The sequence below is a fragment of the Citrobacter farmeri genome (assembly GCF_019048065.1).
GTDB classification, from domain to species: Bacteria; Pseudomonadota; Gammaproteobacteria; order Enterobacterales; family Enterobacteriaceae; genus Citrobacter_A; species Citrobacter_A farmeri.
Map to the genome: position 1 here is coordinate 3,450,377 of NZ_CP077291.1, position 55,987 is coordinate 3,506,363.

General features: G+C 53.8%; 57 protein-coding genes, 1 other RNA gene and 1 pseudogene (2 of these 59 cut by a window edge). 24 read left to right on the forward strand and 35 right to left on the reverse strand.

What is annotated here, in order from left to right; translation table 11 throughout:
* On the forward strand, positions 1 to 717 hold the 3' end of the coding sequence (locus tag I6L53_RS16220; protein ID WP_042324461.1) for an EAL domain-containing protein. Its footprint begins 834 nt before the window's first position; the window shows 717 of its 1,551 coding nt (coding positions 835-1,551); its start codon lies beyond the left edge, outside the window; it ends in the stop codon at positions 715 to 717.
* A gap of 39 nt (positions 718 to 756) precedes the next feature.
* Here the strand turns inward: I6L53_RS16220 and I6L53_RS16225 are convergent, their stop codons facing one another.
* Together I6L53_RS16225 and yczE are read right to left on the reverse strand one after the other, a co-directional pair.
* Entirely contained in the window at positions 757 to 1,110 is a 354-nt protein-coding gene (locus I6L53_RS16225; protein ID WP_042324464.1) for a DUF1428 domain-containing protein, read from the reverse strand.
* A gap of 82 nt (positions 1,111 to 1,192) precedes the next feature.
* Entirely contained in the window at positions 1,193 to 1,789 is a 597-nt protein-coding gene (gene yczE, locus I6L53_RS16230) for a membrane protein YczE (protein WP_042324466.1), read from the reverse strand.
* A gap of 84 nt (positions 1,790 to 1,873) precedes the next feature.
* Between yczE and yczR the strand changes: the two genes are divergently transcribed.
* Complete coding sequence (gene yczR / locus I6L53_RS16235) at positions 1,874 to 3,301, forward strand: MocR-like transcription factor YczR (RefSeq protein WP_042324468.1); 1,428 nt, start codon at positions 1,874 to 1,876, stop codon at positions 3,299 to 3,301.
* Here yczR and I6L53_RS16240 read toward each other — a convergent pair.
* The 3 genes from I6L53_RS16240 to ffs all read right to left on the reverse strand — a co-directional run bounded on the left by I6L53_RS16240 (position 3,298) and on the right by ffs (position 4,058).
* Positions 3,298 to 3,516, reverse strand: a complete 219-nt coding sequence (locus tag I6L53_RS16240) for a hypothetical protein (protein ID WP_042324470.1) — start codon at positions 3,514 to 3,516, stop codon at positions 3,298 to 3,300. The two genes, yczR and I6L53_RS16240, sit on opposite strands and share 4 nt — an antisense overlap.
* Positions 3,513 to 3,764: a hypothetical protein gene (locus tag I6L53_RS16245; RefSeq protein ID WP_042324472.1), complete on the reverse strand. Its 252-nt coding sequence runs from the start codon at positions 3,762 to 3,764 to the stop codon at positions 3,513 to 3,515. The genes I6L53_RS16240 and I6L53_RS16245 overlap by 4 nt, the downstream gene beginning before the upstream one ends.
* A gap of 197 nt (positions 3,765 to 3,961) precedes the next feature.
* Positions 3,962 to 4,058, reverse strand: an RNA gene (ffs, locus tag I6L53_RS16250) — signal recognition particle sRNA small type.
* Between the two features lie 162 nt (positions 4,059 to 4,220).
* On the opposite strand from ffs, the gene I6L53_RS16255 reads away from it, so the two are divergent.
* Complete coding sequence (locus I6L53_RS16255) at positions 4,221 to 4,532, forward strand: MGMT family protein (protein WP_198034312.1); 312 nt, start codon at positions 4,221 to 4,223, stop codon at positions 4,530 to 4,532.
* A 31-nt stretch (positions 4,533 to 4,563) separates the two neighbouring features.
* Here I6L53_RS16255 and I6L53_RS16260 read toward each other — a convergent pair whose 3' ends face one another.
* Positions 4,564 to 5,133 (reverse strand): YbaY family lipoprotein, encoded by a 570-nt coding sequence (locus I6L53_RS16260; protein ID WP_042324474.1) that lies wholly within the window; start codon positions 5,131 to 5,133, stop codon positions 4,564 to 4,566.
* Between the two features lie 212 nt (positions 5,134 to 5,345).
* Between I6L53_RS16260 and tesB the strand changes: the two genes are divergently transcribed.
* Positions 5,346 to 6,206, forward strand: a complete 861-nt coding sequence (gene tesB, locus I6L53_RS16265) for an acyl-CoA thioesterase II (RefSeq protein ID WP_042324475.1) — start codon at positions 5,346 to 5,348, stop codon at positions 6,204 to 6,206.
* Between the two features lie 78 nt (positions 6,207 to 6,284).
* On the opposite strand, the gene amtB is transcribed toward tesB, so the two are convergent.
* From amtB to decR, 5 genes are all read right to left on the reverse strand, one after another.
* Positions 6,285 to 7,571: an ammonium transporter AmtB gene (gene amtB / locus I6L53_RS16270; RefSeq protein WP_042324477.1), complete on the reverse strand. Its 1,287-nt coding sequence runs from the start codon at positions 7,569 to 7,571 to the stop codon at positions 6,285 to 6,287.
* Positions 7,572 to 7,602: 31 nt separating this feature from the next.
* A complete protein-coding gene (glnK, locus tag I6L53_RS16275) occupies positions 7,603 to 7,941 on the reverse strand; it encodes a P-II family nitrogen regulator (protein ID WP_002891893.1) in 339 nt (112 codons plus the stop codon).
* 223 nt (positions 7,942 to 8,164) lie between these two features.
* Complete coding sequence (locus tag I6L53_RS16280; RefSeq protein WP_042324479.1) at positions 8,165 to 9,943, reverse strand: SmdB family multidrug efflux ABC transporter permease/ATP-binding protein; 1,779 nt, start codon at positions 9,941 to 9,943, stop codon at positions 8,165 to 8,167.
* Positions 9,936 to 11,708 carry a SmdA family multidrug ABC transporter permease/ATP-binding protein gene (locus I6L53_RS16285; protein ID WP_042324482.1) on the reverse strand — a complete coding sequence of 591 codons (1,773 nt, stop codon included), beginning with the start codon at positions 11,706 to 11,708 and terminating at the stop codon, positions 9,936 to 9,938. The genes I6L53_RS16280 and I6L53_RS16285 overlap by 8 nt, the downstream gene beginning before the upstream one ends.
* Before the next feature lie 45 nt (positions 11,709 to 11,753).
* Positions 11,754 to 12,212, reverse strand: a complete 459-nt coding sequence (gene decR, locus I6L53_RS16290) for a DNA-binding transcriptional regulator DecR (RefSeq protein ID WP_042324484.1) — start codon at positions 12,210 to 12,212, stop codon at positions 11,754 to 11,756.
* Positions 12,213 to 12,324: 112 nt separating this feature from the next.
* On the opposite strand from decR, the gene I6L53_RS16295 reads away from it, so the two are divergent.
* Positions 12,325 to 13,380 carry a PLP-dependent cysteine synthase family protein gene (locus I6L53_RS16295; protein WP_084196652.1) on the forward strand — a complete coding sequence of 352 codons (1,056 nt, stop codon included), beginning with the start codon at positions 12,325 to 12,327 and terminating at the stop codon, positions 13,378 to 13,380.
* A gap of 42 nt (positions 13,381 to 13,422) precedes the next feature.
* On the opposite strand, the gene cof is transcribed toward I6L53_RS16295, so the two are convergent.
* Positions 13,423 to 14,241: an HMP-PP phosphatase gene (cof, locus tag I6L53_RS16300; RefSeq protein WP_042324489.1), complete on the reverse strand. Its 819-nt coding sequence runs from the start codon at positions 14,239 to 14,241 to the stop codon at positions 13,423 to 13,425.
* A 99-nt stretch (positions 14,242 to 14,340) separates the two neighbouring features.
* On the opposite strand from cof, the gene I6L53_RS16305 reads away from it, so the two are divergent.
* A complete protein-coding gene (locus I6L53_RS16305) occupies positions 14,341 to 16,041 on the forward strand; it encodes an SgrR family transcriptional regulator (protein ID WP_042324855.1) in 1,701 nt (566 codons plus the stop codon).
* Positions 16,042 to 16,106: 65 nt separating this feature from the next.
* Positions 16,107 to 16,802, forward strand: coding sequence for a 7-cyano-7-deazaguanine synthase QueC (gene queC, locus I6L53_RS16310; RefSeq protein WP_042324491.1), 696 nt, complete (start codon positions 16,107 to 16,109; stop codon positions 16,800 to 16,802).
* Here the strand turns inward: queC and I6L53_RS23835 are convergent.
* The 10 genes and pseudogenes from I6L53_RS23835 to bolA form a co-directional block, all read right to left on the reverse strand.
* Positions 16,742 to 16,903, reverse strand: a pseudogene (locus I6L53_RS23835) (hypothetical protein); the annotation flags it as partial. The gene queC and the pseudogene I6L53_RS23835 sit on opposite strands and share 61 nt — an antisense overlap.
* A gap of 4 nt (positions 16,904 to 16,907) precedes the next feature.
* Positions 16,908 to 17,306: a long-chain acyl-CoA thioesterase FadM gene (gene fadM / locus I6L53_RS16315; RefSeq protein ID WP_042324492.1), complete on the reverse strand. Its 399-nt coding sequence runs from the start codon at positions 17,304 to 17,306 to the stop codon at positions 16,908 to 16,910.
* A gap of 104 nt (positions 17,307 to 17,410) precedes the next feature.
* On the reverse strand, positions 17,411 to 17,791 hold the full coding sequence (locus I6L53_RS16320; protein WP_042324494.1) for a helix-hairpin-helix domain-containing protein: 381 nt from the start codon (positions 17,789 to 17,791) through the stop codon (positions 17,411 to 17,413).
* A gap of 150 nt (positions 17,792 to 17,941) precedes the next feature.
* Entirely contained in the window at positions 17,942 to 19,816 is a 1,875-nt protein-coding gene (ppiD, locus tag I6L53_RS16325) for a peptidylprolyl isomerase (protein ID WP_042324498.1), read from the reverse strand.
* 268 nt (positions 19,817 to 20,084) lie between these two features.
* On the reverse strand, positions 20,085 to 20,357 hold the full coding sequence (gene hupB / locus I6L53_RS16330) for a nucleoid-associated protein HU-beta (RefSeq protein WP_042324500.1): 273 nt from the start codon (positions 20,355 to 20,357) through the stop codon (positions 20,085 to 20,087).
* A gap of 208 nt (positions 20,358 to 20,565) precedes the next feature.
* On the reverse strand, positions 20,566 to 22,920 hold the full coding sequence (gene lon, locus I6L53_RS16335; RefSeq protein ID WP_042324503.1) for an endopeptidase La: 2,355 nt from the start codon (positions 22,918 to 22,920) through the stop codon (positions 20,566 to 20,568).
* Positions 22,921 to 23,104: 184 nt separating this feature from the next.
* Positions 23,105 to 24,379, reverse strand: a complete 1,275-nt coding sequence (gene clpX, locus I6L53_RS16340; protein ID WP_042324505.1) for an ATP-dependent protease ATP-binding subunit ClpX — start codon at positions 24,377 to 24,379, stop codon at positions 23,105 to 23,107.
* 127 nt (positions 24,380 to 24,506) lie between these two features.
* Positions 24,507 to 25,130: an ATP-dependent Clp endopeptidase proteolytic subunit ClpP gene (gene clpP, locus I6L53_RS16345; RefSeq protein ID WP_002891804.1), complete on the reverse strand. Its 624-nt coding sequence runs from the start codon at positions 25,128 to 25,130 to the stop codon at positions 24,507 to 24,509.
* Between the two features lie 245 nt (positions 25,131 to 25,375).
* Positions 25,376 to 26,674: a trigger factor gene (tig, locus tag I6L53_RS16350; protein ID WP_042324508.1), complete on the reverse strand. Its 1,299-nt coding sequence runs from the start codon at positions 26,672 to 26,674 to the stop codon at positions 25,376 to 25,378.
* A 341-nt stretch (positions 26,675 to 27,015) separates the two neighbouring features.
* Complete coding sequence (gene bolA, locus I6L53_RS16355) at positions 27,016 to 27,333, reverse strand: transcriptional regulator BolA (protein ID WP_042324511.1); 318 nt, start codon at positions 27,331 to 27,333, stop codon at positions 27,016 to 27,018.
* A gap of 307 nt (positions 27,334 to 27,640) precedes the next feature.
* On the opposite strand from bolA, the gene I6L53_RS16360 reads away from it, so the two are divergent.
* The 7 genes from I6L53_RS16360 to cyoE all read left to right on the forward strand — a co-directional run bounded on the left by I6L53_RS16360 (position 27,641) and on the right by cyoE (position 34,994).
* A complete protein-coding gene (locus tag I6L53_RS16360; RefSeq protein ID WP_042324513.1) occupies positions 27,641 to 28,219 on the forward strand; it encodes a lipoprotein in 579 nt (192 codons plus the stop codon).
* A 46-nt stretch (positions 28,220 to 28,265) separates the two neighbouring features.
* On the forward strand, positions 28,266 to 29,741 hold the full coding sequence (gene ampG / locus I6L53_RS16365; RefSeq protein ID WP_042324514.1) for a muropeptide MFS transporter AmpG: 1,476 nt from the start codon (positions 28,266 to 28,268) through the stop codon (positions 29,739 to 29,741).
* A 458-nt stretch (positions 29,742 to 30,199) separates the two neighbouring features.
* Positions 30,200 to 31,156: a cytochrome o ubiquinol oxidase subunit II gene (gene cyoA, locus I6L53_RS16370; RefSeq protein ID WP_042324516.1), complete on the forward strand. Its 957-nt coding sequence runs from the start codon at positions 30,200 to 30,202 to the stop codon at positions 31,154 to 31,156.
* Between the two features lie 11 nt (positions 31,157 to 31,167).
* Positions 31,168 to 33,159 carry a cytochrome o ubiquinol oxidase subunit I gene (gene cyoB / locus I6L53_RS16375; protein ID WP_042324518.1) on the forward strand — a complete coding sequence of 664 codons (1,992 nt, stop codon included), beginning with the start codon at positions 31,168 to 31,170 and terminating at the stop codon, positions 33,157 to 33,159.
* Positions 33,149 to 33,763: a cytochrome o ubiquinol oxidase subunit III gene (locus I6L53_RS16380; RefSeq protein WP_042324519.1), complete on the forward strand. Its 615-nt coding sequence runs from the start codon at positions 33,149 to 33,151 to the stop codon at positions 33,761 to 33,763. The genes cyoB and I6L53_RS16380 overlap by 11 nt, the downstream gene beginning before the upstream one ends.
* On the forward strand, positions 33,763 to 34,092 hold the full coding sequence (locus I6L53_RS16385; RefSeq protein WP_032176034.1) for a cytochrome o ubiquinol oxidase subunit IV: 330 nt from the start codon (positions 33,763 to 33,765) through the stop codon (positions 34,090 to 34,092). The genes I6L53_RS16380 and I6L53_RS16385 overlap by 1 nt, the downstream gene beginning before the upstream one ends.
* A gap of 11 nt (positions 34,093 to 34,103) precedes the next feature.
* Positions 34,104 to 34,994 carry a heme o synthase gene (gene cyoE, locus I6L53_RS16390; protein ID WP_084196653.1) on the forward strand — a complete coding sequence of 297 codons (891 nt, stop codon included), beginning with the start codon at positions 34,104 to 34,106 and terminating at the stop codon, positions 34,992 to 34,994.
* Between the two features lie 97 nt (positions 34,995 to 35,091).
* Here the strand turns inward: cyoE and I6L53_RS16395 are convergent, their stop codons facing one another.
* Complete coding sequence (locus I6L53_RS16395) at positions 35,092 to 35,451, reverse strand: DUF1493 family protein (protein ID WP_042324524.1); 360 nt, start codon at positions 35,449 to 35,451, stop codon at positions 35,092 to 35,094.
* Positions 35,451 to 35,900 (reverse strand): STM2901 family protein, encoded by a 450-nt coding sequence (locus I6L53_RS16400; RefSeq protein ID WP_042324526.1) that lies wholly within the window; start codon positions 35,898 to 35,900, stop codon positions 35,451 to 35,453. Before I6L53_RS16400 ends, I6L53_RS16395 begins: the two co-directional genes overlap by 1 nt.
* A gap of 196 nt (positions 35,901 to 36,096) precedes the next feature.
* On the opposite strand from I6L53_RS16400, the gene I6L53_RS16405 reads away from it, so the two are divergent.
* A complete protein-coding gene (locus I6L53_RS16405; protein ID WP_042324529.1) occupies positions 36,097 to 37,461 on the forward strand; it encodes an MFS transporter in 1,365 nt (454 codons plus the stop codon).
* A 36-nt stretch (positions 37,462 to 37,497) separates the two neighbouring features.
* On the opposite strand, the gene I6L53_RS16410 is transcribed toward I6L53_RS16405, so the two are convergent.
* Complete coding sequence (locus I6L53_RS16410) at positions 37,498 to 37,989, reverse strand: YajQ family cyclic di-GMP-binding protein (RefSeq protein ID WP_042324531.1); 492 nt, start codon at positions 37,987 to 37,989, stop codon at positions 37,498 to 37,500.
* Between the two features lie 113 nt (positions 37,990 to 38,102).
* Here I6L53_RS16410 and panE point away from each other — a divergent pair, with 113 nt between their 5' ends.
* Together panE and yajL are read left to right on the forward strand one after the other, a co-directional pair.
* Complete coding sequence (gene panE, locus I6L53_RS16415; protein WP_042324534.1) at positions 38,103 to 39,014, forward strand: 2-dehydropantoate 2-reductase; 912 nt, start codon at positions 38,103 to 38,105, stop codon at positions 39,012 to 39,014.
* Complete coding sequence (gene yajL / locus I6L53_RS16420; RefSeq protein ID WP_042324537.1) at positions 38,977 to 39,567, forward strand: protein deglycase YajL; 591 nt, start codon at positions 38,977 to 38,979, stop codon at positions 39,565 to 39,567. The genes panE and yajL overlap by 38 nt, the downstream gene beginning before the upstream one ends.
* A gap of 128 nt (positions 39,568 to 39,695) precedes the next feature.
* Here the strand turns inward: yajL and I6L53_RS16425 are convergent, their stop codons facing one another.
* The 3 genes from I6L53_RS16425 to I6L53_RS16435 are packed head-to-tail and all read right to left on the reverse strand — an operon-like array spanning position 39,696 to position 43,379.
* Positions 39,696 to 40,484, reverse strand: coding sequence for a dimethyl sulfoxide reductase anchor subunit family protein (locus I6L53_RS16425; protein ID WP_042324539.1), 789 nt, complete (start codon positions 40,482 to 40,484; stop codon positions 39,696 to 39,698).
* 10 nt (positions 40,485 to 40,494) lie between these two features.
* Complete coding sequence (locus I6L53_RS16430) at positions 40,495 to 41,040, reverse strand: 4Fe-4S dicluster domain-containing protein (protein ID WP_042324540.1); 546 nt, start codon at positions 41,038 to 41,040, stop codon at positions 40,495 to 40,497.
* A 5-nt stretch (positions 41,041 to 41,045) separates the two neighbouring features.
* A complete protein-coding gene (locus I6L53_RS16435) occupies positions 41,046 to 43,379 on the reverse strand; it encodes a molybdopterin-containing oxidoreductase family protein (RefSeq protein WP_042324542.1) in 2,334 nt (777 codons plus the stop codon).
* A 171-nt stretch (positions 43,380 to 43,550) separates the two neighbouring features.
* On the opposite strand from I6L53_RS16435, the gene I6L53_RS16440 reads away from it, so the two are divergent.
* A complete protein-coding gene (locus I6L53_RS16440) occupies positions 43,551 to 44,246 on the forward strand; it encodes an IclR family transcriptional regulator (protein ID WP_042324543.1) in 696 nt (231 codons plus the stop codon).
* Positions 44,247 to 44,282: 36 nt separating this feature from the next.
* Here I6L53_RS16440 and thiI read toward each other — a convergent pair whose 3' ends face one another.
* Positions 44,283 to 45,731 carry a tRNA uracil 4-sulfurtransferase ThiI gene (gene thiI / locus I6L53_RS16445; protein ID WP_042324545.1) on the reverse strand — a complete coding sequence of 483 codons (1,449 nt, stop codon included), beginning with the start codon at positions 45,729 to 45,731 and terminating at the stop codon, positions 44,283 to 44,285.
* A 254-nt stretch (positions 45,732 to 45,985) separates the two neighbouring features.
* On the opposite strand from thiI, the gene xseB reads away from it, so the two are divergent.
* From xseB to I6L53_RS16465, 4 genes are read left to right on the forward strand one after another with little or no spacing between them, the layout of a single operon-like run.
* Complete coding sequence (gene xseB / locus I6L53_RS16450; protein ID WP_042324547.1) at positions 45,986 to 46,228, forward strand: exodeoxyribonuclease VII small subunit; 243 nt, start codon at positions 45,986 to 45,988, stop codon at positions 46,226 to 46,228.
* Positions 46,229 to 47,128 (forward strand): (2E,6E)-farnesyl diphosphate synthase, encoded by a 900-nt coding sequence (gene ispA, locus I6L53_RS16455; protein WP_042324548.1) that lies wholly within the window; start codon positions 46,229 to 46,231, stop codon positions 47,126 to 47,128.
* A 31-nt stretch (positions 47,129 to 47,159) separates the two neighbouring features.
* Positions 47,160 to 49,022, forward strand: coding sequence for a 1-deoxy-D-xylulose-5-phosphate synthase (gene dxs, locus I6L53_RS16460; RefSeq protein WP_042324550.1), 1,863 nt, complete (start codon positions 47,160 to 47,162; stop codon positions 49,020 to 49,022).
* Positions 49,023 to 49,078: 56 nt separating this feature from the next.
* Positions 49,079 to 50,053: an aldo/keto reductase gene (locus I6L53_RS16465; protein WP_042324551.1), complete on the forward strand. Its 975-nt coding sequence runs from the start codon at positions 49,079 to 49,081 to the stop codon at positions 50,051 to 50,053.
* 101 nt (positions 50,054 to 50,154) lie between these two features.
* Here the strand turns inward: I6L53_RS16465 and pgpA are convergent, their stop codons facing one another.
* The 6 genes from pgpA to nrdR all read right to left on the reverse strand — a co-directional run bounded on the left by pgpA (position 50,155) and on the right by nrdR (position 54,257).
* A complete protein-coding gene (pgpA, locus tag I6L53_RS16470) occupies positions 50,155 to 50,670 on the reverse strand; it encodes a phosphatidylglycerophosphatase A (RefSeq protein WP_042324553.1) in 516 nt (171 codons plus the stop codon).
* The gene (thiL, locus tag I6L53_RS16475; protein ID WP_042324556.1) at positions 50,648 to 51,625 is read right to left on the reverse strand and encodes a thiamine-phosphate kinase; all 978 of its coding nucleotides are present in this window, start codon (positions 51,623 to 51,625) and stop codon (positions 50,648 to 50,650) included. Before thiL ends, pgpA begins: the two co-directional genes overlap by 23 nt.
* 77 nt (positions 51,626 to 51,702) lie before the next feature.
* Positions 51,703 to 52,122, reverse strand: a complete 420-nt coding sequence (gene nusB, locus I6L53_RS16480) for a transcription antitermination factor NusB (protein ID WP_042285962.1) — start codon at positions 52,120 to 52,122, stop codon at positions 51,703 to 51,705.
* Positions 52,123 to 52,141: 19 nt separating this feature from the next.
* Positions 52,142 to 52,612, reverse strand: coding sequence for a 6,7-dimethyl-8-ribityllumazine synthase (ribH, locus tag I6L53_RS16485; protein ID WP_001021161.1), 471 nt, complete (start codon positions 52,610 to 52,612; stop codon positions 52,142 to 52,144).
* 88 nt (positions 52,613 to 52,700) lie between these two features.
* Positions 52,701 to 53,804 (reverse strand): bifunctional diaminohydroxyphosphoribosylaminopyrimidine deaminase/5-amino-6-(5-phosphoribosylamino)uracil reductase RibD, encoded by a 1,104-nt coding sequence (gene ribD, locus I6L53_RS16490; protein ID WP_042324559.1) that lies wholly within the window; start codon positions 53,802 to 53,804, stop codon positions 52,701 to 52,703.
* 3 nt (positions 53,805 to 53,807) lie between these two features.
* Complete coding sequence (nrdR, locus tag I6L53_RS16495) at positions 53,808 to 54,257, reverse strand: transcriptional regulator NrdR (protein ID WP_042324561.1); 450 nt, start codon at positions 54,255 to 54,257, stop codon at positions 53,808 to 53,810.
* A 152-nt stretch (positions 54,258 to 54,409) separates the two neighbouring features.
* Here nrdR and I6L53_RS16500 point away from each other — a divergent pair, with 152 nt between their 5' ends.
* Together I6L53_RS16500 and I6L53_RS16505 are read left to right on the forward strand one after the other, a co-directional pair.
* The gene (locus tag I6L53_RS16500) at positions 54,410 to 54,949 is read left to right on the forward strand and encodes a SadB/YajI family lipoprotein (RefSeq protein ID WP_042324563.1); all 540 of its coding nucleotides are present in this window, start codon (positions 54,410 to 54,412) and stop codon (positions 54,947 to 54,949) included.
* A gap of 297 nt (positions 54,950 to 55,246) precedes the next feature.
* On the forward strand, positions 55,247 to 55,987 hold the 5' portion of the coding sequence (locus I6L53_RS16505; protein WP_042324564.1) for a nucleoside-specific channel-forming protein Tsx. The gene runs 144 nt beyond the window's last position; 741 of the gene's 885 nt are visible here — the first part of the coding sequence; its start codon is at positions 55,247 to 55,249; its stop codon lies beyond the right edge, outside the window.

Genomic DNA, 55,987 nt, shown 5'->3' on the forward strand with positions numbered 1-55,987 from the left:
ATCAACAACAGGGACATCAAGGTTCACTACCAGCCCATCATTTCGTTATCGACCGGAAAAATAGTCGGCGCCGAAGCGCTGGCGCGCTGGCCACAAGCCGATGGCAGTAACCTGTCACCCGATATTTTCATCACTCTGGCCGAACAGACCGGTCTAACCGAACAACTTACCCGCTTAATTATCGAGACGGTGTTTGAGGATATGGGGAAATGGTTGAAGCAACATCCCGATCAGCATATTTCCATTAATATTGAGGCTGCGGATCTCACTTCTGAAAAACTCCCGACGCTACTCAGTAAATTGCTTAACCGGTATCAGCTTGCCCCCTCACAGATTGCTCTCGAACTGACGGAACGGGGATTTGCCGATCCGAAGACCAGTTCGCCATTCGTTGCCCGCTACCGCAAGGCAGGACATGCCATCTACATTGATGATTTTGGCACCGGCTATTCCAGCCTTAGCTATTTGCAGAATCTGGACGTGGACATTCTGAAAATCGACAAATCGTTTGTCGATGCGCTGGAGTACAAGAACGTGACGCCGCATATCATCGAAATGGCCAAAACGCTGAAGCTGAAAATGGTCGCGGAAGGGATTGAAACAGCAAATCAGGAAGACTGGTTGCGCCAGCACGGCGTCCATTATGGGCAGGGCTGGCTGTACAGCAAGGCGCTGCCCAAAGAGGCGTTTATTCTGTGGGCGGAAAAACATTTATAACGCAGAGATGGCTGGCGGCACGCCGCACAGCCAGTCACGCTAGTCGTCGATAATAGGTGAGAATCCGCCGTAAATCATACGTTTACCATCAAACGGCATCGACTCACCAAACTCTTTCATGCGCGGATCGGACATCATCTTCTGATTCGCCGCATCCCGCACTTCTTTCGACGGGTACTCAATCCAACTGAATACCACCTCTTCGTGCTCCTCGGCTTTCACCGCCATACGGAAATCGGTGACTTTGCCATCTGGCACATCGTCGGCCCAGCATTCCACAATGCGGAGCGCACCAAATTCCTTGAACAGCGGGGCTGCTTTTGCCGCCATCGCCTTATAAGCCTCCTTGTTTTCGGCAGGTACGGCAAGGACAAATCCGTCCACATACTTCATGAGAAAAACCTCCGAAGTCCACTGCACGGCAAGGCCATTCCAGCCGCGTCAGTCGAGAGTAAGTGTAGTCGCCCTCTCCTTTCTATGCTGTCTGAATCCGTGCCCGGGGTTTATAGCGAAACCACGGCAGACAGATCTGGATCAACGGCCCAATCGCCAGCGCATACAGCACGGTTCCAACGCCAAGCGTGCCACCGAGCAGCCAGCCGCTTAATAAAACAGAGACTTCTATCGCGGTACGGATGGTACGCACCGACCATCCTGTGCGAGCATGAATACCGGTCATCAGACCGTCTCTTGGCCCGGCACCAAAGCCTGCGCCAATGTACATGCTCGTCGCCAACGCATTCACCACAACGGCGGCCACCAAAATGATGCTGCGCACGACGAGGGAAGAAAACGCCGGCATCACTGCCAGCGCCGCATCGGCGGCGAGCCCGATCACAATCACATTACTGAGGGTTCCCAACCCTGGGCGTTGACGCAGGGGGATCCACAGCAACAGTACCAGCGCACCGACGATAATCATGACTACGCCAATCTTCATCGACAACAGATTCGCCAGCCCCAGATGAAACACGTTCCACGGATCGGCGCCTAAATCCGCACGCACAAACATCGCGGTTGATATCCCATACAGAGCCAATCCAAAGTAAAGTTGAACCAGACGACGCCCCATTTTCACCCTCCCCGTTCAGATAACATTCATCTTCTCTATAATTGGCATTATGATTAATGACCAGTTTTGAAAAAGTGGACTGCCATGTCATCACGTCGTTACGGAAGTCAATCTCTTCAGCGCCTGCTCGGACACTGGCAGGACAGCGCATCAAGAACCCCGCTCTGGCGGCAACTGGCAGAAGCGCTGCGTCTACTGATCCTTGACGGACGCCTGGCACTCGACAGCCGTTTGCCCGGAGAACGCGAACTGGCTGCGGTACTCGACGTCAGTCGCACTACTGTGGCCAGCGCGCTGGCGCAACTGCGGGAAGAGGGATATCTGGAAAGTCGGCACGGAAGTGGATCGCGCGTGATTCTGCCGGGCCATATCCGCGAAGTACCAACACGCGCCGGAACCACGATGGCATTGGATCTCTCTACCGCTGCCCTCAGCGCCGGGCCTGAAATCCATCAGGCTTATCAGCAGGCGCTGTGTGCGATGCCTCCGCATTTGCTGACATCGGGCTATCAGCCGCAGGGATTACTCTGCTTGCGAGAATCGCTCGCCCGTCATTACTGTGCGCGAGGCCTGCCGACAACGGCGGATGAAATCATGGTAGTTAACGGTGCGGTCAGCGGTCTGGCGTTGATTCTGCGCTTGCTGACCGGACCCGGCGATCGCGTGGTGGTCGATCATCCGACATATCCACTGGCCATTGCCGCCATCCAGGGAGCCTCCTGTCGACCCGTGGGTGTGTCATTGCCCGCAGAAGGTTGGGATACGGATGGACTGGCCGCGACGATCGCCCAGACCTCGCCAAGAATGGCCTATCTGATGCCAGATTTTCACAATCCCACCGGACGGTGTATGAATGAGGAAACGCGGCAGGCCATCGCGGATATCGCCGTCCGTACACGGACGACGCTGGTCATCGACGAAACGATGGTGAATCTTTGGTACGACGCTCCGCCGCCCCCGCCGTTGGCGGCTTATCATCGCGATGCTCCGGTGATTATGCTGGGTTCGGCAGGCAAGAGTTTCTGGGGAGGGCTGCGTCTGGGCTGGGTGCGTGCGCCATCACGGACTATCGCCGCACTGGTACAGACGCGGGATACGGTCGATCTGGGCTCACCGGTCATCGAACAACTGGCCACCACGTGGCTGCTGGATAATGCCGATTCTTTTTTGCCGCAGCGTAGACAACGGTTAGCCGCACGGCGCGCACTCTGTGACACGCTGATGCGTAAGCACTTTCCCGAGTGGCGCTATCAGCAACCGCAGGGGGGATTATCTTTTTGGGTGGAATTACCGGATACGCTGGCGACGATTTTTGCCACGCGAGCGGAAAGCGTCGGGATTCAACTGGGTACAGGCACCCGCTTTGGGCTCGCAGGCGCGTTTGATCGTTTCTTACGTATGCCATTCGCCTTGCCGGAAGAACCCCTGCGCTCGGCATTTAGCACCCTGGAACCGCTCTGGGAAACACTGCGTCTACAGTCCGGCAGCGGTAAGGTGCGTAAGATTATTTAATGCTGGCGGGGAACCGGAAAACCTTTAAGGGAAATAATGAAGTTATCCCCCTCTTTCTTTATTTTGGCACCGGCATCACACCAGTCTGAGGCAATGCGAAAAAATTCATCGCTGCCGACGTTCCAGCTCAGGCAAACATGCTTAACATAACCCGAGCGGAGTAGTTCACAGGCTTCGCCATAGTTACTGGCGATGGAGAGCGTTTGCTGTTTCATTTTTTCTTCTTCAGTAGTCTGCGCAAGGCTTTGATTTCTTTAGGAGTCAGTGGCTCAACAATTGACTCTTCCGTGTGCTGGCTATCGATATCGCCAACCGAGACCCCCGCCTCTGCCGCAACATCGAAGGCAATCAGCAGCAGTTTTTCTGTCGTGATACTTAAATTCTCATTATTCACTTCAGCGTAATGACGAAGTTTTTCTTTTAACGTCTCATCAATTTTGACATTCAGTACTGCAGTAGCCATCGTAAGAATCCTTGTGGACAGGCAAAACACGTCTCTGGCGACGACAGATCGCCACGGCGTGATAAGAGGATCGGGCAGCAAGATTTAACATCCCAAAAACACTCTGCCAGCATTTGATGACAAAAAAATGACAAAACCATGACAACGACAAGAAGAGAAACGAAGATGTGATGCCGGACGGCACAAATGGGTGGGGGCCCTGCCAGCTACATCCCGGCACACGCGTCATCTGCCTTGGCTGCTTCCTTCCGGACCTGACCTGGTAAACAGAGTAGCGTTGCGGGAGAACCAACAGAGCCCCCATTGAGAGCGTTGTTAACCAACGCGCAGGCGCATTATCACTGCTGCCCCCTGTAATTGCAAGCCATCAGCGGTCAGATGCTGGTTTCTTGCGCAATGGAACTTCCCGTGTCCGCCATTCCAGATTATGCTGAAGGATTACCGCAGGAAGAAACCATGGACAGACAAGACACATTCCCCCAGCGCGTCTGGCAAATTGTTGCCTCCATTCCCGAAGGCAGCGTTACCACCTATGGCGATGTCGCGATGCTCGCAGGGTCTCCGCGCGCGGCCAGGCAGGTTGGTGGCGTGCTTAAACGCTTACCCGAAGGCAGCACCCTGCCCTGGCATCGGGTTGTGAATCGACACGGCGTCATTTCGCTAACCGGTCCCGATCTGCAACGACAGCGGCAGGCATTACTGGCGGAAGGCATTATGGTTTCCGGGAGCGGACAGATCGATTTGCAGCGGTATCGCTGGAATTATTGACCCTCTCCAGGTGGAGAGGGTCAGACAGGACTTAGTACTGCGTCGGGGCAGGAACCGCAGAAGACGGATTCACTTGTGTCGGCGAGGTTGAAGGCACAGTCGTCGCTGCCCCACCGCTTGCCTGCACAGGAACTTCCGTCTGCTGGACCGGTACCAGCGTCAGATCGGCTTTCGTGCCGCCCTGGTTGATGACCGGCTGAACGGTATCGGTAATAAACACCAGTTTGTCATTCACCGTAATTGCCGCACTCAGCAGAATGCGGGCATTCGGCTGCACATCAGCCGGGTTAAACGGCAGAACGAAGCTGAATGGTGCCTGTTTCCCTTCGGTACGAACCGCTTTCTGGGACAGAACTTTCGATGGCGCATCAGCCAGCGACGCATCCGACAAGGTTACGGTCAGTACGGCGTCTGGCGGCAATGCCACTTTCTGACGGATCCATACGGTACCCGAGACATTAGGTTGTGCAATCACAGGCTGTGCGGCCGTGGCTGAAGTGTTTGGGTTCGGCGCTGGCGTCTGGATATCAGCGCTTTTATCCGCGCAGGCGGCCAGAGCAACTGCTACCGCTAAACCACTTACCATGTGCATGAGCTTCATTAAATTCTCCTTATCATCTCTGCACCAGCGGGCTTTCCTCCCGCCGGAAGAGTGGTTAACAAAAACGTAACGTAGCTAAGTGTGGCACACATCCCTTATTTTTGCCTGGAATTGGTCAGTTTTTCAGACTATTGCACCCATCGGACCACTTCTAAAATTGCGTTATACTCTGCCTATCTCGCTTCGGCGTCGTTGTTACCTGGAGAGCATGTATGAGTCAGGCACTGAACAATTTGCTGACATTATTGAATCTGGAAAAAATTGAGGAAGGACTCTTTCGGGGCCAAAGTGAAGACTTAGGGTTGCGTCAGGTTTTTGGTGGACAGGTCGTCGGCCAGGCGCTGTATGCAGCGAAAGAAACGGTACCAGAAGAAAGACTGGTCCACTCGTTTCACAGTTATTTTTTACGCCCCGGCGACAGCCAGCAACCCATTGTTTACGATGTAGAAGTTTTGCGTGACGGCAACAGCTTCAGCGCCCGTCGCGTTGCCGCCATCCAGAATGGGAAGCCCATCTTTTACATGACCGCTTCGTTCCAGGCGCCAGAAGCCGGTTTCGAACATCAAAAAACCATGCCGCACGCCCCCGCGCCGGAAGGATTAGCATCGGAAACCGACATCGCCCGGACAGTGGCACACCTGCTGCCGCCGATTTTAAAGGATAAATTTCTCTGCGATCGCCCGCTGGAAGTGCGCCCCGTTGAGTTTCATAACCCGCTAAAAGGCCATGTGGCAGAACCTACGCGCCAGGTATGGATCCGCGCGAACGGTGCGTTGCCCAACGACATCCGCGTCCATCAGTATCTGTTAGGTTACGCCTCCGATCTCAATTTCCTGCCCGTTGCCCTGCAACCTCACGGCATTGGTTTCCTGGAAAAAGGGATTCAGATTGCCACGATCGACCATTCCATGTGGTTCCACCGCCCCTTTGATTTGAACGAATGGCTGCTGTACAGCGTGGAAAGCACATCGGCCTCCAGCGCGCGCGGATTTGTTCGCGGCGAGTTCTACACGCAGGACGGAAAACTGGTAGCGTCGACCGTACAGGAAGGGGTGATGCGCAATCACAACTAAGAAAAAGCCGGATGGCGTGGGCTTCACATCCGGCGGTAGCCGATGGTTGCCCGGTTAACCTCACCGGGCATTTTTCTGTTATGCGTTGTAGGCGTTCTCGCCGTGGCTGTTCACATCCAGCCCTTCGCGCTCTTGCTCTTCCGGTACGCGCAGACCGACCGTCAAATCTGCCAGCTTGTAACCGATAAAGGCCACAACGCCCGACCAGACGATGGTGATAGCGATGCTCTCAAGCTGCACCAGCAACTGGTGCCCCATCGTTACCCCTTCAGCGAAGCCCACACCGCCCAACGCGCTGGATGCAAAGACGCCGGTCAGAATACAACCGACAATCCCGCAGACGCCGTGAACGCCGAACACATCGCATGGGTCATCAACGCGCAGCAGACGTTTGAGCATTGTCACGCCCCACAATCCGGCTACGCCCGCGACCACACCGATGATTAACGCGCCGCCGACGCCAATATAGCCGCAGGCAGGCGTGACGCCAACCAGGCCGGCAATCGCCCCCGAGCATGCGCCCAGCAGAGACGGTTTACCGCGCAGTGCCCATTCGCCGAAGATCCAGCCGAGAATCGCGGCGGCCGTGGCCACAACCGTGTTCACAAAGGCCAGTGCGGCAATCTCATTCGCCGTGCCCGCAGAACCCGCATTAAAGCCGAACCAGCCGATATAGAGGATCGCCGTACCGGTAAAGACCATCGGCAGGTTGTGCGGTTTGAACGCCTCTTTACCGAAGCCCACACGTTTGCCGATCAGGTAGGCACCCACCAGTCCGGCAATCGCGGCATTGATATGCACCACAGTACCGCCTGCAAAGTCCAGCGCACCATGCGACCCCAACAGACCGCCGCCCCACACCATATGAGCAATAGGAATGTAGGAAAGCGTCAACCAGACCACCACGAAGATAAGAACGGCAGAGAAACGGATACGCTCAGCCAGCGAACCGACGATCAGACCGACGGTAATACAGGCAAACGATCCCTGGAAAGCAACGTGAATATACTGGTAGATACTGCCCATTACGGCGGTCAGCTCAATATTTTTCAGCATCACCCAATTGAAGTTACCGAAGAAACTGTTCCCTTCACCAAACGCCAGTGAATAGCCGAACACCACCCACATGATGCACACCAGTGCGAAGGTGACGGTGACCTGCGTCAGCATCGACAGGACGTTCTTGCCGCGGATCAAACCGCCGTAGAACAGAGCGATACCCGGTATGGTCATAAACAGCACCAGCGCGGTACAAATCATCATAAAGGCGTTATCGGCTTTATCCGCCACTGCCGGAGCAGCCATCGCGAGACCTGGCAGCAGCGCCAGCGAAGCAAGGCCCGTTTTCATCGTTGCTATCTTCATTTTGTCGTTTCCCGTTACTGTGTGCCAGGCTTTACAGCGCCGCTTCGTCAGCTTCGCCGGTGCGAATACGAATGACGCGTTGCAGCTCCGCGACGAAAATTTTGCCGTCGCCAATTTTTCCGGTATAGGCCGCCTTGCTGATGACATCGATCACTTCATCCAGTTGGTCGTCGGCAATGGCCACATCAATCTTCACTTTAGGCAGGAAGTTGACGCTGTACTCTGCACCCCGATATAACTCGGCATGACCTTTCTGACGTCCGAACCCTTTTACTTCGGTGACGGTCAGCCCTTGAATACCAATAGAAGAGAGCGCTTCGCGAACGTCTTCCAGTTTGAACGGTTTGATTACCACGGTAACCAGCTTCATAGATCCCCTCCAGTCAGAATTCGGCATTTGGTGCGACTACACGACTGAGGTATTGCAAGGGGTATGCCAGAATTGAAAAAGCGGAGCCAGTCTCTGTTCTACAGGCCGTCTGGCGGGCGATTCAGAAAGGAAAATGCAGCGGGAAAAGAAAAACGCACCATGACAGTGCATGATGCGTTACATTTTTGCACCACCGCCGAAGCAACCCGGCAGCGGCGGTGCATCAGGCGGGAAGCGACTCCTCGCGAACGCTGGCCGCCAGCTCTTCGCCGGCAAGCTGGAGCTGATACATCTGCCAGTAGCGCCCCTGTGCCGCAAGCAGTTGGTGATGGGTGCCGCGCTCTACGGCCTGTCCACGATGAAGCACCAGAATGGTGTCTGCCTCCACAATGGTCGACAGCCGGTGTGCAATCACCACCAGCGTGGTGTGCTCGCGCACGGCGGCCAGCGCGTGCTGAATGGCCTGCTCGGTACCTGAATCGATACTGGCGGTCGCTTCGTCGAGGATCAGAATCTGCGGCGTTGCCACCAGCACCCGCGCCAGCGCCAGCAATTGTTTCTGTCCGACTGAGAGCGTATTCCCCTGCTCACCCAGTTGGGTATGAATACCTTCACTCATCCCACGCGCCAGTTCCGCCAGTTGCACCGTTTCCAGCGCCTGCCACACCTGCTCCTCGGAGATATCTCGCCCCAGCGTCACGTTCGCCAGGAAGGAATCCGCCATCACCACCGGATCCTGCTGCACCATCGCCACCCCCTGACGCAGCGCGCTGTGACTCAGGGAACTTAATGGACGCCCATCAAGGCGAATTTCCCCCTGACTCAGCGGGTAATAGCCCATCAGCAGGCTGGCAAGCGTACTTTTACCGCTGCCGGTATGCCCCACCAGCGCGACAAAACTGCGGGACGGCACGGAAAGGCTGACATTTTGCAGCACCAGATTATCGTCGCGATAGGCAAACGACACATCCTCGACGTCAATCTGCCCGGATGTCAGCGGACGCGAATCCTGCCCATAGCGCTGGCGCGGCCCGTCCATCAGTTCAAACACACGCTCCCCTGCGACCACCGCCTGTTGCAGCATCGACTGCTGGGTGGTCAGTTCGATCAGGGGTTCATTCAGGCGCCCCAGATAACTGATAAAGGCGTAGAGCACGCCGACTTCAATCGTCCCTGCCGAGGTAAAGCTGAACAGCATCAACAGGCCGCAGAGAATGAGCGCAGAAAACAGGCTCAGCAGAGGCCGCAGTAAAAAACCGTCCAGACGCAGCGTTTGCATGCGCGCCAGATAATGCGAGCGGCTGGCTTCTCCCATGCGTTCACCAAATCGCGCCTGCTGGCGAAACTGCTGGATCACGCTCATACCATTGATGACTTCGTTGAAGCCGTCGTTGATATCGGCGAGATAAGCCCGCACGCGGCGGACAATCGGTGTGCTGTAACGCTGATAGATAATCATCACTACCAGCACCGCCGGGAAGATCAGAATAGCCACCAGCGCCATACGCCAGTCAAGGCTGAACATCGCCACCAGCATCGCGCCAATCAACGCCGCGCTGCGCAGAACCGTCGCCACCACCGTGACATAGAGATCGCGGATCACTTCAGTATCGTTTGTGACGCGCGAAATAAGCTGCCCGACGGGCTGTGTGTCAAATTCACTCAACGGCTGGCGCAGCGCGGCATCCATCACGTCGGTCCGTAACTGCTGCACCACCCCGACCGCCGCACGGTTAAATAGCAGCGACTGGGCATAATGCAAACTGGCGGCGAGAACCTGCAGCCCTAGATAGGCGGCAATCAGTCCGATCACCATCCCCAGCGGCAGGTTATTTTTTGCCACCATGTTATCGATGAAGTAGCTGATCAGTAGCGGACCGCTGACTTCCGCTGCCGCCGCGACCCACAGCATAATCACCGCAATGCCTAAGGGTTTTCGCCACACAGAACCATAGGCCAGCAGGCGTTTGAGGGTCGGCCATAACTGCCCAAAACTACGCATTAGCCGCCTCCTCGTCGTTTTCCGGCACATCATCAAGCGCCGCTTCCAGTTGCTGATAACGGTACATATCGCGATACCAGCCCGTCTGCTGCACCAGCGCCTCATGATCGCCGCGCTGAGCGATATGCCCGTGCTGCATCACGATAATTTCACTCGCTTCGGTCAGCGCCGAGAGGCGGTGCGCGCTGATGATCACCGTTCGCCCTTCTCCCCACTGGCGCAGATTGTGCAGGATCTGGTGCTCCGTTCGCCCATCGACCGCCGAAAGCGCATCATCCAGGATCAGGATTTCGGCATTCAGCAACAGCGCCCGTGCAATGGAGATACGCTGCTTCTGGCCACCGGAGAGCATCACGCCGCGCTCGCCGACTTCGGTGTCGTAACCCTGCGGCAGGCGGAGAATATCCTCATGCACACTGGCTAAACGCGCCACATGTTCAATGTCCTGTTGCGTGGCGCTGGGGCAGCCCAACGCAATGTTATTAGCCACGGTATCCGAAAACAGGAATGGCGTCTGACTGACCACCGCCAGCCGACTGCGCCAGCTGTCCAGTTGCAGGCGCGGCAGAGGAATGTCATGAAAGCGGATCTCCCCCTGGGTGATATCGAAATGGCGCTGAATCAATGACAACACGGTGCTTTTACCCGCACCTGTTGGCCCACAGATGCCCAGCATCTGTCCGGGTTCAAGCCGGAAATTGACGTTTTCCAGCGTCGGATGGGTGGTTTGCGGGTAGCTAAACTCACGGATCGCCACCGCCAGTGTGCCACGCCCTTCCGGCACCGGTTCGCTACCATCGTTCACCACCGGCGCTTCGGCCAGCATCGCGCGAATACGACCGTAAGCCGCACTGCCGCGCTCCACGATGTTAAACATCCAGGCCAGCGCCAGCATCGGCCAAATCATCAGTCCAAGGTACATCATAAAACTGGTCAGTTGCCCCAGCGTCAACGAACCTTGTACAACCATCCAGCTACCGCCCCCGATAGCCAGCAGGTTCGCCGTCCCGATGGCGATATAAATCGTCGGATCAAAGCGGGCATCAATGCGCGCCACGCGCATGTTTTTCTTCCCGGTATCTTCCGCGTCAGCCGCAAACAGCGCGGACTGCCGATCTTCCAGACCAAACGCTTTGATCATGCGAATGCTGGTCAGGCTCTCCTGGGTACGGTCATTAAGGCTGGAAAATGCCGCCTGCGCCAGCCTGAAACGATCGTGCAGACGATCGCCGTAGCGCTTAATCATCATCGCCATCACCGGCATCGGTAGCAGTGCAAACAGCGTGAGCTGCCAGCTGATTTGCGTAGACATCACGATCAGCACCGCGCAGCCCATTACCAGCGAATCCACCAGCGTTAAAACCCCTTCCCCTGCGGCAAAGACCACGCGGTCAACGTCATTGGTCGCGCGAGCCATTAAATCACCGGTGCGGTGGCGCAAATAAAATTCAGGATGCTGGCGACTGAGCTGGCGGTAATAATCTTCGCGCAACTCCACCGCCAGTTGGTAAGAGGCACCGAACAGCAGCACGCGCCAGACGTAGCGCAGCAGATAGACCACGACGGCAATCAGAGCGATGGTGCCAATCCACATCATTATCTGTTGCGGCGTAAAGTGTTGCGTGGACACGCCATCCACGACAATACCGACCACTTTTGGCGGAATGAGTTGCAGAATAGCGATGATGATAAGCAAGGCAACGGCCCCGAGGTAGCGACGCCACTCCCGGCGAAAGTACCAGCTTAATTGAGCAAATAATCGCACGTATTATGTCCTGACCTGATTTTCCGGCAAATCGTGCCGGGAGAGTTATTCGATTGGCAGCGCAGTTGTGTATTTAATCTGTTCCATGGAAAAGCTCGACGTGACGTCCGACAGACCGGGAACGCTGTTTACCAGACGTTTGTAGAAGTCATCATAGCGCTTCATGTCGGCAACCTGAACCCGCATCAGGTAGTCGTACTCCCCAGCCATGCGCCAGAAGCCCAGCACCTCCGGCATCTCACTGACTACCGTCACGAAGCGGCAATACCAGTCACTGCTGTGATGCTGGGTTTTGATGAGCACAAAGGCCGTTAACCCCAGCCCCAGTTTTTCCGGGTCCAGCAGCGCGACTTTGCCAACCAGAATGCCATCATCTTCCAACCGTTTGAGGCGTTTCCAGCAGGGGGTGGTGGTCAGATTAACGGCATCCGCCAGCGCCTGCAAAGAGAGGGTGCAGTCCTGCTGCAACAACACGAGCAGCTTGCGGTCAATTTTATCTAGCATACCGGCACCTCAGAGAAGAATTTTCTCCTTACATTCTATTTTAAAGGCTAAATGGCAACAATTTTTTCCGTGCTTTTCGCTACTCTTGGCACAAAATGACAAATGGATATTAATGATGAACAGCACCTGGGTAAAAAATGCCATCAATGAGATTAATGCGGATTATCAGCGTTCGGCTGATACGCATCTCATCCGCCTGCCGTTACCCGCATTTCCGGGGATCCAGCTCTATCTGAAAGATGAAAGCACCCATCCAACCGGTAGCCTGAAGCACCGACTGGCGCGTTCGCTGTTCCTCTATGGGCTGTGCAACGGCTGGATTAAAGAAGGCACGACCATTATCGAATCCTCATCCGGATCAACGGCAGTATCCGAGGCCTATTTTGCCCGCCTGTTGGGACTGCCGTTTATTGCCGTCATGCCTGCCTGCACGGCAAAACGGAAAATCGAACAGATTGAATTTTACGGCGGTCGCTGCCATTTTGTGGAAAGCGCCTGCGAGATTTATGCCGCCTCTGAACAGCTGGCACACGAGTTGAATGGTCATTATATGGATCAGTTCACCTATGCCGAACGCGCCACCGACTGGCGCGGTAATAACAATATCGCCGACAGCATCTTCCGCCAGATGCAGTGCGAACCGCATCCCGTCCCGAAACACATTGTCATGAGCGCCGGAACTGGTGGAACCTCCGCGACCATTGGTCGCTACATTCGCTGCCAGGGGTACGATACACAACTGATGGTGGTGGACCCGGAAAACTCGGTTTTCCTGCCTTTCTGGCAGTCGCGTGACGCCACCCTGCGCAGCCCTGTCGGCAGTAAAATTGAGGGGATTGGTCGTCCGCGCGTTGAACCGTCATTCATTGCCGACGTAGTCGATGAAATGCTGCGCGTACCTGATGCCGCCAGCGTGGCGACCGCACACTGGCTGGAAACGCAACTGGGCCGCAAAGTGGGGGCCTCAACGGGCACCAACATGTGGGGCATGTTGCAACTGGCCGCCCGTATGCGTGAAGCCGGAGAAACCGGTTCACTGGTGACCCTGCTGTGCGACAGCGGCGAACGCTATCTGGACACTTACTATCATGCCGAATGGGTGAGCGCCCATATTGGCGATCTCACGGTGTGGAAAGCGGAGCTGGCCAGGTTGCTGAATGTGAATTAAAACAAAAAAAACCGGGCAAAAGCCCGGTGCTGGTAGGGTCTCTCATTCGGGGGAATAAGGTAGATTTGGATAGTCCAGCCAATGTGTCAAAAAGTGTGATACCGCCTGATTGCGACAATGACCAATCACCGGTAAATGGGGAAGTTCGGCAATAAGTTGCGGCATGGCATTGCCCATGATCAGTCCCCGGCCGACGCTGCCGAGCATTTCACGATCGTTCATGGCGTCGCCAAACGCCATACATTCCGCCAGCGACACGCCCAGATGTCCGCTCAGCACCGCCAGCGCAGAACCTTTGTTACAGCCCACCGGCAGCACTTCCAGGCAATCGACCGCCGAGAAGCAAAGATGGGCGCGCGCGCCTAACACCTCTTCAAGCTGAATTTTCAGCCTCACCAGATCGTCGTGATCGCCGCAGAAGCAAACTTTGGTCACCCGATCTGCCGGGAATCGCGCGACATCCACGATCTGATAGCGAAACCCGCTGTAGACGTGAGCGTGCAGCATCTCAGGGATCTCTTGCCCGGTAAACCAGCCGTTATCGTTAAAGACATGCATGCTCGCCTGCGTGTCCCAGCGCTGATGCAAGACGATCTCCGCAACCGCCGGATCCAGATCCTGACGATGCAGTACCTCACCTTCCAGCGAGTGAATGCGCGTCCCGTTACCGGTGATCAGAAAAGCATCGAGTGAAAAGGTGCCGAGAATATGGCGCATTTCCAGCACATGACGGCCGGTGGCAAACGTCAGGGTAATGTCGCGTTCGCGCAAACGCGCCAGAGTAGAGAGCGTTTCATCACCCAAAAGGTGATTTGGCATCAACAGGGTGCCATCCATATCAAATGCAGCCAGGCGCGCCATCTCTTTCTCCACTCTGCGACAGATTAACTTGTGATTGAGTATTACCTGATATATACGGAAGTAATAGTGAATAGATAAATGAAATTGTTCCGGGTTTATATGCGACTACTCAATCGTCTTAATCAATACCAGCGACTCTGGCAGCCTTCTAACGGCGAACCACAGAACGTCACCGTCGGAGAACTCGCTGAACGCTGCTTCTGTAGCGAGCGGCACGTCCGCACATTGTTACGCCAGGCGCAGGAATCGGGCTGGCTGGTTTGGGAAGCGCAGTCCGGGCGCGGAAAGCGCGGACAACTGCGTTTTCTGGTAACCCCGGAATCATTGCGCACTGCGATGATGGAGCAGGCGCTGGAAAAGGGCCAACAGCTGAGTGTACTGGAACTGGCGCAACTGGCGCCCGGCGAACTGCGGGCGATGCTGCAGCCCTTTATGGGGGGTCAATGGCAAAACGACACGCCAACGCTGCGTATTCCTTATTACCGTCAGCTTGAACCGCTACACCCCGGTTTTCTTCCCGGGCGTGCCGAGCAGCATCTGGCGGGGCAGATTTTCTCCGGTCTGACGCGTTTTGACAGCCGGACGCAGCTTCCCTGCGGGGATTTAGCCCACCATTGGGACATCTCCGCCGATGGGCTGCGCTGGGACTTCTATATTCGCTCGACGCTGTTCTGGCACAACGGCGACGCGGTAGAGACCGCACAACTTCACCAGCGACTGCTGATGTTGCGTGAACTCCCGGCGCTGAACCGGTTGTTTATTAGCGTAAAGCACATTGAGGTGACGCATCCTCAGTGTCTGACGTTTTTCCTTCACCGCCCGGATTTCTGGCTGGCGCACCGGCTGGCAAGCTATGGCAGCCTTCTGGCGCATCCAGAGCATCCCGTCATCGGAACGGGGCCTTTTCGTCTGACGCTGTTTACACCTGAACTGGTGCGTCTGGAAAGCCACGACCATTACCATCTCGCACATCCATTACTGAAAGCTATTGAGTACTGGATCACCCCTCAGCTTTTTGCCCAGGATTTGGGCACCAGCTGTCGCCATCCGGTGCAGATAACCATTGGCAAGCCCGAAGAACTCGCCACGGTAAGCCCGGTAAGTGCTGGTATCAGTCTTGGTTTTTGCTATCTCACGCTAAAAAAGAGTCCCCATCTGACGACACTACAGGCTCGTCGGCTGGTCAGCATCATTCATCGTTCTTCGCTGCTGCAAACGCTGGATGTGAGGGAAAACCTGATTACGCCCTGTAATGAACTGTTGCCTGGTTGGGCAATCCCACAATGGGAGGGGCTGGACGCGGTTGAACTGCCGAAAAAAATGACGCTGGTTTATCACCTTCCGGTGGAACTGCATACCATGGCAGAACGCCTGCGCCATACGCTGGCAACCCTGGGTTGCGAACTGACATTGATTTTTCATAACGCGAAAACCTGGGACGGCTGCCAACTGCTTGCCGAAGCGGACCTGATGATGGGCGATCGACTGATTGGCGAAGCGCCTGAGTATACTCTCGAACAGTGGTTGCGTTGCGATTCGCTCTGGCCGCACGTGCTTGATGCGCCAACGTTCTCCCATCTTCAGGCCACGCTGGATGCGTTGCAAATCAGACCTGAGGAGGAGCATCGACACGCAGCATTACAGCATGTTTTCAGCAGTTTGATGAATGACGCGACGTTGACGCCCTTATTTAACTATCACTATCGTATCAGCGCGCCGCCGGGCGTGAACGGAGTCCGTCTGACGCCACGCGGCTGGTTTGAATTTACCGAAGCCTGGCTACCGCCGCCAAGGTCGTGAAGAAGCTGGTCGCCAGGCAACTCTGGCGCTACCATAGCCACTTTAGTGATTTATCAGGATTAACCATGAAACGTGCCGTCGTAGTATTCAGTGGAGGGCAGGACTCCACCACCTGTCTGGTGCAGGCGCTGCATCAGTATGATGAAGTGCATTGCGTGACGTTTGATTATGGTCAGCGCCATCGCGCTGAGATTGATATTGCACGCGATCTGGCCCTGAAACTGGGTGCGCGCGCGCACAAAGTACTGGACGTGACGCTGCTGAGTGAACTGGCCGTCAGCAGTCTGACCCGCGACAACATCCCGGTTCCGGATTACGAACCGGATGCCGATGGTATCCCCAATACCTTTGTTCCGGGCCGCAATATTCTGTTTCTGACCCTGGCGGCTATTTATGCTTATCAGGTAAAAGCAGAAGCGGTCATTACCGGCGTGTGTGAAACCGATTTTTCCGGTTATCCTGACTGCCGTAATGATTTTGTCGAGGCGCTGAATCATGCCATCAAGCTGGGAATGGCAAAGGATATCTGCTTTGAAACGCCGCTGATGTGGATTGATAAAGCCGAAACCTGGGCGCTGGCTGACTATTGGGGCAAACTGGATCTGGTACGTGAAGAGACATTGACCTGCTACAACGGCATTAAAGGCGACGGTTGTGGCCACTGCGCGGCCTGTAATCTGCGCGCAAATGGATTGAATCATTACCTGGCGGATAAATCGTCCGTGATGGCTGCAATGAAGCAAAAGACCGGGTTGAAGTAGTTGTGGGTTTCGCCGGATAGTGGTGCTGACACCTTATCCGGCCGATTCGCTCCGCGTGATGAACGTGGAGGCCTGATAAGCGCAGCGCCATCAGGCAATAAGACGTTACTTCACCATCTGCTCCAGTTTTTCACGTAACTCCCCTTCCAACGGCAGCGCTTTTTGCGATTTCAGATCGATACAAACGAACGTAATGAGCGCATCGGCCACCACCTGCCCTTCAGGTTCCAGCGTAATCACCTGGCTCAGAATACCGCTTTTCCCGTTTAGCTGTTGCACCTGACTGGTGATGGTCAGCAGATCACTCAGAACCGCCGGGCGACGATAGTTAATATTAATGTTGACCACCACGAAAGCGATATTGTGGGCGGTCATCCACTGGAAACTATCGCTGCTCTCCAGTCCATCCCAACGCGCTTCCTCCAGAAACTCAAGGTAGCGGGCATTATTCACGTGCTGATAGACATCAAGATGATAACCACGGACTTTAATCTGTGTTTGCATAGCGCAGGAACCTTACGTTTTTGTTATAGGTAAGACATGAACAGAGAGGCCATAACTGGTATGACCTCTACTATCCTGGCAAATTTTTGCCACTGCGCAAGTTATTAAAGTGTTAAAACTGACAAATTACGCTCTACCAACGAATTTCCCATCCCTGGCACCTGCTTAAGATCCTCTACCGTTTTAAACGGACCGTATTCCTCACGGTAGCTGACTATCGCCTGCGCTTTCTTCAGGCCAACACCATTCATCGCCCGCGCCAGCTCCTCTGCCGATGCGGTATTAATGCTGACCCTGGTCCCTTCCTCGGTGCTGGCTTTCGCCGGAACGGCTGCTTTGTTTTGCCCTGCGACAGGTGCCTGCGCACTGGTCTCCACCGCAGTGCTTTTCGCTGCCGCGGCTGATGACGCCGCCAGCGCGCTTTGTGTCATACCCGCACAGGCAAATGAAAGAGTGACAAGTAGCGCTTTGATTCCATGTTTCATACTGTTTTCTCCTTGTTTGTTAACAGTGGAATCACGATAGCGAGGCAAAAACCAACGAACAAATAGCAAATCTCAGAAATGGAAAAGGCCGCGAAAGCGGCCTTCAGGTGTTACAACGGTTGCGTAATGATTTGCGAGAAGTCTCGACGATTACGGCTGCTGATCCATCGCATCGCCGATTTTAATTTTCGCGGCTTTACGCAGGTTACTCATCAGCGCCTCAAAGACGATCTGCGCATTGTTCTGGGTGATCCCCTGAACCATCGCTTTCTTCTGCTCTTCCGGCATCGAGCCTGCTTTCACATCGTCCAGCGCCAGCAGAACCACATTACCCTGCATATCATTAGCAATGCCATAGCTCGGCTGGTCCTTCGCCGGCAGGCTCAGACCAAACGCTGCCTGGCTAACGGGATCCTGGCCTGTACGACTGAGCGTTTTAGACTCGCCAAAGCTCAGACCCGCCGCTTTCATCGCTTCGGCGCCTTTACCGGCCTTCAGCTCAACCAGCAGTTTTTCCGCATCCAGTTTAGCCTGCTGCTCTGCTTTGTTGCGCTTAACCAGCGCCGTAACCTGATCTTTCACTTCAGACAGCGGCTTCACGGCTTCTGCTTTGTGCTCACTGATACGCAGGACAAACGCGCGATCGCCATCCACAGTGATGATATCGGAGTTTCTGCCCGGCGCGCCGTTTTCACCCACCAGAGCACCATCAAAAATGGCATCAGATACTGGTTTGAAATTCAGTTCTTCCGGCAGGTTATCGTGGCTGAACCAGCCAGTTTGTACCGCCTTCGCGCCAGCCGCCTGTTCAGCACCCGCCAGAGATTCCGTGTCGTTGTTCGCCGCATCGCTCACTTTCTGCTGTAAGGCAAAGTAAGCATCCAGCGCTTTTTCCTGTTTCACTTTCGCGGCGATGTCATCGCGGACTTCGCTCAGCGGCTTCACAATTGCCGGCTGAACGTCGTCCAGACGCACGACCAGGAAGCCAACAGAGGATTTAATAACGCCAGAAAGTTGACCTTTCTCTTTCAGCCCGGCATTTTTCAGCTCATCCGGGGTGGTGGCATCTTCCAGCCAGCCCATATCACCGCCTTTGCGGGCTGAGATAATATCCGCGGATTTCTCTTTCGCCAGCGCAGCAAAGTCATCGCCCTGGTTCAGCGCGTCCAGTACCGCTTTCGCTTCATCTTCCGTTTTGGTCTGGATGATGCTGTAACGGTTACGCTGCGCCTGAGTGAACTGATCCTGGTGCTGATCGTAATAAGACTGGATATCTTCATCACTGACCGGCTTTTGCATTGAGGCCGCGTCCAGCTTGATGTAGCTGACGCGGAACTGTTCCGGGGTCATGAAGTTATTTTTGTGCTGCTCATAGTAGCTGGTCACTTCCGGGTCCGTCACCGACTGCTTCGCTGCAAGTGCGTTAACGTCAATCGTGGCTTCACGGACCACACGCTGCTGAGAGACCAGCGCCGCCAGTTCATCGGTTTCGCCTTTGAGCATAAAATCGGTGCCTGCGACGCCACTGATGAGTTGTTGAGTGGTCAGTTGATTACGCAGCGCCTGCGCATACTGGTCAGCAGTCATCCCCATCTGATTCACAATCGCGTTGTAGCGGTTGTTATCAAACTTGCCGTCCACCTGGAATGCTGGCGTAGAGAAAATGGCCTGCTTCACCTGCTCGTCACTGATGCCCAGTTTGAGCTCGCGGGCATACTGGTCCAACAGCGCTTCATCAATCAGACGATTGAGCGTCTGCTGGCGCAGGGTTTTCATGTAACCTTCGTTCGCCGCGAGCTCAGAATACTGATCGCCCAACTGCTGCTGCATGCGATTACGTTCGCTGTTGAACGCATTCTCAAACTGCCCACGGCTGATTTCCTGGTCATTCACTTTAGCGGCGTAGTTATTGCCTCCGCCAATCAGGTAACCACTCACGCCGGTCAGAATGAACGACACGATAATGATTCCGAAAATAATCTTGAGCACGAGACTGTTAGCAGTCGTGCGTAAGCTGTCCATCATGGTGTAACCACACTCCGCTGTAGGTGACTATACACTGCATCATTCAGGCCGCTTCGTCTTGAACTGCCCCGATGCAACGTGAATACCTTTGTGTATATAGGCGTTACGCAGCATAACGTTTCCTGAACGCTGCGCATAAAGGTCTATTGTGACAAGAAACAGGGGCAATTGTCAGCCCACAACGTGTATAAAATCGCTGCAAAAACAAAAAAGGCACATCAATTGATGCGCCCTTGTACTGAGTCCTGTCCCCGGAGGGGGATCACGCTTAGTTTACTGCGTCTTTCAGTGCTTTACCTGCACGGAAACCAGGTACTTTGGCGGCAGCAATGGCGATCTCTTTACCTGTTTGCGGGTTGCGACCAGTACGGGCAGCACGCTCTTTAACAGCAAAAGTACCAAAACCTACCAGCGCAACGTCATCCCCTTCTTTCAGAGATTCGGTAACAGAAGCAATAATTGCGTCTAACGCACGCCCTGCCGCAGCTTTGGAGATATCAGCCCCTGCAGCAATTTTGTCGATCAGTTGAGATTTATTCACTCTTCTCTTCCTCATTATAATTTATATCGCACCAGAATCCTTCAAAGTGCGACCGCGCAGCAGTTATATCAGGCCTGCCATGCCCTTACAACACCCGATAATGATGGCAAGCCCAATCCGTCATCTAAATTAGCTATACAAAAAAAGGCTGGCAAGTACGAAATGACCTGCCAGCCCAGTTTTTATTAGTGCTCTTTGCGCAAGGTCACTATTTTGCCGTCACAACCTGCATTCCAGAGGGCTCATTTTGCAAAGCGAGAGTCAAAACCTCTTCAATGCGTTTCACCGGATGGATATCCAAATCGGCAATAACATTGTCCGGAATCTCTTCCAGGTCGCGTTTGTTTTCATCCGGAATTAAGACCGTTTTAATACCACCACGGTGTGCAGCCAGAAGTTTTTCTTTTAATCCACCGATCGGCAGAACCTGACCACGCAGGGTGATCTCACCGGTCATCGCCACATCAGCGCGTACCGGGTTACCGGTCAGGCAAGAAACCAGCGCCGTACACATCGCGATACCGGCGCTCGGGCCGTCTTTCGGCGTCGCGCCTTCCGGTACGTGAACATGGATATCGCGTTTTTCGTAAAAGTCCGGATTAATACCCAGTTTTTCCGCACGCGCGCGTACCACGGTCAGCGCAGCCTGGATGGACTCCTGCATCACTTCACCCAGCGAACCGGTATAGGTCAGCTTGCCTTTGCCCGGTACGCAGGCGGTTTCGATGGTCAGCAGATCGCCGCCCACTTCCGTCCACGCCAGACCGGTCACCTGGCCGACACGGTTTTCATTGTCCGCACGACCATAGTCAAAGCGCTGTACGCCCAGGTAGTCGTGCAAATTGTCGCCATTGATCACAATGTGTTTCAATGACTTATCCAACAGCAACTGCTTGACCGCTTTACGGCACAGTTTGGAGATTTCACGCTCCAGACTACGCACGCCAGCTTCACGGGTGTAATAACGAATAATGCCGACAATGGCGCTGTCGTCGACCGTCAGTTCACCTTTCTTCAGCGCGTTACGTTCGATCTGCTTCGGCAGCAGGTGCTGCCTGGCGATGTTCAACTTCTCGTCTTCGGTATAACCGGACAGACGGATCACTTCCATACGATCCAGCAGCGGTGCCGGAATGTTCATGGAGTTGGACGTCGCCACAAACATCACGTCGCTGAGATCGTAGTCCACTTCCAGATAGTGATCGCTGAATGCCACGTTCTGCTCAGGATCCAGCACCTCAAGCAGTGCGGATGCCGGATCGCCACGCATGTCGGAAGACATTTTGTCGATCTCATCAAGCAGGAACAGCGGGTTTTTAACGCCCACTTTGGCCATTTTCTGGATCAGTTTACCCGGCATAGAACCGATATACGTCCGACGGTGACCACGAATTTCTGCTTCATCACGCACGCCGCCCAGCGCCATACGAATGTATTTACGCCCGGTCGCTTTGGCGATGGACTGACCCAGAGAGGTTTTACCTACCCCCGGCGGTCCTACCAGGCACAGGATCGGTCCCTTGATTTTGTTTACACGGCTTTGTACCGCGAGATACTCAAGGATGCGGTCTTTCACGCGCTCCAGACCGTAATGGTCGGTATCAAGGATTTCCTGCGCCTGACGCAGGTCTTTTTTGACCTTGCTACGCGCATTCCACGGTACCTGTACCATCCAGTCGATATAACCGCGCACGACGGTCGCTTCAGCCGACATCGGAGACATCATTTTCAGCTTCTGCAGTTCAGCTTCCGCTTTTTCTTTCGCCTCTTTCGGCATTTTCGCCGCGTCGATCTTACGCTTCAGCGCTTCGTTTTCGTCCGGTGCGTCGTCCATTTCGCCGAGTTCTTTCTGAATCGCCTTCATCTGCTCATTCAGATAGTACTCGCGCTGAGATTTCTCCATCTGCTTTTTCACGCGGTTGCGAATACGCTTCTCAACCTGCAGCAGATCGATTTCAGACTCCATCATCGCCATCAGATACTCCAGACGCTCATTCACGTCTGACATCTCCAGCACGGACTGTTTGTCCGCCAGCTTCAGCGGCATATGGGCCGCGATGGTGTCCGCCAGACGCGCCGGATCGTCGATGCTATTGAGCGACGTCAGCACTTCCGGTGGGATTTTCTTGTTCAGCTTGATATAGCCTTCAAACTGGCTGATAGCCGTCCGTACCAGCACTTCCTGTTCGCGCTCATCAATAGCAGGCGAATCAAGATACTCCGCTTTCGCAGAGAAGTGCTCGCCGTTATCAGACAGCGCAGAAATACGCGCACGCTGTAACCCCTCGACCAGCACTTTGACGGTGCCGTCAGGCAGTTTCAGCATCTGCAAAATAGAGGCCACGGTCCCGACGGTGAAAAGATCGTTTACACCCGGCTCATCCGTTGATGCTTCTTTCTGGGCGACCAGCATGATTTTTTTATCATGGTCCATAGCCGCTTCCAGACAACGGATAGATTTTTCCCGCCCTACAAACAAGGGTATGACCATGTGCGGATAAACCACCACATCGCGCAACGGCAATACGGGGATTTCAATGCGTTCAGAACGCTCAGGATTCATAGAGCTCTCTCTTAGTTTAGTGTCCGCCAGGTAATCAGATGACATAGCTGTGCTTCACGCCACCTTTAACATGTATGTCAGTATATGGGGATGTTTCCCACACATTCAACGCCATGTTTACGGAAAAATAAAAGGGGAGATAAAATCCCCCCTTTCTGATTAACTGATTGTATGAATTGGCTAATTATTCACCAGATGCCTGCTGTGCTTCCGGCTTACCATAAATCAGCAATGGCTTGCTCTGACCGCCAATCACCGACTCATCAATCACCACTTTTTCAACGTCTTCCATTGAAGGCAGATCGTACATGGTATCCAGCAGCGCGGCTTCTACAATAGAACGCAGACCACGGGCGCCGGTTTTACGCGCCATCGCTTTGCGGGCGATCGCATCCAGCGCTTCGTCGCGGAATTCCAGGTCAACGCCTTCGAGGTTGAACAACGCCTGATACTGCTTGGTCAGGGCGTTTTTCGGCTCTTTCAGGATCTGGATCAGCGCTTCTTCGCTCAGTTCGCTCAGCGTCGCCACGACCGGCAGACGACCAATGAACTCAGGAATCAGACCAAACTTGATCAAATCTTCCGGTTCGACCTGCGAGAGCAGTTCGCCTTCGCTGGCTTTGTCAGACTTCGCTTTCACCGTTGCGCCAAAACCAATGCCGGAGCCGGTTTCAACACGGTTGGCGATCACTTTATCCAGGCCAGCAAATGCACCACCACAGATGAACAGGATCTTAGAGGTATCCACCTGCAAGAATTCCTGTTGCGGATGCTTACGTCCCCCCTGCGGCGGAACGGCGGCAACCGTTCCTTCGATCAGTTTCAGCAGCGCCTGCTGTACGCCTTCACCGGAAACGTCACGGGTGATCGACGGGTTGTCAGACTTACGGGAAATCTTGTCAATTTCATCGATATAGACGATACCACGCTGCGCCTTCTGCACATCGTAGTCGCACTTCTGCAACAGTTTCTGAATGATGTTCTCAACGTCTTCCCCCACGTAACCTGCTTCGGTCAGCGTGGTGGCATCCGCCATCGTGAACGGAACGTCCAGCAGGCGCGCCAGCGTTTCCGCCAACAGCGTTTTACCGGAACCGGTCGGGCCGATCAGCAGAATGTTACTTTTGCCCAATTCGACGCCATTGCTGGTGTCGCCATTGCGCAGACGTTTGTAGTGGTTGTATACCGCGACCGCCAGCACTTTCTTCGCCTGTTCCTGACCAATGACGTAATCGTCAAGGTGGTTACGAATTTCGTGTGGCGTCGGCAGCGCACTGCGCTCACGATGCGGTGCAACTTCCTTAATCTCTTCGCGAATGATGTCGTTACACAAATCGACACATTCATCGCAGATATACACGGATGGACCGGCGATGAGCTTACGCACTTCATGCTGGCTTTTGCCGCAAAAAGAGCAGTACAACAATTTGCCCGAGCCATCTTTGCGTTTATCTGTCATGAGTCAAAACCTCTTCTTTGTTCTTTGTGCCGCACACGACGACGCAAAATGCCATTCTCAGGCGCAACTCGCTTTGTCGCGTTGTGCCGCCCCTGGTAAGTATAGCGGCAGAGTTGCGCCCCGGGCATCAATTACGATGGGTCAAAATCGAGTCGACTAAGCCATACTCAACTGCCTCAGCGGCAGAGAGGAAGCGATCGCGCTCAGTATCACGCTCAATCTGCTCAAGAGATTGACCCGTATGGTGTGCCATAAGTTCGTTCATGCGCCCTTTTACTTTCAGAATTTCACGGGCGTGAATTTCAATATCTGTTGCCTGGCCCTGGTAACCGCCCAACGGCTGGTGAATCATAACGCGGGAATTCGGCAGGCAGAAACGTTTACCTTTCGCCCCGGCTGTCAGCAAGAACGCGCCCATCGAGGCCGCCTGTCCCATACAGATGGTGCTGACGTCTGGCTTAATAAACTGCATGGTGTCATAAATCGACATGCCTGCGGTGATCACACCGCCCGGAGAGTTAATGTACAGGTAGATATCTTTTTCCGGGTTTTCCGCTTCCAGGAACAGCATCTGCGCCACAATCAGGTTGGCCATATGATCTTCAACCTGGCCGGTCAGAAAAATGACACGTTCCTTAAGTAGACGAGAGTAGATATCAAAAGAGCGCTCACCACGTGAGGTCTGTTCAATGACCATCGGCACCAGCGCCATATGGGGTGCAAAGTTATCTCGTTCGCCGCTGTATGACATTTCCGTCTCCTGGATAAAAAATGAAAAAACCTGCTGTACCGATTGTAACCTTATGGACGGATTATCAGCTAGTCCCTCTGTTATGGGTACGGCATCGCCATAATTCAAGCATAACAATCTTTTGCTTTAACGCTAACACCGAAAAACGCTTTTTCGCACTCTTCCATGCAAAAGCCGTGACAAAAAAAAGACCCGCCACCAGACGGTGACGGGCCTTTGTGCGAATTTCGCGCGATTAAGCGGAATTACGCCTGCTGGTTCATCAGCTCATTGAAGGTCGTGGCTTTTTCAGTCACTTTGGCTTTCGCCAGAACCGCTTCAACAGCCTGTTCTTCCAGAGCGACGTTACGCATGTTGTCCATCAGCTCTTTATTTTTGCTGTAGAACTCGATCACTTCTTTCGGATCTTCGTAAGCAGAAGCCATCTCTTCGATCAGGCCCTTCACGCGATCTTCATCCGCTTTCAGTTCGTTGGTGCGAATCACTTCGCCCAGCAGCAGACCTACCACTACACGACGCTTAGCCTGTTCTTCGAACAGTTCACGCGGCAGTTCCAGAGCCTGTTTCTCGTTACCGCCGAAGCGCTGAGCAGCCTGACGACGCAGAACGTCGATTTCGCTGTCGATCAGAGCAGCAGGAACGTCGATGTCGTTCGCTTTCACCAGACCGTCGATCGCCTGAGATTTAATACGGTTACGCACTGCGCCTTTCAGCTCGCGTTCCATGTTTTTACGTACTTCAGTACGCAGACCGGCAACGGAACCATCTTCAACGCCGAAACGTTTGATGAATTCTTCAGTCAGTTCCGGCAGCTCACGCTCTTCCACTTTCTTCAGGTTGATGGCGAATTTCGCCGCTTTACCTTTCAGGTTTTCAGCGTGGTAGTCTTCCGGGAAAGTCACGTCGATGGTGAACTCTTCGCCAGCTTTGTGACCTTTGATACCGTCTTCAAAGCCTGGGATCATACGACCCTGGCCCATCGCCAGTACGAAATCAGACGCTTTGCCACCTTCGAATTCTTCGCCGTCTACAGAGCCGGTGAAGTCGAGAGTGACGCGGTCTTCTGCATCTGCAGCGCCGTCTTTATCTTTCCAGGTCGCCTGCTGCTTGCGCAGGGTGTCCAGCATTACGTCAACATCTGCATCGGTAACGTCAACAACCGGTTTTTCAACTTCGATTGCGTCCAGACCGGTCAGTTCAACTTCCGGATAGACTTCGAATTCAACCGCGTAGGTGAAGTCTTCACCCAGTTTGTATTCGCCCGGAACATAGTTCGGCGCGCCAGCTGGATTGATTTTTTCTTTGATGATGGCATCAACGAAGTTGCGGCTCATCAGGTCACCCAGAACGTCCTGGCGAACAGACGCGCCATAACGCTGAGCAACAACATTCATCGGTACTTTGCCTTTACGGAAGCCGTCAATACGCACTTTCTTCGCTACGTTGACCAGCTCGCTTTTAACAGCGGTCTCGATGCTGTCAGCAGCGATAGTAATCGTTACACGGCGGCCAAGGCCTTGAGTGGTTTCAACTGAAACTTGCATCTTGTTACCTCAAAAAATCACAGTGCTCGGTCAACTCTACTCCGCAAGCACAGATTATTAGCTTCGCGGAACCGGGATGTTCTCGTAATCAATCACATTCCCTGTCGTCAGAATCATCCCGAAGACATTCAAATAAGACGCGGCATTATAGCGGCATCACTTTTATGAGTCGAGAACGGTTATTGCACGTTGCTGCGGCATTTTTCACAATTCCCGGCTATTTTTGCCCTGAAAAGGGTTTGACCCGTGCAAAATTCAGACAAAACAAAACGGCCCGCAGGCCGTTTTCACATAATCATTAGCAACATACTGGAAAAACGCCAGCGGTTGCAAATGCGTTTTTAAGCGATGCTTCCCGCACCGCGACATGGCGGTGACGCAAAGATCGTATCCTGCAACCCTTCCCACTCTTTGATGGTATAAGTATGCAGAGCCAGTGCATGAACCGTGGTGGATAATTCTGCGGTTAATGTACCGTAGATCATGCGATGACGATTCAAAAAACGCTCGCCGGTAAAGCGATCGCTAACCAGAACGACTTTAAAATGGCTTTCTGAACCAGCCGGGACATTGTGACGATAACTCTCATCCACAACTTCGAGGAACACGGGTTGGAACGCTGCCCTTAATTTTTCTTCTATTTGCTCACGTATCATCATGATATATCTCCTCAAACGTCGCTGAGATGTCACCCATCCCTTTAAATATTAGCCGCTTTTACCGGTTTCATTACACCATTACAACAAAAATTTAGCCTTCGTCTGATTTTCACCATCAAAGCGATGAAGTTTACTGATTCAACCCATTGGTGGATGGCATAAACGCCGAATTTGATCCCTTTAACCTCATTATTCGGACAACATGATGAATTTACATGCGTTACCCACTTCCCCTCACCGTTGGCGATGTTATGATGGCGGGAATTATTCTCTATCCATATGATTAAGAGTTACTGAGAGCACGAACATGTTAAAAAAAATCCTCTTCCCGTTAATCGCGCTTTTCATGTTGGCAGGCTGTGCGACACCGCCAACCACGATTGACGTTTCACCTAAAATCACGCTTCCACAGCAGGATCCCAGCCTGATGGGTGTGACCGTCAGCATTAATGGTGCCGATCAACGTCCGGACCAGGCGCTGGCGAAAGTGACCCGTGACAATCAACTGGTTACCCTGACCGCGTCTCGCGATCTGCGCTTCCTGTTACAGGAAGTACTGGAAAAACAGATGACCTCCCGCGGCTATATGGTGGGCCCGAACGGTGCGGTCAACCTGCAGATTATTGTGAACCAGCTGTACGCCGATGTATCTCAGGGCAACGTTCGCTATAACATCGCGACCAAAGCGGATATCGCTATCATCGCCACCGCGGCAAATGGCAATAAAATGACCAAAAACTACCGTGCCAGCTACACGGTTGAAGGGGCTTTCCAGGCCACCAACAAGAATATCGCTAATGCGGTTAACAGCGTCCTGACGGACACTATCGCTGACATGTCTCAGGACACCAGCGTCCACGATTTCATCAAGCAAAACGCGCGTTAATTCCACTTTCTGACCCGGCGCCTCGCCGGGTCAGTTTTATATGCCCATGTCCAATCATTACTTACGCATTTTTCAGCAACCGAAATCAGCCATTTTGCTGATGCTAGGTTTTGCCTCCGGTCTGCCGCTCGCGCTGACTTCCGGTACGCTTCAGGCGTGGATGACCGTCGAGAATATCGATCTGAAAACCATCGGTTTCTTTTCGCTGGTCGGTCAGGCTTATGTCTTTAAGTTTCTCTGGTCCCCGGTCATGGACCGCTACACGCCGCCCTTTTTAGGCCGTCGGCGCGGATGGTTACTGACGACACAATGCCTCTTATTGATTTCCATCGCCGCAATGGGCTTTCTGGAACCAGGAACTCAATTACGCTGGATGGCGGCGCTGGCGGTAGTGATTGCCTTTTGCTCTGCCTCGCAGGACATCGTATTTGACGCCTGGAAAACGGACGTCTTAGCCGCAGAAGAACGAGGTGCCGGTGCGGCAATCAGCGTCCTCGGCTACCGTCTCGGAATGCTGGTGTCAGGTGGACTGGCTCTGTGGATGGCCGACCGCTGGCTCGGCTGGCAGGGCATGTACTGGCTGATGGCGGCGTTACTGATCCCCTGTATTATTTCCACGCTGCTCGCCCCCGAGCCGACCGACAGCATACCGGTGCCAAAAACGCTGGAGCAGGCGGTGGTCGCCCCGCTGCGCGATTTCTTCGGTCGCAACAACGCCTGGCTAATTTTGCTGCTCATCATCCTTTATAAGCTGGGTGATGCCTTCGCGATGACCCTGACCACAACCTTTTTGATTCGTGGCGTTGGCTTCGACGCAGGTGAAGTGGGAGTCGTCAATAAAACGCTCGGATTGATTGCTACCATTATTGGCGCGCTGTACGGCGGGCTATTGATGCAACGTTTGACGCTGTTTCGCGCATTGCTGCTTTTCGGCATTCTACAGGGCATCTCCAACGCCGGATACTGGCTCCTTTCGGTAACCGACAAGCATATGTTCAGTATGGCTGCTGCGGTGTTTTTCGAAAACCTTTGCGGGGGAATGGGCACGTCAGCGTTTGTCGCGCTGCTGATGACGCTGTGTAATAAGTCGTTTTCTGCCACCCAGTTCGCCCTGCTGTCGGCACTCTCCGCCGTGGGGCGCGTCTATGTTGGCCCGGTTGCCGGTTGGTTTGTCGAAGCTCACGGCTGGTCGACGTTTTATCTTTTCTCGGTTGTGGCTGCCGTTCCGGGTCTGCTATTGCTGTTGGTGTGCCGGCAAACGCTGGAGTACACCCGACAGCGTGAAAGTTTCTTGCCGCGTACGGAGTTCCGTTCGGCCTACAGTCTGGCGCTATGGATCCTGATGGCAGGATGCGCGTTGCTCGCCGTCTGGCTACTGCTCCTGTCGATGAACGCGCTGGACTTCACTAACTTCTCCTTCCTCGCTGGACTGCTGGAAGTGGCGGTGACTGTCGCCATTTTCGGCATCATATTTGGCGGATTGCTCGATTATCTGGCGCTGCGCAAAACGCGGCTGGTATGAATTGCTGCTCTTATTTAGCCGGTGTAATCACCCTGCGTAATTATATCGGCCAAATAATCAGCAACTAAAAAAATAATATTTGTTGTTTTGTGCGCAATAGAATCTGGAAATTATTGACGCCTTTTATAGGTTTTATTTTCCTTACTCGATTCAGCCTGAACACATTTATTTTTTGTGTTTTATTTGTCTATTTATTGATAATCAGTTGTTAAACAATTGTTTTATTTTCACATTGGTTATACCAATTGCCCTTTCGTCACCTCCCTGAAACCGCCTTTCGTTATAACGTGATGTTGCAACAGGTTCTTAATGCAGTTGCGACATATCTTGCAACATCTGTGACACGGGCGGCAGAACCCGGTAACACAGATCCAATGATGTTTACAGTAATGTAACCTTCCCGTAAAATGCCCACACACTTTAAACGCCACCCGGTCCCGTGGAATTGAGGTCGTTAAATGAGACTCAGGAAATACAATAAAAGTTTGGGATGGATGTCATTAATTGCAGGCACTGCATTACTCAGTGGCTGTAATTCGGCGCTGTTAGATCCCAAAGGACAGATTGGACTGGAGCAACGTTCACTGATACTGACGGCATTTGGCCTGATGTTGATTGTCGTTATTCCTGCAATCTTGATGGCTGTAGGTTTTGCCTGGAAGTACCGTGCAAGCAATAAAGATGCGAAGTATAGCCCGAACTGGTCACACTCCAATAAAGTGGAAGCGGTGGTCTGGACGGTACCTATCTTAATCATTATCTTCCTTGCTGTGCTGACCTGGAAAACCACTCACGCTCTTGAGCCAAGCAAGCCGCTGGCGCATGACGAGAAGCCCATTACCATCGAAGTGGTTTCCATGGACTGGAAATGGTTCTTCATCTACCCGGAACAGGGCATTGCTACCGTGAATGAAATCGCCTTCCCGGCGAACACTCCGGTTTACTTCAAAGTGACCTCCAACTCCGTGATGAACTCCTTCTTTATCCCGCGTCTGGGTAGCCAGATTTATGCCATGGCCGGTATGCAGACTCGACTGCATCTGATCGCCAATGAAGCCGGTACCTATGATGGTATCTCCGCAAGCTATAGCGGACCTGGCTTCTCGGGTATGAAATTCAAGGCTATCGCAACAGAGGACCGCGCCGCATTCGACCAATGGGTTGCTAAAGCGAAACAGTCACCGAACACCATGAGCGACATGGCTGCGTTCGAAAAAGTGGCTACACCAAGCGAATACAACCAGGTGGAATATTTCTCCAACGTGAAGCCCGATTTGTTTAAAGACGTTATTAACAAATTTATGGCTCACGGTCAGAGCATGGACATGACCCAACCAGAAGGTGAGCACAGCTCGCACGAAGGAATGGAAGGCATGGACATGAGCCACGCGGAAGCCGCCAACTCAAGGGGCTGAGGAAGAAAACGATGTTCGGAAAATTATCACTGGATGCAGTCCCGTTCCATGAACCTATCGTCATGGTTACGATCGCTGCCATTATCGTCGGGGGTCTGGCTTTATTAGCCTTGATCACTTACTTCGGTAAGTGGACCTATCTGTGGAAAGAGTGGCTCACGTCCGTTGACCACAAGCGTCTTGGCATCATGTATGTCATCGTCGCTATCGTGATGCTGCTGCGTGGCTTTGCCGACGCCATCATGATGCGTAGCCAGCAGGCGCTGGCCTCTGCGGGTGAAGCGGGCTTCCTGCCGCCTCACCACTACGACCAGATCTTCACGGCTCACGGCGTGATCATGATCTTCTTCGTAGCAATGCCATTCGTTATCGGTCTGATGAACCTGGTGGTTCCGCTGCAGATCGGTGCACGTGACGTTGCGTTCCCGTTCCTGAACAACCTGAGCTTCTGGTTCACCGTTGTCGGCGTTATCCTGGTTAACCTGTCTCTGGGCGTCGGTGAGTTCGCACAGACCGGCTGGCTGGCCTATCCGCCACTTTCGGGAATAGAGTACAGTCCCAGCGTCGGGGTCGATTACTGGATCTGGAGTCTCCAGCTATCCGGTATTGGTACGACGTTAACCGGTATCAACTTCTTCGTTACCATTCTGAAGATGCGTGCGCCGGGCATGACCATGTTCAAAATGCCCGTATTTACCTGGGCATCACTGTGCGCGAACATCCTGATTATCGCGTCGTTCCCAATCCTGACGGTTACCGTCGCGTTGCTGACCCTGGATCGCTATCTGGGTACCCATTTCTTTACCAACGATATGGGCGGCAACATGATGATGTACATCAACCTGATTTGGGCCTGGGGCCATCCGGAAGTGTACATTCTGGTTCTGCCGGTGTTCGGGGTGTTCTCCGAAATCGCGGCGACCTTCTCGCGTAAACGTCTGTTTGGTTACACCTCGCTGGTCTGGGCGACCGTGTGTATTACCGTGCTGTCGTTCATCGTCTGGCTGCACCACTTCTTCACCATGGGTGCTGGCGCGAACGTAAACGCCTTCTTCGGTATTACCACCATGATTATCGCCATCCCGACCGGGGTGAAGATCTTCAACTGGCTGTTCACCATGTATCAAGGCCGCATCGTTTTCCACTCAGCCATGCTGTGGACGATTGGCTTCATCGTGACCTTCTCAGTCGGCGGGATGACCGGCGTTCTGCTGGCGGTTCCGGGCGCGGACTTCGTGCTGCACAACAGTCTGTTCCTGATTGCGCACTTCCATAACGTCATCATCGGCGGTGTGGTCTTTGGGTGCTTCGCCGGTATGACCTACTGGTGGCCAAAAGCGTTTGGCTTCACGCTGAACGAAACCTGGGGTAAACGCGCATTCTGGTTGTGGATCATCGGCTTCTTCGTGGCATTTATGCCGCTGTACGTGCTGGGCTTCATGGGGATGACCCGCCGTCTCAGCCAGCAGATTGACCCGCAGTTCCACCCGATGCTGGTTGTTGCCGCCTGCGGCGCCGCGCTGATTGCACTGGGTATCCTGTGCCAGCTGATTCAGATCTTCGTCTCTATTCGCGACCGCGAACAGAACCGTGACCTGACCGGTGACCCGTGGGGTGGTCGTACGCTGGAGTGGGCAACCTCTTCTCCGCCGCCGTTCTACAACTTTGCCGTTGTGCCGCACGTTCACGAGCGTGATGCATTCTGGGAAATGAAAGAGAAAGGTGAAGCGTACAAACAGCCTGCGCATTATGAAGAAATTCATATGCCGAAAAACAGCGGTGCGGGCATTGTGATTGCGGCGTTCTCCACCGTCTTCGGTTTCGCCATGATCTGGCATATCTGGTGGCTGGCGATTGTAGGCTTCGCAGGCATGATCATCAGCTGGATTGTGAAAAGCTTTGACGAGGACGTGGACTACTACGTACCAGTCCCGGAAGTCGAAAAACTGGAAAACCAGCATTTCGATGAGATTTCTAAGGCAGGGCTGAAAAATGGCAACTGATACTTTAGCGCACGCGACTGCCCACGCGCACGAACACGGGCACCACGATGCAGGCCAGACCAAAATCTTCGGATTCTGGATCTACCTGATGAGCGACTGCATTCTGTTCTCTATTCTGTTCGCAACCTATGCCGTTCTGGTGAACGGCACCGCAGGTGGCCCGACAGGTAAGGACATTTTCGAGCTGCCGTTCGTTCTGGTTGAAACTTTCCTGCTGTTGTTCAGCTCCATCACCTACGGCATGGCGGCGATCGCCATGCACAAGAACAACAAAAGCCAGGTGGTTTCCTGGCTGGCGTTGACCTTCTTGTTCGGTGCCGGATTCATCGGGATGGAAATCTATGAATTCCATCACCTGATTGTGAACAGTATGGGCCCGGATCGTAGCGGTTTCCTGTCAGCGTTCTTTGCGCTGGTCGGCACTCACGGTCTGCACGTGACATCCGGTCTTATCTGGATGGCCGTACTGATGGTGCAAGTCGCCCGTCGTGGCCTGACCAGCACCAACCGTACCCGCATCATGTGCCTGAGCCTGTTCTGGCACTTCCTGGATGTGGTGTGGATCTGTGTGTTCACTGTTGTTTATCTGATGGGGGCGATGTAATGAGTCATTCTACCGATCACAGCGGCGCGTCCCATGGCAGCGTAAAAACCTACATGACAGGTTTTATCCTGTCGATCATCCTGACGGTCATTCCGTTCTGGATGGTAATGACGGGTGCTGCCTCTCCGGCCGTAATTCTGGGGACTATCCTGGCAATGGCAGTGGTGCAGATTCTGGTGCATCTGGTGTGCTTCCTGCACATGAACACCAAGTCTGATGAAGGCTGGAACATGACGGCTTTTGTCTTTACCGTGTTGATCATCGCCATCCTGGTTGTCGGTTCCATCTGGATCATGTGGAACCTCAACTACAATATGATGATGCACTAAGAGCGGCGGTTATGATGTTTAAGCAATACCTGCAAGTAACGAAACCAGGCATCATCTTTGGCAACCTGATCTCAGTGATCGGGGGATTCCTGCTGGCCTCGAAGGGCAGCATCGACTATCCCCTGTTCATCTACACGTTGGTCGGAGTGTCACTGGTTGTGGCGTCGGGTTGTGTATTTAACAACTACATCGACAGGGATATCGACAGGAAGATGGAAAGGACCAAAAACCGGGTGCTGGTTAAGGGACTGATCTCTCCTGGCGTCTCGCTGGTGTACGCCACCCTGCTGGGTATTGCTGGCTTCATGCTGCTGTGGTTTGGCGCGAATCCTCTGGCCTGCTGGCTGGGTGTGATGGGCTTTGTGGTTTATGTGGGCGTTTACAGTCTGTATATGAAACGCCACTCAGTCTACGGGACGCTGATCGGCTCTCTCTCCGGCGCCGCGCCGCCGGTGATCGGCTACTGCGCAGTAACCGGTGAGTTCGACAGCGGCGCGCTTATTCTGCTGGCGATTTTCAGCCTGTGGCAGATGCCGCACTCTTATGCCATCGCGATTTTCCGCTTTAAGGATTATCAGGCGGCTAACATCCCGGTTCTGCCGGTGGTGAAAGGCATCTCTGTCGCCAAGAACCACATCACGCTGTACATCGTGGCATTTGCTATCGCCACGCTGATGCTAACTCTGGGCGGCTATGCAGGTTATAAATACCTGATTGTTGCTGCGGCGGTGAGCGTCTGGTGGTTGGGCATGGCGCTGCGCGGTTACAAAGTGGAAGATGACAGAGTCTGGGCGCGCAAGCTGTTCGGCTTCTCCATCATCGCCATCACCGCGCTCTCTGTGATGATGTCCGTCGACTTTATGGTGCCGGATTCACACAATCTGCTGACCTACGTCTGGTAAGACCAAATTACGCGGTAAAAGGGTGCTTCGGCACCCTTTTTATTTGTGCACTGTAAAACCTGATTACGCTTCGTTTATCAGGGCAACTTGTCTGTCGTTATGCATCGTCTTTTGAATGGCTATTTCTCACTTCAAATAACCATTTCCCCGCCTCCGCTGATTCCGCAAACATCCTTACAGTTAAAGGCAAGCGTGTGGCCTCTACTTCTTCCCGCTTAGCTTTGAACCAGCGCGTCAGAAGTGGTGTGTTTTCCCAGGGGAAGTAACGAGTCCAGTTAACCTCTGATAAATCAACATCGAATGCTTTCTCGTACCGGTCTAAAGCGCAGTGAAGGTCATCACCGGGAGCATCAAACAAATCTGAGTCAAGCTCTAAAGGGATCTCTTTCCAGTCATCATCCAATTCACTCGAAATCTCATCCCTGAACATCTCTAGAACATTGTTAGTTATCGTCATTAAAAGGAGGTCCACTTTATACGATCGCCTGGTCGGACAATCATATTATATTTCTCTTGTGTACGATTTGAGATTCGATACAGGGTTGTTACGAGTGAAGCCCAACCGAGCCAGGGTGTATAACGTGCGATAACGGCTGCAAGACTCGTCGTAGTCCTTATCTTTACACCTACAGGTGTTTTTACCCTTATCCCAAAAGGCGTTTTAACATCCTTCAGAATCATACGTGCATATTTCGAAATAACGCTAGTCCCCTTAATAGCCCCATCTGGTTTCGTTCTTGTCCTTAACCATGGTTGACCTGCAAGGATCGCAGCCCCAGAGACGGAATCAATCCCCATCTCGTTACAGAATTCTTCCAGGAAAATGATGTCGAGTAACTCACCCGGCGTTAAGTTAGTCGAGCCGTGATAAAAGTACGTCCCATTTGCTTCTTCCGTCGTATCCATTCGCCGCTCCTTGCGCTATCTGACAATGCTTTCAATGTAAATGGCCGAAAAGTAATGTCAAATGAAATAATTTAAAAAAAACTAATAACAGACATTATTAACTCATAATTCCTTCTACACCGATCCGCATAATGTTGTGGTTTACCCCATTCCTTCCCCGCTTTACACTAGGCGCGAAATTGAGACAGAGGTGGGAATGAACGATTATAAAATGACGCCGGGTGAGTTGCGCGCCACCTGGGGTTTAGGGACCGTATTTTCTCTGCGCATGCTTGGCATGTTTATGGTCCTGCCAGTTCTGACCACATACGGTATGGCCCTACAGGGTGCCAGCGAAGCCTTAATTGGCCTCGCCATCGGCATCTATGGTCTGGCACAGGCCATTTTTCAGATCCCTTTTGGATTACTCTCCGATCGCATCGGTCGCAAACCGCTGATTGTCGGTGGCCTCGCCGTGTTTATTCTCGGCAGCATCATTGCCGCACTGTCGGACTCCATCTGGGGCATTATTCTTGGCCGTGCGTTACAGGGATCGGGGGCGATTGCCGCAGCGGTGATGGCGCTACTGTCAGACTTAACCCGCGAACAAAATCGCACGAAGGCGATGGCGTTTATTGGCGTAAGCTTTGGTATCACCTTCGCGATTGCGATGGTGCTCGGGCCGGTAATCACTCACGCCCTGGGGCTCAACGCCCTCTTCTGGATGATTGCAATCCTGGCGACGCTTGGGATCGTCCTGACGCTGTGGGTCGTACCCGACAGCGCCAACCACGTGCTTAATCGCGAATCGGGGATGGTTAAAGGCAGTTTTAGTAAGGTATTAGCGGAACCGAAACTCTTGAAGCTCAACTTCGGCATCATGTGTCTGCACATTCTGCTGATGTCCACTTTCGTTGCCCTTCCAGGCCAGCTTGCAGATGCCGGTCTGCCAGCGGCAGAGCACTGGAAAGTGTATCTGGTGACGATGCTGATTTCGTTTGGTTCGGTCGTCCCATTCATTATCTATGCCGAAGTAAAGCGCCGGATGAAACGGGTGTTCCTGTTCTGCGTGGCGCTGATTGTCATCGCCGAGATTGTTCTCTGGGGCGCGGGCAACCATTTCTGGGAACTGATTATCGGCGTGCAACTGTTCTTCCTCGCCTTCAACCTGATGGAAGCACTCCTTCCGTCACTGATCAGCAAAGAATCTCCGGCAGGCTACAAAGGGACGGCAATGGGGGTGTATTCCACCAGCCAGTTCCTCGGCGTCGCGTTAGGGGGATCGCTGGGCGGCTGGATTGACGGAATGTTTGACGGGCAGACCGTTTTTCTTGTCGGCGCGTTTTTAGCCGTTGTCTGGCTCGCTGTCGCCAGCACCATGAAAGAGCCGCCGTATGTCAGCAGCCTGCGGGTCGTCATTCCGCCGGAGATTGCTGCCGATGACGTGCTGAAACAACGCTTGCTGGCAACAAAAGGCGTCAGTGAAGTGTTGATTGCACAACAGGAACATTCTGCTTACGTGAAGATAGACAGCAAAGTGACCAACCGCTTTGAGGTTGAGCAGGTCATCAGCCGGGCGTAAAAAGGGAAACGGTCCGGAAAACCGGACCGTGAAAGATTAATCGCGGAAGTTTTTAAACTGGAACGGCTGCCCTAAATCGCCGCCGCGTACCAGCGCCATCACGGACTGGAGGTCATCACGGGATTTCCCGGTCACGCGAATCTCTTCCCCCTGAATCTGCGCCTGCACTTTCAGCTTGCTGTCTTTAATCAGCTTAACAATTTTCTTCTGAACCGCGCTCTCAATGCCCTGCTTCAGTTTCGCTTCCACAAACCAGGTCTTCCCGCTGTGAACGAACTCTTCCGGCACATCGAGCGACGTCCCTTCAATGCCGCGTTTAAGCAGCTTGGCACGCAGAATGTCCAGCAACTGGTTAACCTGGAAATCGGATTCGCTCAGCACTTTGATGGTTTTATTGGCATCGTTGAGCTCAAATGTTGCTTCAACGCCGCGAAAATCAAAGCGTGACTCAACTTCACGGATGGCGTTATCTACGCCGTTACGTGCTTCCTGAAGATCAACTTCAGAGACAATATCGAAAGATGGCATCTTTTCCTCTCCCTTCATTTTTGATGCGAAGCATAATACCTGCAAAGTCTCTCAACAGACAGCGCTATACTATGGTAGCAAACACCTGGTGCTGTTGCGGGTGAGGAGGAAGAATGAAAATTACCGTACTGGGATGCGGAGCCTTAGGGCAATTATGGCTTTCGGCGCTGTGCAAACAGGGACATGAGGTACAGGGTTGGCTGCGCGTTCCGCAACCCTATTGCAGCGTGAATGTAATTGAGACGGATGGGTCGCTATTTAACGAATCCCTGACGGCAAACGATCCGGAGTTTTTAGCCACCAGCGATCTGCTACTGGTGACGCTGAAAGCGTGGCAGGTTTCTGACGCGGTCAAAGCACTGGCGTCGACGCTGCCGGAAACAACACCCATTCTGTTGATCCATAACGGCATGGGAACGATCGAAGAACTGCGAAACATTCACCAACCGCTACTGATGGGGACTACCACCCACGCTGCACGGCGCGATGGCAATGTCATTATCCATGTCGCGAACGGCACCACGCGTATTGGTCCGGCGCGCGAGCAGGATGGCGATTTCAGCTATCTTGCCGATCTCTTGCAATGCGTACTGCCCGACGTCGCCTGGCATAACAACATTCGTGCCGAAATGTGGCGCAAGCTGGCGGTGAACTGCGTGATCAATCCCCTGACTGCGCTGTGGAACTGCCCGAATGGCGAACTGCGTAACCATCCTGAAGAGATCAACCTGATTTGCCAGGAAGTTGCGGCGGTTATTGAGCGCGAAGGTCACCATACATCGGTCGACGATTTACGTTATTATGTTGAGCAAGTCATTGACAGTACGGCAGAAAATATCTCATCCATGTTGCAGGATATCCGGGCCCTGCGTCATACCGAGATCGACTACATTACCGGATACCTGCTGAAACGCGCCCGTGCCCACGGGATCGCAGTGCCGGAAAACAGCCGTTTGTTTGAGTTAGTAAAGCGAAAGGAGAGTGAGTATGAGCGCATCGGCACTGGTATGCCTCGCCCCTGGTAGTGAAGAAACCGAAGCGGTGACCACTATCGATCTGCTGGTTCGTGGCGGGATTAGCGTCACCACTGCAAGCGTCGCCAGCGACGGCAGTCTGACGATTGTCTGCTCGCGCGGCGTTAAACTACTGGCGGATGCGCCGCTGGTTGCCGTGGCTGATGGCGACTACGACATCATCGTTCTGCCGGGCGGTATTAAAGGCGCTGAGTGTTTTCGCGACAGTACGCTGCTGATCGAAACCGTTAAGCAGTTTCACCGTTCCGGACGGATTGTCGCCGCCATTTGTGCGGCAGCCGCCACCGTACTCGTTCCGCATGACATTTTCCCCATCGGCAACATGACAGGCTTTCCGGCGCTGAAAGACAAAATTCCCCCTGAACAATGGCAGGATAAACGTGTGGTGTGGGACCCGCGGGTGAAGTTGCTCACCAGTCAGGCCCCGGGCACCTCAATCGATTTTGCTTTAAAGATTATTGACCTGCTGGTTGGGCGCGAGAAAGCCCATGAAGTCGCCTCACAACTGGTGATGGCGGCAGGCATTTATAATTACTACGAGTAAGATGACGCAACGCTTGTCTGTCTCCAGGCCGGATAAGATGCTTTAGCGTCGCCATCCGGCATCATCGTTGTGTTAAAGCCTGATGGCGCTACGCTTATCAGGCCTACAGTCAGCCTCCGACAAATCATTCAGAACCAGGGCGCGGTACTCATCACATTGCTGTAAAACAGCATTCTGCCAGCCAGTTCTCCCGTGATGATTAATGCCACCCATACCCAACTGCGCATCCCGTTGTTCAGGCGCGATATCCCCCACACCGCGACACACACGCTGGCGAACAGTTGCCACCAGAGCAGAGGGCTTGACGCATCGGCGCCAGGAATCTGATAGCGGATCCCCAGCGCGCTGGCGCTCAGCACAATCCCTATCACAATTCCCACATTACAGATCGTTGAGGATGGCAGATGCCAGTAAGCTCTGACGACGGCGATGCTCATAAACCCCGTCAGAAACGCCGTCCCCAGAAAAGCGACAGGCGTTGCTGCGCTGTGCCAGAGCGGGTGCAGCGGGATCTGGTAATACACCTGAGATGTCACCAGAATGGTGCCCAGCCCCACCAGCGCCGTCGCACCCCCCAGCAGTATCACCGCGCGCTGTACAGGCTTGAACCAGCACAACAGTAGCCAACAAAACATCACGCCATTGAGCACGATAAACGCGGCCACTTCCCGACTGAGCCAGGAGATCTCCAGGCCAGTAAGGGAACGGTAAGCACCTTCAGGCGATCCCAAATGCGCCAGCGACGCGCAGGAACCCAGCACAGTGATGATCCAGAATCGCAGCGCCAGCATACGGTACTGCACGGTACTGAATTTCCGCTTACGACCAGACTGGCACAAGGTAAGCGCCAGCACGCCGCCGATGCCCCACTGGGCGAAGACGGTAAAGAAGACCAATGGCAATTCATAGTGTTCCATTTCGTTCTCCTCAATCCCGCGGCGGAATAATAACAATGTTAGGCTGGCTAATCGTGTGATCGGGCAGGTTGTAGCGTTTTTCCAGCACCGTCCACTGCGTCGTATGTTCCTGACGCAATTCAGCTATCTCGCCAAAACGTAATACCCCTGCCGGACAGGATTCCACGCAGCGCGGCTGTAATCCCTCATCAAGACGTTCAGCACACAGATTACACTTACTGGTTTTCCCCTCGGCAGGATCGTACACCGGTGCGCTCCACGGACAGGCCATGATGCACATCCGGCAGCCAATGCAGCGATCGTGATCCTGAATGACAATGCCGTCTGCGCGCTTACTGTATGTCCCCGCCGGGCAGACTTTCATGCACTGCGGATCATCGCAGTGGTTGCACGACATGCTGATAAAGGCCTGTGTATTGGGTTCATCCGTATGACGTTCGCGCACCCGACGCCAGAGCACCCCCGTCGGCGTCATGTTTTCCGATTTGCAGGCCATGCTACAGGTTTTGCAGCCATAGCAATTTTGCATATCAATAAGAAATCCATACTGTTTCATAATGATTAAGCCTCCCTTCTCACATCCACCAGCGTACTGTTACAGCAGTGTCCATTCCCCAGCACCTCCACCTGATCGTTAGTAACATGGCTGCTGCTTCCTCCCTGCTGCTCCCACCAACCGTTATCCAGACTCACCACTCCGCGTTTGATATGCGGGGTCACATCGGCAATCGCCCGATGCTGCCCGCGATGATTGAATACCACGACCCACTCTCCGGGCTGAATCTGACGCTGGCGGGCATCTTCCGGGTGGATCATCACGTTCGGACGATTACGCTGAACCTCAAGGATCCATTCGTTCATGCCATGACTGGAATGCACGCTGCGCGCCAGTTTGCGCTGCACCGCCATTAACGGGTAAGTCTGCGCCAGTTCAGGCGATCCTTTGACCGACTCTTTCACCTGCTTCCAGGTCACTACTGGCAGAAACTCTTTTTTGCTCCACTCCTCGATATACAGGTGCGCTTTTCCGGTCGAAGTAAGAAACTTACCGTCTTTAAACGGGATCCAGTCATCCTCGACAGGACATACTGGCCCTTTTTTCAACATGTCACGGGTGATACCCGAGCCTTTCAGACAGGTGTCGATATAGTGCTCAATCGGCTGGTTAAAGACCTCGCCAAAACCAAAGCGCTCGGCCAGACGGGCAAAAATCCAGTAATCGGGTTTGGCTTCTCCCGGAGGTTCCACCGCTTTCTCCATCAGTTGCACATAGTGGCTGCGCACGCCCGCCATAAGGCTGACATCCTCAAAAATGGTCGTGACAGGAAGTACCAGATCGGCATACAGCGCGGACGAGCTCATCAGGTTATCGGCTACCACCACAAAGGGCACTTTCTTAAAGGCCTCTCTCACCTGATTGGTATTGGGCAGTTGGGTCATCGCGCCCAGCGTCATGTTCCACCAGAATTTAATCGCGTGCGGTTTTTCGTTAACGACCCAGTCACCGATTTTGGGAATAGGAATGGGGGGAATTTTGGCTGCATTTGGCGCGGGTGGAACGATGGGCGAGAATTTTGCCATCTGGCGAACGCCCCCCGCATCGCAGACTCCAGCCCCGGCTTTACCGATATTGCCGGTGATCAGCGCCAGATAGAACTGGCTGGCGGCAACGTAGGTGCCAAACTCGGTTCGCTGAGCCCCGGACATATTCTGCACAATCATCGCCGGTTGCGTTGAGGCATAATCTCGCGCCAGACGCAGCACCGTCTGCGCGGGTACGTCGGTCTCTTCCTCAACTTTCTGCGCTGTCCAGGGTTTCGCCTGGGCCCAGACGTTATCCAGCACGGTGGTGAACTCACTGTTGGCAGGCAACTCATCGCCGAGCAATGCTGGCATCACGCCGGGATCATCATGGCGTTTCAGGGTCTGGCTTTGGGTATCAAACACCAGGTAACTATCCACGTCCTTAGGATCGGCGCGCATCAGTTGTTGCTGTGAGTCGACCAGGTAGACCGCGCCGGTATGCGCGCGCAGGAAATCCGCGTCATAACGCTTCTCCTGCATGATGATGTTAATCATCCCTAACGCCAGGGCAATATCGGTGCCCGGTATGATAGGCACCCATTCGTCGGCTTTGGCCGCCGTTTCGTTAAACCGGGGATCGATCACCACCAGCCGGGCACCGTTTCTCTGCGCCTGCGAGTAGTTTTTAAAATAGGCATGCATGGTGACCGCCGGATTATTCCCCCAGCAGAGAATGTAGCGACTGTCCGCAATAGTGTCGCGAGTATCGGCATAGCGTAGACCCACCATTGGCATCATAGCGGCGGTCACCGCCGCACAGCATAGCGAACCGGCGGTTTTAGTGCTGCCACCGAGATAATCGAAGAAGGCTTTGCCCATATCATTCTTGATAGAATCCATGTTCCCCGAAGCGGCGGTGAGCAGTAAGCCCTTATTTCCCTCAGTGGCAATGGTTTCCCGGATGTTCTTTTCAATGAGATCCAGCGCAGCATCCCAGCTAATCGGCTGAAATTTCCCCTCGCCTTTTTCCCCTATGCGTAGCAGCGGTTTTGTCAACCGTAACGGGTGATAGACCCATTTGGTGCGGCTAATTCCCCGCAAGCAGCATTTCACATTGAAGCCTTTCGTCGCTTCAATTTTCATTAAGCGGTCTTTCCAGACATACGCCGTCAGGTTGCAGTGCAAACACTCCATTGCGCAGGTCGAGCGAAACGTCTGGTAATCCGTTTGCTTAAGACGAACCCGGGGCAACGGTGAACCGTTGGCCTGCCGCAGCGTCAGAAACGTTGGCACCAGTGACGACAACCCCACTACGCCGAGCCCTTTTAGCAGGGTTCTTCTTTTTAAATGAATATTGCTCAATGCGTCCATGTTCTTGCCTCTAAAAAAAGTTCATTATTAGTTAACCCAGGTTAACCAGTAATTAACTTGAGAGAGGTCAAGATCATCCCATTTAGGCGTAACGGCCTTTTTGAATTGCGAAGACAGTCAGGATTTCTGTCGCAATGGTATAATCGTGAAGAATTAATCAAGAGAACGCATATGGCTGAAACATCACAAGGGGTCAATTCGGTTGATATCGCCGTCAACATTCTGACGTTTATTGCCAGTCAAAACGGTCAGGCGCGGGCCATCGATATCGCCGCTGGATGCAACCTGTCCAAGAGTCGTTTACACAAGTATCTGGTTTCACTCTGTCGAACCGGTATGTTGGGGCAAAACGAAAAAGGACTCTATTGTCTTGGATCGACACTTTTTCAGATGGCGGGCAATCCAACGGCTGCACGCGATCCGGTAAGTGAACTCAATACGGCGCTGATCGCATTTCGCGATACCTTTAACCACTCTACCGGCGTGGTGGTGGCGATGGGTGACGGATTAGTGCTGAAACACTACCATCGCAGCTTCCGTAATGTGGATATCGATTTTCTGCCCAATACCCCCGTTCCGCTGCACGCCAGTTCAGCAGGTCAGGTGTTCATGAGTTATTCCGACTATCAGCCGCAGAATCAGGCACAGAAACAATTGATTGCGCAGATACAGTCTCAGGGCTATGCGGTACGCTACAATCCAACGCAGGGGATCCCTGGCGCACAGTCGATTGCCTGTCCGCTACGGAATGGGAAAGGAGATCTGGTGGCGATTGCCGTAACGATGGGATTCTTCAGTACAGATGTTATCCCGCAGATTGCCGGACAGCTAGTGAGAAGCGTCGCGGCGCTTCATCCGCAGGATTAAGTTTCCCCCGGCGCGGATGGCCGGAGGAAATCGCGGTTACGGGCGATATACCTTCACATTTTCAAAGCCCTGCTCGCGCAGATACAGCGCTTGTAATCGGCTCATCACGCCGCGCTCGCACCACAGCAGCCAGGTTTTATTCTGGTCGAGATCGCCGAATTGCGTGCTCAGCTTGTAGAACGGCAGTGAAACCACCTCCACGCCTTCCACCTTCAGCGGCTTATCATCCTGCTCGTCGATAGCGCGGATATCCAGAATCACGTCGTTCGGACCAAAACCACTGACGGTTTCGACTTCCACCACGTCCTGCTGCGTTTGCTGCGCAATTTCGCGAATATCCACATTGCTTGCTTCTTCAACCACCTTCTCGAGGATGCTGAAGTCAAAGTTCTCTTCTTCTGCTTCAATCTTCGCCTTGATGGCTTTCACCGTCGGGCTTTTTGAAATCACGCCGCAGTATTCCGGCATGGTGCGGGCAAAGTCTTCAGTCCCAATCTGGCGCGCCAGATTGATGATGTGCTCTTTATCGTAAGAAATCAGCGGACGCAGGATCAGCGTATCGGAGACGTTATCGATCAGACGCAGATTGGTCAGCGTCTGGCTGGAAACCTGGCCCAGCGCTTCGCCGGTGACCAGCGCCTGCACGCCATAACGCTCCGCCACTTTCGACGCCGCACGAACCATCATACGTTTGAGCACCACACCCATCTGACCGTCATCGACTTTCTCGAGGATCTCGCCGACCACTGGCTCAAAATTGATGGCGACAAAGCGCACGCGATGCGAGCTGCCGAAGCGGTTCCACAGATAGTGCGCCACTTGACGAACGCCGATTTCATGCGCCGCACCGCCGAGATTAAAGAAGCAGTAGTGAACGCGGCAGCCGCGACGCATCAGCATATAGCTGGAAACCCCGGAGTCGAAACCGCCGGAGATCAGCGAGAGTACATCTTCCTGAGTACCGATCGGGAAACCACCGATCCCTTCGTAACGCCCTTTAATGAGCAGCAGACGATCATCTTCCACTTCCAGATGAACAGTCACATCCGGGTTGGTCAGCTTCACGCGCGCCGATTCAATGTGCTGGTTTAAACCGCCGCCCACGTAACGTTCCACGTCGATAGAGCTAAACTCGTGTTTACCGCGACGTTTAACGCGCACGCAGAAGGTCTTACCTTCCAGCCGATCGCGGTATTGCGCCAGCGCCTTCTCGAAAATATCGTGCATGTCGGTAAACGGCACGTCTTCGACTTCGAGAATGTGGTGAATCCCTGGGATGCGGGTCAGCGCGTCGCGGATCGCCAGACGCTGGTTTTCATCTTTCGCGCGAACTTCGATGTTATCCCAGTGGCGGACAACGGCGAGGGTCTCATCATAGTGCTTTAAAACGTTACGAATGTTCCCGGTCAGCATTTTTATAAAGCGCAAACGCACAGATTGGCTTTTGATGGTAATTTCCGGGAACAATTTAATGATAAACTTCATGGCGGCAATGGTTCTTTAGCAAGCCAGTTACGGCTTGTATTGGAGAAATAGTACAGCAACCCCGTTAAGCGGCTGCATCCAGGCGCGGAAGTATACCACTATCATACGATTCCTGTGCACATTGCGCGTTATACCCTCAATAATTCGCGGGCAGCCAACGTACAGGCAGCCCGAAGTATGATGGGTAAGTTTGATAATTGCTCTGAGTCCGTTACCATATCAGGGCTGAAAATACTGAGAGTCAGACATTTATTATGGCGAAGAAAAATGAGGCGCCGGTCAGCTTTGAAACGTCGCTGAACGAGCTGGAGCAAATTGTAACGCGTCTGGAAAGTGGCGATCTGCCGCTGGAAGAGGCGCTGAATGAATTCGAACGTGGCGTGCAACTGGCACGTCAGGGTCAGGTAAAATTGCAACAGGCGGAACAGCGTGTGCAAATCCTGCTGTCTGACAATGAAGACGCATCTCCTACGCCTTTTACAGCGGATAACGAGTAAATGGATTTTTCGCAGCAGCTTCAGGCCTGCGTTGAACAGGCCAACCAGGCGCTGAGCCGTTTTATTGCCCCACTGCCCTTTCAGAACACTCCCGTGGTCGAAACCATGCAGTATGGCGCATTATTAGGCGGTAAACGTCTGCGTCCATTTCTGGTTTATGCAACCGGTCAGATGTTTGGTGTCAGCCTGAGCACGCTGGATGCCCCGGCGGCGGCCGTTGAATGCATTCATGCGTATTCGCTGATCCATGACGATCTGCCCGCAATGGACGATGACGATCTGCGTCGTGGTCTGCCGACCTGTCACATCAAGTTTGGCGAGGCCAATGCCATTCTGGCAGGCGATGCCCTGCAAACGCTGGCGTTCTCGATTATCAGCGACGCCCCGATGCCGGAAGTTGCCGACCGCGATCGGATCGCGATGATTTCCGAACTGGCGAGCGCCAGCGGAATCGCCGGAATGTGCGGCGGTCAGGCACTGGATCTCGACGCCGAAGGGAAACAGGTGCCGCTTGAGGCGCTGGAGAAAATCCATCGTCATAAGACCGGCGCACTGATTCGCGCCGCGGTTCGCCTGGGGGCGTTAACTGCCGGAGAAAACGGCAGAAATGCCCTGCCGATACTCGACAAATACGCAGAAAGTATCGGTCTGGCATTCCAGGTTCAGGATGACATTCTGGATGTGGTGGGCGATACTGCAACGTTGGGTAAACGTCAGGGCGCAGACCAGCAGCTTGGCAAAAGTACCTATCCTGCACTTCTGGGCCTTGAGCAAGCCCGGAATAAAGCCCGGGATTTAATCGCAGAGGCTCGCCAGTCGCTAAACCAACTGGCCGCACAGTCACTCGATACCTCGGCACTGGAAGCGCTAGCGGACTACATAATCCAGCGTAATAAATAAATGAACACTCTGTCTTACTTAAAGGCCTCTGATGAGTTTTGATATCGCCAAATACCCTACCCTGGCACTGGTCGACTCCACCCAGGAGTTACGATTACTGCCTAAAGAGAGTCTGCCGAAACTCTGCGACGAGCTGCGCCGCTATTTACTCGACAGCGTCAGCCGTTCCAGCGGACACTTCGCCTCCGGGCTGGGCACGGTCGAACTGACCGTGGCGCTGCACTATGTCTATAACACCCCGTTTGACCAGTTGATCTGGGACGTGGGTCATCAGGCTTATCCGCACAAGATTCTGACCGGTCGTCGCGATAAAATCGGCACCATCCGCCAGAAAGGCGGCCTGCACCCGTTCCCGTGGCGCGGTGAAAGCGAATACGACGTCCTGAGCGTGGGTCATTCCTCTACCTCTATCAGCGCCGGTATCGGTGTGGCGGTTGCCGCCCAAAAAGAGGGTAAAGATCGCCGTACCGTCTGCGTCATTGGCGACGGGGCGATTACCGCCGGAATGGCATTCGAAGCGATGAACCACGCGGGAGATATCAAACCCGACATGCTGGTCATCCTCAACGACAACGAAATGTCGATTTCCGAAAACGTCGGTGCGCTGAACAATCACCTCGCGCAGTTGCTCTCCGGTAAGCTCTACTCTTCCCTGCGCGAAGGCGGCAAGAAGGTATTCTCTGGCGTACCACCGATTAAAGAACTGCTCAAGCGCACCGAAGAACATATCAAAGGTATGGTGGTGCCCGGCACGCTGTTTGAAGAGCTGGGCTTTAACTACATCGGCCCGGTCGACGGTCACGATGTACTGGGGCTTATCACCACGCTAAAAAACATGCGTGATCTGAAAGGCCCGCAGTTCCTGCATATCATGACCAAGAAAGGTCGGGGCTACGAGCCGGCGGAAAAAGATCCGATCACCTTCCACGCCGTGCCGAAATTCGATCCGTCCAGCGGTTGTCTGCCGAAAAGCAGCGGCGGCCTGCCGAGCTATTCGAAAATCTTCGGCGACTGGCTGTGCGAAACGGCAGCCAAAGACAGCAAGCTGATGGCGATCACCCCGGCCATGCGCGAAGGGTCCGGAATGGTCGAGTTCTCGCGTAAATTTCCGGATCGCTACTTTGACGTGGCGATTGCCGAGCAGCACGCGGTGACCTTTGCCGCCGGACTGGCAATTGGCGGTTACAAACCGGTGGTGGCTATCTACTCCACCTTCCTGCAACGCGCCTACGATCAGGTGCTGCATGACGTCGCAATTCAAAAACTGCCGGTCATGTTTGCTATTGACCGCGCGGGGATCGTGGGAGCCGACGGACAAACTCACCAGGGGGCGTTCGATCTCTCCTATCTGCGCTGCATTCCGGAGATGGTCATCATGGCTCCGAGCGATGAAAACGAATGCCGCCAGATGCTGTTTACCGGCTATCACTACAGCGATGGTCCTACGGCGGTGCGCTATCCGCGCGGAAATGCCGTCGGCGTTGAGCTGACGCCGCTGGAAAAACTGCCGATCGGGAAAGGCGTGGTGAAGCGTCACGGCGAGAAGGTGGCGATCCTCAATTTCGGTACCTTAATGCCGGAAGCGGCGAAAGTCGCGGAATCCCTTAATGCTACGCTTGTCGATATGCGCTTTGTGAAACCACTGGATGAGGCACTGATCCTTGAAATGGCGGCGCGTCATGACGTGCTGGTGACGCTGGAAGAAAACGCCATTATGGGCGGTGCCGGCAGCGGCGTGAACGAAGTGCTGATGGCGCATCGCAAGCCGGTTCCGGTGCTTAACATCGGCCTGCCGGACTTCTTCATTCCGCAGGGAACGCAGGACGAAGCCCGCGCCGAGCTGGGTCTGGATGCCGCAGGCATTGAGGCCAAAATCAAGGCCTGGTTGGCATAATCCCCTCTTCGCTCCTGCTATGCTTAACCCATAACGAGCATAACAGGAGCGAAATAATGCAATACAACATCTTAGGAAAAACGGACCTTCGGGTTTCCCGCCTTTGTCTGGGCTGCATGACGTTCGGCGAACCGAATCGCGGCAACCACGCCTGGACGCTTCCGGAAGAGAGCAGTCGCCCTATCATCCAACGTGCCCTTGAAGGCGGCATCAACTTTTTCGATACCTCGAACAACTACTCAGCCGGCAGCAGCGAAGAGATCGTTGGCCGCGCACTGCGTGATTTCGCCCGCCGTGATGAAGTCGTCGTCGCCACCAAAGTGTTTAATCGGGTGGATGACCTGCCTGAAGGATTATCCCGCGCACAAATTCTGCGTTCAATTGATGACAGTCTGAGACGACTGGGAATGGATTACGTCGATATCCTGCAAATTCACCGCTGGGATTACAACACGCCGATCGAAGAGACACTGGAAGCGTTAAACGATGTGGTCAAAGCCGGTAAGGCACGTTATATCGGCGCGTCGTCAATGCATGCGTCGCAGTTTGCCCAGGCGCTGGCGCTGCAAAAACAGCACGGCTGGGCACAATTTATCAGTATGCAGGATCACTATAACCTGATCTATCGCGAGGAAGAGCGCGAAATGCTGCCGCTGTGCTATCAGGAAGGCGTGGCGGTAATCCCGTGGAGCCCATTGGCCAGAGGGCGTCTGACACGTCCGTGGGGAGAAACCACGGCACGCCTGGTCTCTGATGAAGTAGGGAAAAAGCTGTATAGCGAAAGCGACGAAAACGATGCGCAGATTGCCGCACGACTGGCAGGTGTAAGCGAAGAGCTCGGCGCGACGCGGGCCCAGGTGGCGCTGGCGTGGCTGTTGAGCAAACCTGGCATTGCCGCCCCGATTATCGGTTCATCGCGGGAAGAACAGTTGGATGAGCTGCTGAATGCCGTAGATCTCACGCTGAAACCCGAGCACATCGCCGAACTGGAAACGCCGTATAAGCCGCATCCTGTAGCCGGATATAAATAAGAAAACGTGCCGGATGACGGCGTAACCGCCTTATCCGGCCTACAAAATACGGACATCATACCGGGTAGGCCGGATAAGCGCAGCGCCATCCGGCATCGTCATCAAATAACCCCAATCGGCCAGTGGTGTCCGATGAAATAGAGGATCCCGGCGGAAATTACCCCGGCAACAATATCGTCCACCATGATCCCCATCCCGCCATGTACATTGCGATCGAACCACCGGATCGGCCATGGCTTCCACATATCGAGAATACGGAAAATCACAAACCCGGCGGCAACCCACTGCCAGTCGTTGGTCGGCAGCGCCATTAGCGTGATCCACATTCCGATAAACTCATCCCAGACAATGCTGCCGTGATCGTGCACGCCCATGTCTTTTGCCGTTTGATGACAAAGATAGACGCCGATACAGATCCCCAACATCACCACCAGCGAATAGAGCTGCCACGGCAGGAAAGTCATCAGGTACCAGAAGGGGATCGCTGCCAGCGAGCCCATCGTACCGGGAACAATCGGGCTGAGACCGCTGCCAAATCCGGTAGCCAGTAAGTGCCACGGGTTAAGCAGATTCAGACGGCTTTTGGCGACATCTTTATGGCGTGGCAAAATGGTCATATCCTTTCCAGTCAACAGTGACAGGCGTTCCGTCACGCATGAAATGAATCCCTTCGACATCTGCACTCATCTGCCCAATGCAGGTAAAGGGGACGCCAAGCTGGCCCATTGCCACCTCCAGCGCACCGCGATTTAGCTCCGGTACGGTAAAGCATAACTCGTAGTCTTCGCCGCCAGACAGCGCCCAGCGTAGCGCCTGTTCCGATTCGACGTGACGCGTCATCGCCTCTGACCAGGGCAGCGCATCGAGATTGACTCGCGCGCCGCAGGCGCTGGCGTTAACAATATGCCCAAGATCGGAAATCAGCCCGTCAGAGAGATCAATCGCCGCGCTGGCCAGATCGCGCAGCGCCTGGCCTTGCAGTATGCGCGGCGTCGGACGCAGGTGACGTTTGAGCAGATATTCCCGGTCGGCAACATCGGCCACCTGCAAGCGGTTCAGCAAAATCGCCAGGCCTGCGGCGCTGTCGCCCGGCGTGCCGGTCACGTAGATCCAGTCGCCCGGTTTTGCCCCGCCGCGTTTCAGGGCGCGTCCAGCAGGAACAAAACCGTGGATCCCCAACGTCATCGACAGCGGCCCCCGGGTGGTGTCGCCGCCAATCAGTTGCATATCGTAATAATTCAGGAGATCAAACAGACTGTCGCTGAAGGTTTCCAGCCAGCGTTCATCCACTTCAGGTAAGGTGATCGCCAGCGTCAGCCACGCCGGATCGGCGCCCATTGCTGCCAGATCGCTTAAGTTCACCGCCAGCGCTTTGTACGCCAGATCGGCAGGATCAATGTCAGCCAGGAAATGGTTACCCGCCACCAGCGTATCGGTGCTGATCGCCAGCGTCTGTTTATCGGGGATGTTCAGAAGTGCGCAGTCGTCGCCAATACCGGTTTCGACGTCAAGACGAGAGCTTCTGACACGGTCAAAATAACGGGCAATCAGGGAAAACTCGCCGCATGCCATACGTTATGCCTCAGCAGAAAAAATGAAAAAGCCGCCAGGGGAGAGGAATTGCTTCCACTTCACTGACGGCCTGGAGATTACTTTTTGTTGGGGCGAATCGCAGGCGCTGCTTTATCCAGAACGCCATTGACGAACTTGTGACTGTCTTCTGCACCGAACGTTTTCGCCAGTTCGATCGCTTCGTTGATGGCCACTTTGTATGGCACATCACTACGTTTAGACAGCTCGAACAGCGCAATACGCAGTACGGCTTTTTCCACCTGACCCAGCTCTTCCAGCAGCCGGGACAGATAGGGCTTCATCAGGCCATCCAGGTACGCGCTGTTAGTCGCCACCCCGGACAGCAGTTCACGGAAGTACATGACGTCTACATCTTTCACGTCCTGTTCTGCCAGGAACTGGTATTCAACATCAGCGATGTCGTTCTGGGACAACTGCCAGGAGTAGAGCGCCTGAACGGCACACTCACGGGCGCGGCGACGAGCAGCAGGTTTCACGGATTTCCCCTTACAAAAATCAGGCCTTAATGGCTTTCAATACATTAATCATTTCAAGCGCGGTCAGTGCAGCTTCCGCGCCTTTGTTGCCAGCTTTGGTGCCAGCACGTTCGATAGCTTGTTCAATGCTTTCGGTAGTCAGGACGCCAAAGGCGACCGGAATTTCGCTGTCCTGAGCGACATGCGCCAGACCATTGCTTGCACCGCCAGCGACATATTCGAAGTGAGCTGTGCCGCCACGGATTACCGTACCCAGCGCAATCACCGCGTCGTATTTACCGGTTTTCGCCAGCGCACCCGCCGCCAGCGGCAGTTCATAGGCACCAGGAACCCAAACAACGGTAATGTTTTCATCTTTGACCTGACCAATGCGTTTCAGGGCGTCAATCGCACCTTCCAGCAGGCTGTCATTGATAAAGTTGTTGAAACGCGCAATGGTGATGGCGACGCGAGCGTCCGGAGTAGCAACGTTAGCTTCAATAATGTTCATATTCTTCCTTCGGGTTCGATATGGCCCCGTAAGGGGGGCGGATTTTATCATAATATTCTGTGCGCTGCTTCCTCTAATTAGGAAAGCCTCACGCAGGGGTTAAATGCAGGCAAACGTCCGGGCCCACCTGACGTATCTCATTGAATTTGAAATGGGGGGCGTCTACCAGTTTCTCAAGCCCTGGCAGCACACATAATCCCCTGGCGTCACTGCCTAACAGTGTAGGCGCAAGATAAACGATAAGCTCGTCAACCACGCCAGCCTGTAAAAGCGCGCCGGCAAGCGTTGGCCCGGCTTCCACCCACAGACTGTTAATCTGCTGTTTGCCCAGCAGCATCATCAGCACCACCAGATCCAGATGACCGTTATGCTCCGGCACCATAATCGTGCGGACCGAATCCGGCCAGACGCGCGCGTCTTCTTTCGTGCGCGCAATCCAGGTTTCTCCTGGCTGCTGAACCAAACGGTGTTCCGGCGTCACGCGGTTCTGGCTGTCGACAACAATCCGCACCGGCTGGCGCAGGGCATCCTGCGGGTAAACCGCCTGCGTCGCCTCGCCCAGTTCCGACCAACGCACGGTGAGCTGCGGGTCGTCTGCCAGCACCGTCGCGCTGCTGGTTAAAATAGCGTGGCTTTGCGCCCGCAGACGCTGAACATCGCGTCGCGCCTGCGGCGACGTTATCCACTGGCTTTCGCCGCTGGCCATCGCCGTGCGACCATCCAGCGAGGCGCCGAGCTTCAGTTGCACATACGGAAACCCGGTGCGCATCCGTTTAAGAAAACCTTTATTTAAGGCTTCGACTTCGCTCATCATCAGCCCGTGGCTGACGTCGACTCCCGCCTGTTGCAGTCGATATAACCCGCGTCCCGCCACTTGCGGATTGGGGTCCTGCATCGCCGCAACCACACGGGAGACACCAGCGGCGATCAGCGCATCGCAGCACGGCGGCGTGCGACCGTGATGGCTGCACGGTTCAAGCGTGACGTACGCTGTGGCCCCTTTAGCCTTTTCGCCAGCCATGCGCAGAGCATGCACTTCCGCATGCGGTTCGCCAGCACGGTGATGATAACCTTCGCCGACAATCTCGCCATGGTTGACTATCACGCAGCCGACATTAGGGTTGGGATGGGTGGTAAACCGCCCGCGCTGCGCCAGCTTCAGCGCTCGCGCCATGTATAACTCATCCTGCATGGCTTAATCCTGTAGGCGAGCGATCTCTTCGCCAAATTCTTTGATATCTTCGAAACTGCGGTAAACCGAGGCAAAGCGGATGTAGGCGACTTTATCGAGTTTTTTCAATTGTTCCATCACCAGATTGCCAATCATTTTACTGGGGACTTCACGCTCGCCGGTGGCCCGCAACTGCGACTTAATGTGATTCAACGCCATTTCGACGTCGTCGGAACTCACCGGACGCTTTTCCAGCGCGCGTTGCATTCCACTGCGCAGTTTTTCCTCATTAAACGGTTCGCGCACGTCGTTGCTTTTTACAACGCGCGGCATCACCAGTTCTGCCACTTCAAAAGTGGTGAAACGTTCATTACAAACCAGACACTGCCGACGGCGGCGTACTGAAGAGCCCTCGCCCACAAGACGAGAGTCAATTACCTTAGTGTCTACGGCGAAACAGAATGGGCAATGCATACGGCGTCCTGACCAGGTGGTTAACAGAAATCTATTTTAACCTGAACTGACGTGACAACAAAGGCGCAACGCTTTTGAGACAATGGATCGATGTCTTTGCGCATTTTACGATCTACCATTAGGTTATCGCGACAATTCAGGAAATAAGAGAGATGACAAGACGTTACCTAAGAATTCTCCTGGTGGGAAGTCTCTTTAGTCTGAGTGCCTGTGCGCAACAAAGTGAAGTGCGCCAGATGCATCAAAGCGTTTCGACACTCAATAAAGAGATGAACCAGCTTAATCAGGAAACGGTGAAGATTACCCAGCAAAACAGTCTGAACGTCAAATCAACCAGTGGCGTTTATCTGTTACCGGGTTCCAATACGCCTGCACGTCTGAACAGTCAGATAGGCACACTGCGCATGTCGCTTATCAACATTGCGCCAAACGCCGCTGGCACGCGGGTGACGCTGCGTATTCAGGGAGAGTCAAACGATCCGCTGCCAGCGTTTAGCGGCACCGTTGAGTATGGACAAATTCAGGGAACAACTGACAATTTTCAGGAAGTGAATGTCCAGAATCAGTTGATTAACGCCCCGGCCAGCGTGCTGGCACCAAGCGATGTGGACATCCCGCTACAGTTGAATGGCATAACCCCCGATCGATTAGGATTCGTACGTATCCACGACATCCAGCCTGTTACGCAATAAACCTTCCTGCGGAACGTTTTGTGCGTTCCGCAACATCCACCGGCCATCTTTTGTTACTCCTCTGACATCAACGTCATTTTTTGTCAACGTTGGCAATCGGCATGAAAGTCAGTACAATCGCCGCGCTAAAGTACGCAAACGTGAACGCAATCGATTACGCACATGATAGAACTGTGAAACAAGACATATTTTTGTGAGCAATGATTTCTATAATAGGCTCGCAGAAACACGAAATATTCAGAAACGCTATTTGCGCCTTTTTCACTCCCGTCAGGGATTTCAAACAGTGGCATACATATGAAAAAAACATTACTTGCAGCCGGTGCCGTGCTCGCGCTCTCCTCGTCATTCACCGTCAACGCCGCGGAAAATGACAAACCGCAGTATCTGTCCGACTGGTGGCACCAGAGCGTCAACGTCGTCGGGAGCTACCACACCCGTTTCGGACCCCAGATCCGTAACGATACCTATCTGGAATATGAAGCTTTCGCGAAAAAAGACTGGTTCGACTTCTATGGCTACATGGATGCGCCGGTATTCTTCGGCGGTAACACCGACGCGAAAGGGATCTGGAACCACGGTTCTCCGTTGTTTATGGAAATCGAACCGCGTTTCTCCATCGACAAACTGACCGGCACCGATCTGAGCTTCGGTCCGTTTAAAGAGTGGTACTTCGCCAACAACTACATTTACGACATGGGTCGTAACAAAGATGGCCGTCAGAGCACCTGGTACATGGGTCTGGGTACGGATATTGATACCGGCCTGCCGATGAGTCTGTCTCTGAACGTGTACGCCAAGTACCAGTGGCAGAACTACGGCGCTGCAAACGAAAACGAATGGGATGGCTACCGTTTCAAAGTGAAATACTTTGTTCCGATTACTGAACTGTGGGGCGGTAACCTGAGCTACATCGGCTTCACCAACTTTGACTGGGGTTCCGATCTGGGCGACAACGACTTCTCCGATCTGAACGGCAACAAAGCGCGAACCAACGACTCCATCGCCTCCAGCCATATTCTGGCGCTGAACTACGAC

What these genes read in the sequence shown, in the direction of transcription:
- I6L53_RS16225 (WP_042324464.1), bottom strand. Translation starts at nt 1,110, where the DNA reads ATGAAGTATGTGGACGGATTTGTCCTTGCCGTACCTGCCGAAAACAAG.
- yczE (WP_042324466.1), bottom strand. Translation starts at nt 1,789, where the DNA reads ATGGGGCGTCGTCTGGTTCAACTTTACTTTGGATTGGCTCTGTATGGG.
- yczR (WP_042324468.1), top strand. Translation starts at nt 1,874, where the DNA reads ATGTCATCACGTCGTTACGGAAGTCAATCTCTTCAGCGCCTGCTCGGA.
- I6L53_RS16240 (WP_042324470.1), bottom strand. Translation starts at nt 3,516, where the DNA reads ATGAAACAGCAAACGCTCTCCATCGCCAGTAACTATGGCGAAGCCTGT.
- I6L53_RS16245 (WP_042324472.1), bottom strand. Translation starts at nt 3,764, where the DNA reads ATGGCTACTGCAGTACTGAATGTCAAAATTGATGAGACGTTAAAAGAA.
- I6L53_RS16255 (WP_198034312.1), top strand. Translation starts at nt 4,221, where the DNA reads ATGGACAGACAAGACACATTCCCCCAGCGCGTCTGGCAAATTGTTGCC.
- I6L53_RS16260 (WP_042324474.1), bottom strand. Translation starts at nt 5,133, where the DNA reads ATGAAGCTCATGCACATGGTAAGTGGTTTAGCGGTAGCAGTTGCTCTG.
- tesB (WP_042324475.1), top strand. Translation starts at nt 5,346, where the DNA reads ATGAGTCAGGCACTGAACAATTTGCTGACATTATTGAATCTGGAAAAA.
- amtB (WP_042324477.1), bottom strand. Translation starts at nt 7,571, where the DNA reads ATGAAGATAGCAACGATGAAAACGGGCCTTGCTTCGCTGGCGCTGCTG.
- glnK (WP_002891893.1), bottom strand. Translation starts at nt 7,941, where the DNA reads ATGAAGCTGGTTACCGTGGTAATCAAACCGTTCAAACTGGAAGACGTT.
- I6L53_RS16280 (WP_042324479.1), bottom strand. Translation starts at nt 9,943, where the DNA reads ATGCGTAGTTTTGGGCAGTTATGGCCGACCCTCAAACGCCTGCTGGCC.
- decR (WP_042324484.1), bottom strand. Translation starts at nt 12,212, where the DNA reads ATGCTAGATAAAATTGACCGCAAGCTGCTCGTGTTGTTGCAGCAGGAC.
- I6L53_RS16295 (WP_084196652.1), top strand. Translation starts at nt 12,325, where the DNA reads ATGATGAACAGCACCTGGGTAAAAAATGCCATCAATGAGATTAATGCG.
- cof (WP_042324489.1), bottom strand. Translation starts at nt 14,241, where the DNA reads ATGGCGCGCCTGGCTGCATTTGATATGGATGGCACCCTGTTGATGCCA.
- I6L53_RS16305 (WP_042324855.1), top strand. Translation starts at nt 14,341, where the DNA reads ATGCGACTACTCAATCGTCTTAATCAATACCAGCGACTCTGGCAGCCT.
- queC (WP_042324491.1), top strand. Translation starts at nt 16,107, where the DNA reads ATGAAACGTGCCGTCGTAGTATTCAGTGGAGGGCAGGACTCCACCACC.
- fadM (WP_042324492.1), bottom strand. Translation starts at nt 17,306, where the DNA reads ATGCAAACACAGATTAAAGTCCGTGGTTATCATCTTGATGTCTATCAG.
- I6L53_RS16320 (WP_042324494.1), bottom strand. Translation starts at nt 17,791, where the DNA reads ATGAAACATGGAATCAAAGCGCTACTTGTCACTCTTTCATTTGCCTGT.
- ppiD (WP_042324498.1), bottom strand. Translation starts at nt 19,816, where the DNA reads ATGATGGACAGCTTACGCACGACTGCTAACAGTCTCGTGCTCAAGATT.
- lon (WP_042324503.1), bottom strand. Translation starts at nt 22,920, where the DNA reads ATGAATCCTGAGCGTTCTGAACGCATTGAAATCCCCGTATTGCCGTTG.
- clpX (WP_042324505.1), bottom strand. Translation starts at nt 24,379, where the DNA reads ATGACAGATAAACGCAAAGATGGCTCGGGCAAATTGTTGTACTGCTCT.
- clpP (WP_002891804.1), bottom strand. Translation starts at nt 25,130, where the DNA reads ATGTCATACAGCGGCGAACGAGATAACTTTGCACCCCATATGGCGCTG.
- tig (WP_042324508.1), bottom strand. Translation starts at nt 26,674, where the DNA reads ATGCAAGTTTCAGTTGAAACCACTCAAGGCCTTGGCCGCCGTGTAACG.
- bolA (WP_042324511.1), bottom strand. Translation starts at nt 27,333, where the DNA reads ATGATGATACGTGAGCAAATAGAAGAAAAATTAAGGGCAGCGTTCCAA.
- I6L53_RS16360 (WP_042324513.1), top strand. Translation starts at nt 27,641, where the DNA reads ATGTTAAAAAAAATCCTCTTCCCGTTAATCGCGCTTTTCATGTTGGCA.
- ampG (WP_042324514.1), top strand. Translation starts at nt 28,266, where the DNA reads ATGTCCAATCATTACTTACGCATTTTTCAGCAACCGAAATCAGCCATT.
- cyoA (WP_042324516.1), top strand. Translation starts at nt 30,200, where the DNA reads ATGAGACTCAGGAAATACAATAAAAGTTTGGGATGGATGTCATTAATT.
- cyoB (WP_042324518.1), top strand. Translation starts at nt 31,168, where the DNA reads ATGTTCGGAAAATTATCACTGGATGCAGTCCCGTTCCATGAACCTATC.
- I6L53_RS16380 (WP_042324519.1), top strand. Translation starts at nt 33,149, where the DNA reads ATGGCAACTGATACTTTAGCGCACGCGACTGCCCACGCGCACGAACAC.
- I6L53_RS16385 (WP_032176034.1), top strand. Translation starts at nt 33,763, where the DNA reads ATGAGTCATTCTACCGATCACAGCGGCGCGTCCCATGGCAGCGTAAAA.
- cyoE (WP_084196653.1), top strand. Translation starts at nt 34,104, where the DNA reads ATGATGTTTAAGCAATACCTGCAAGTAACGAAACCAGGCATCATCTTT.
- I6L53_RS16395 (WP_042324524.1), bottom strand. Translation starts at nt 35,451, where the DNA reads ATGACGATAACTAACAATGTTCTAGAGATGTTCAGGGATGAGATTTCG.
- I6L53_RS16400 (WP_042324526.1), bottom strand. Translation starts at nt 35,900, where the DNA reads ATGGATACGACGGAAGAAGCAAATGGGACGTACTTTTATCACGGCTCG.
- I6L53_RS16405 (WP_042324529.1), top strand. Translation starts at nt 36,097, where the DNA reads ATGAACGATTATAAAATGACGCCGGGTGAGTTGCGCGCCACCTGGGGT.
- I6L53_RS16410 (WP_042324531.1), bottom strand. Translation starts at nt 37,989, where the DNA reads ATGCCATCTTTCGATATTGTCTCTGAAGTTGATCTTCAGGAAGCACGT.
- panE (WP_042324534.1), top strand. Translation starts at nt 38,103, where the DNA reads ATGAAAATTACCGTACTGGGATGCGGAGCCTTAGGGCAATTATGGCTT.
- yajL (WP_042324537.1), top strand. Translation starts at nt 38,977, where the DNA reads ATGAGCGCATCGGCACTGGTATGCCTCGCCCCTGGTAGTGAAGAAACC.
- I6L53_RS16425 (WP_042324539.1), bottom strand. Translation starts at nt 40,484, where the DNA reads ATGGAACACTATGAATTGCCATTGGTCTTCTTTACCGTCTTCGCCCAG.
- I6L53_RS16430 (WP_042324540.1), bottom strand. Translation starts at nt 41,040, where the DNA reads ATGAAACAGTATGGATTTCTTATTGATATGCAAAATTGCTATGGCTGC.
- I6L53_RS16435 (WP_042324542.1), bottom strand. Translation starts at nt 43,379, where the DNA reads ATGGACGCATTGAGCAATATTCATTTAAAAAGAAGAACCCTGCTAAAA.
- I6L53_RS16440 (WP_042324543.1), top strand. Translation starts at nt 43,551, where the DNA reads ATGGCTGAAACATCACAAGGGGTCAATTCGGTTGATATCGCCGTCAAC.
- thiI (WP_042324545.1), bottom strand. Translation starts at nt 45,731, where the DNA reads ATGAAGTTTATCATTAAATTGTTCCCGGAAATTACCATCAAAAGCCAA.
- xseB (WP_042324547.1), top strand. Translation starts at nt 45,986, where the DNA reads ATGGCGAAGAAAAATGAGGCGCCGGTCAGCTTTGAAACGTCGCTGAAC.
- ispA (WP_042324548.1), top strand. Translation starts at nt 46,229, where the DNA reads ATGGATTTTTCGCAGCAGCTTCAGGCCTGCGTTGAACAGGCCAACCAG.
- dxs (WP_042324550.1), top strand. Translation starts at nt 47,160, where the DNA reads ATGAGTTTTGATATCGCCAAATACCCTACCCTGGCACTGGTCGACTCC.
- I6L53_RS16465 (WP_042324551.1), top strand. Translation starts at nt 49,079, where the DNA reads ATGCAATACAACATCTTAGGAAAAACGGACCTTCGGGTTTCCCGCCTT.
- pgpA (WP_042324553.1), bottom strand. Translation starts at nt 50,670, where the DNA reads ATGACCATTTTGCCACGCCATAAAGATGTCGCCAAAAGCCGTCTGAAT.
- thiL (WP_042324556.1), bottom strand. Translation starts at nt 51,625, where the DNA reads ATGGCATGCGGCGAGTTTTCCCTGATTGCCCGTTATTTTGACCGTGTC.
- ribH (WP_001021161.1), bottom strand. Translation starts at nt 52,612, where the DNA reads ATGAACATTATTGAAGCTAACGTTGCTACTCCGGACGCTCGCGTCGCC.
- ribD (WP_042324559.1), bottom strand. Translation starts at nt 53,804, where the DNA reads ATGCAGGATGAGTTATACATGGCGCGAGCGCTGAAGCTGGCGCAGCGC.
- nrdR (WP_042324561.1), bottom strand. Translation starts at nt 54,257, where the DNA reads ATGCATTGCCCATTCTGTTTCGCCGTAGACACTAAGGTAATTGACTCT.
- I6L53_RS16500 (WP_042324563.1), top strand. Translation starts at nt 54,410, where the DNA reads ATGACAAGACGTTACCTAAGAATTCTCCTGGTGGGAAGTCTCTTTAGT.